Source organism: Tellurirhabdus bombi (assembly GCF_021484805.1).
Taxonomy (GTDB): Bacteria; Bacteroidota; Bacteroidia; order Cytophagales; family Spirosomataceae; genus Tellurirhabdus; species Tellurirhabdus bombi.
In genome coordinates this window covers 3,805,388-3,863,058 of the sequence record NZ_CP090557.1, presented here as the reverse complement: position 1 = coordinate 3,863,058, position 57,671 = coordinate 3,805,388, and the positions used below count along the sequence as shown (strand labels likewise).

The 57,671-nt window shown below is 48.6% G+C and carries 42 protein-coding genes, 2 tRNA genes and 1 pseudogene (1 of these 45 cut by a window edge); 14 read left to right on the top strand and 31 right to left on the bottom strand.

What is annotated here, in order from left to right:
* The 3 genes from L0Y31_RS16360 to L0Y31_RS16350 form a co-directional block, all read left to right on the top strand.
* Positions 1 to 656, top strand: partial view of an efflux RND transporter periplasmic adaptor subunit gene (locus tag L0Y31_RS16360; RefSeq protein WP_234734156.1) — the 3' portion only. The gene continues 433 nt to the left of window position 1, outside the view; the window shows 656 of its 1,089 coding nt (coding positions 434-1,089); its start codon lies beyond the left edge, outside the window; the stop codon is at positions 654 to 656.
* A complete protein-coding gene (locus tag L0Y31_RS16355; RefSeq protein WP_234734155.1) occupies positions 657 to 3,782 on the top strand; it encodes an efflux RND transporter permease subunit in 3,126 nt (1,041 codons plus the stop codon).
* Positions 3,783 to 4,185: 403 nt separating this feature from the next.
* A complete protein-coding gene (locus L0Y31_RS16350) occupies positions 4,186 to 4,623 on the top strand; it encodes a response regulator (protein WP_234734154.1) in 438 nt (145 codons plus the stop codon).
* 91 nt (positions 4,624 to 4,714) lie between these two features.
* Here L0Y31_RS16350 and L0Y31_RS16345 read toward each other — a convergent pair whose 3' ends face one another.
* The 10 genes from L0Y31_RS16345 to L0Y31_RS16300 all read right to left on the bottom strand — a co-directional run bounded on the left by L0Y31_RS16345 (position 4,715) and on the right by L0Y31_RS16300 (position 15,406).
* Positions 4,715 to 5,542, bottom strand: a complete 828-nt coding sequence (locus L0Y31_RS16345) for a sulfate/molybdate ABC transporter ATP-binding protein (protein ID WP_234734153.1) — start codon at positions 5,540 to 5,542, stop codon at positions 4,715 to 4,717.
* The gene (modB, locus tag L0Y31_RS16340) at positions 5,539 to 6,204 is read right to left on the bottom strand and encodes a molybdate ABC transporter permease subunit (protein WP_234734152.1); all 666 of its coding nucleotides are present in this window, start codon (positions 6,202 to 6,204) and stop codon (positions 5,539 to 5,541) included. Before modB ends, L0Y31_RS16345 begins: the two co-directional genes overlap by 4 nt.
* 3 nt (positions 6,205 to 6,207) lie before the next feature.
* Positions 6,208 to 6,951 carry a molybdate ABC transporter substrate-binding protein gene (gene modA / locus L0Y31_RS16335; protein ID WP_234734151.1) on the bottom strand — a complete coding sequence of 248 codons (744 nt, stop codon included), beginning with the start codon at positions 6,949 to 6,951 and terminating at the stop codon, positions 6,208 to 6,210.
* On the bottom strand, positions 6,948 to 8,117 hold the full coding sequence (locus L0Y31_RS16330) for a cytochrome-c peroxidase (RefSeq protein WP_234734150.1): 1,170 nt from the start codon (positions 8,115 to 8,117) through the stop codon (positions 6,948 to 6,950). Before L0Y31_RS16330 ends, modA begins: the two co-directional genes overlap by 4 nt.
* A gap of 11 nt (positions 8,118 to 8,128) precedes the next feature.
* Positions 8,129 to 8,593 (bottom strand): molybdopterin-dependent oxidoreductase, encoded by a 465-nt coding sequence (locus tag L0Y31_RS16325; protein WP_234734149.1) that lies wholly within the window; start codon positions 8,591 to 8,593, stop codon positions 8,129 to 8,131.
* A gap of 170 nt (positions 8,594 to 8,763) precedes the next feature.
* Complete coding sequence (locus tag L0Y31_RS16320; protein WP_234734148.1) at positions 8,764 to 9,420, bottom strand: phosphoribosylanthranilate isomerase; 657 nt, start codon at positions 9,418 to 9,420, stop codon at positions 8,764 to 8,766.
* 41 nt (positions 9,421 to 9,461) lie between these two features.
* Positions 9,462 to 11,354 carry an outer membrane protein assembly factor BamB family protein gene (locus L0Y31_RS16315; RefSeq protein WP_234734147.1) on the bottom strand — a complete coding sequence of 631 codons (1,893 nt, stop codon included), beginning with the start codon at positions 11,352 to 11,354 and terminating at the stop codon, positions 9,462 to 9,464.
* Positions 11,355 to 11,485: 131 nt separating this feature from the next.
* The gene (locus L0Y31_RS16310; protein ID WP_234734146.1) at positions 11,486 to 12,424 is read right to left on the bottom strand and encodes a Hint domain-containing protein; all 939 of its coding nucleotides are present in this window, start codon (positions 12,422 to 12,424) and stop codon (positions 11,486 to 11,488) included.
* 112 nt (positions 12,425 to 12,536) lie between these two features.
* Complete coding sequence (locus L0Y31_RS16305) at positions 12,537 to 14,102, bottom strand: flavin monoamine oxidase family protein (RefSeq protein WP_234734145.1); 1,566 nt, start codon at positions 14,100 to 14,102, stop codon at positions 12,537 to 12,539.
* 119 nt (positions 14,103 to 14,221) lie between these two features.
* Positions 14,222 to 15,406, bottom strand: a complete 1,185-nt coding sequence (locus L0Y31_RS16300; protein ID WP_234734144.1) for a pyridoxal phosphate-dependent aminotransferase — start codon at positions 15,404 to 15,406, stop codon at positions 14,222 to 14,224.
* Positions 15,407 to 16,041: 635 nt separating this feature from the next.
* On the opposite strand from L0Y31_RS16300, the gene L0Y31_RS16295 reads away from it, so the two are divergent.
* The 5 genes from L0Y31_RS16295 to L0Y31_RS16275 are packed head-to-tail and all read left to right on the top strand — an operon-like array spanning position 16,042 to position 20,583.
* Positions 16,042 to 16,902 carry a heme/hemin ABC transporter substrate-binding protein gene (locus tag L0Y31_RS16295; RefSeq protein ID WP_234734143.1) on the top strand — a complete coding sequence of 287 codons (861 nt, stop codon included), beginning with the start codon at positions 16,042 to 16,044 and terminating at the stop codon, positions 16,900 to 16,902.
* Positions 16,903 to 16,933: 31 nt separating this feature from the next.
* On the top strand, positions 16,934 to 18,040 hold the full coding sequence (locus L0Y31_RS16290; protein WP_234734142.1) for a FecCD family ABC transporter permease: 1,107 nt from the start codon (positions 16,934 to 16,936) through the stop codon (positions 18,038 to 18,040).
* A gap of 35 nt (positions 18,041 to 18,075) precedes the next feature.
* Positions 18,076 to 18,918: a heme ABC transporter ATP-binding protein gene (locus tag L0Y31_RS16285; RefSeq protein ID WP_234734141.1), complete on the top strand. Its 843-nt coding sequence runs from the start codon at positions 18,076 to 18,078 to the stop codon at positions 18,916 to 18,918.
* A 4-nt stretch (positions 18,919 to 18,922) separates the two neighbouring features.
* Entirely contained in the window at positions 18,923 to 19,963 is a 1,041-nt protein-coding gene (locus L0Y31_RS16280; protein ID WP_234734140.1) for a hemin-degrading factor, read from the top strand.
* A gap of 26 nt (positions 19,964 to 19,989) precedes the next feature.
* Positions 19,990 to 20,583 (top strand): HmuY family protein, encoded by a 594-nt coding sequence (locus tag L0Y31_RS16275; RefSeq protein WP_234734139.1) that lies wholly within the window; start codon positions 19,990 to 19,992, stop codon positions 20,581 to 20,583.
* A gap of 163 nt (positions 20,584 to 20,746) precedes the next feature.
* Here L0Y31_RS16275 and L0Y31_RS16270 read toward each other — a convergent pair whose 3' ends face one another.
* The 17 genes and pseudogenes from L0Y31_RS16270 to rpe all read right to left on the bottom strand — a co-directional run bounded on the left by L0Y31_RS16270 (position 20,747) and on the right by rpe (position 45,289).
* The gene (locus L0Y31_RS16270; protein WP_234734138.1) at positions 20,747 to 22,135 is read right to left on the bottom strand and encodes an HmuY family protein; all 1,389 of its coding nucleotides are present in this window, start codon (positions 22,133 to 22,135) and stop codon (positions 20,747 to 20,749) included.
* Between the two features lie 51 nt (positions 22,136 to 22,186).
* Positions 22,187 to 24,457 (bottom strand): TonB-dependent receptor, encoded by a 2,271-nt coding sequence (locus L0Y31_RS16265; RefSeq protein ID WP_234734137.1) that lies wholly within the window; start codon positions 24,455 to 24,457, stop codon positions 22,187 to 22,189.
* A 356-nt stretch (positions 24,458 to 24,813) separates the two neighbouring features.
* Positions 24,814 to 25,140, bottom strand: a complete 327-nt coding sequence (locus L0Y31_RS16260; RefSeq protein ID WP_234734136.1) for a hypothetical protein — start codon at positions 25,138 to 25,140, stop codon at positions 24,814 to 24,816.
* An 84-nt stretch (positions 25,141 to 25,224) separates the two neighbouring features.
* A complete protein-coding gene (locus L0Y31_RS16255) occupies positions 25,225 to 26,259 on the bottom strand; it encodes an alginate O-acetyltransferase AlgX-related protein (RefSeq protein WP_234734135.1) in 1,035 nt (344 codons plus the stop codon).
* Positions 26,259 to 28,946, bottom strand: coding sequence for a hypothetical protein (locus L0Y31_RS16250; RefSeq protein WP_234734134.1), 2,688 nt, complete (start codon positions 28,944 to 28,946; stop codon positions 26,259 to 26,261). Before L0Y31_RS16250 ends, L0Y31_RS16255 begins: the two co-directional genes overlap by 1 nt.
* Before the next feature lie 169 nt (positions 28,947 to 29,115).
* Positions 29,116 to 29,889 carry a glycosyltransferase family 2 protein gene (locus L0Y31_RS16245; RefSeq protein ID WP_234734133.1) on the bottom strand — a complete coding sequence of 258 codons (774 nt, stop codon included), beginning with the start codon at positions 29,887 to 29,889 and terminating at the stop codon, positions 29,116 to 29,118.
* A 482-nt stretch (positions 29,890 to 30,371) separates the two neighbouring features.
* The gene (locus L0Y31_RS16240) at positions 30,372 to 31,499 is read right to left on the bottom strand and encodes an acyltransferase family protein (RefSeq protein WP_234734132.1); all 1,128 of its coding nucleotides are present in this window, start codon (positions 31,497 to 31,499) and stop codon (positions 30,372 to 30,374) included.
* 5 nt (positions 31,500 to 31,504) lie between these two features.
* Positions 31,505 to 33,187 carry a hypothetical protein gene (locus L0Y31_RS16235; protein ID WP_234734131.1) on the bottom strand — a complete coding sequence of 561 codons (1,683 nt, stop codon included), beginning with the start codon at positions 33,185 to 33,187 and terminating at the stop codon, positions 31,505 to 31,507.
* Positions 33,188 to 33,190: 3 nt separating this feature from the next.
* Positions 33,191 to 34,912, bottom strand: a complete 1,722-nt coding sequence (locus L0Y31_RS16230; RefSeq protein ID WP_234734130.1) for a hypothetical protein — start codon at positions 34,910 to 34,912, stop codon at positions 33,191 to 33,193.
* Positions 34,913 to 34,935: 23 nt separating this feature from the next.
* On the bottom strand, positions 34,936 to 35,850 hold the full coding sequence (locus L0Y31_RS16225; protein WP_234734129.1) for a transketolase family protein: 915 nt from the start codon (positions 35,848 to 35,850) through the stop codon (positions 34,936 to 34,938).
* Between the two features lie 6 nt (positions 35,851 to 35,856).
* Positions 35,857 to 36,279, bottom strand: coding sequence for a hypothetical protein (locus L0Y31_RS16220; RefSeq protein WP_234734128.1), 423 nt, complete (start codon positions 36,277 to 36,279; stop codon positions 35,857 to 35,859).
* The gene (locus tag L0Y31_RS16215; protein WP_234734127.1) at positions 36,279 to 38,279 is read right to left on the bottom strand and encodes an NAD-dependent epimerase/dehydratase family protein; all 2,001 of its coding nucleotides are present in this window, start codon (positions 38,277 to 38,279) and stop codon (positions 36,279 to 36,281) included. Before L0Y31_RS16215 ends, L0Y31_RS16220 begins: the two co-directional genes overlap by 1 nt.
* Positions 38,266 to 39,102: pseudogene (locus tag L0Y31_RS16210) on the bottom strand (transketolase); the annotation flags it as partial. The pseudogene L0Y31_RS16210 and the gene L0Y31_RS16215, both read right to left, overlap by 14 nt.
* Positions 39,103 to 39,165: 63 nt before the next feature.
* On the bottom strand, positions 39,166 to 40,932 hold the full coding sequence (locus tag L0Y31_RS16205) for a glycosyltransferase family 39 protein (protein ID WP_234734125.1): 1,767 nt from the start codon (positions 40,930 to 40,932) through the stop codon (positions 39,166 to 39,168).
* Positions 40,933 to 40,993: 61 nt separating this feature from the next.
* A complete protein-coding gene (locus L0Y31_RS16200) occupies positions 40,994 to 43,027 on the bottom strand; it encodes an OmpA family protein (protein ID WP_234734124.1) in 2,034 nt (677 codons plus the stop codon).
* Between the two features lie 150 nt (positions 43,028 to 43,177).
* Positions 43,178 to 44,596 carry an alpha-amylase family glycosyl hydrolase gene (locus L0Y31_RS16195; protein WP_234734123.1) on the bottom strand — a complete coding sequence of 473 codons (1,419 nt, stop codon included), beginning with the start codon at positions 44,594 to 44,596 and terminating at the stop codon, positions 43,178 to 43,180.
* A 21-nt stretch (positions 44,597 to 44,617) separates the two neighbouring features.
* Entirely contained in the window at positions 44,618 to 45,289 is a 672-nt protein-coding gene (rpe, locus tag L0Y31_RS16190; RefSeq protein ID WP_234734122.1) for a ribulose-phosphate 3-epimerase, read from the bottom strand.
* A 235-nt stretch (positions 45,290 to 45,524) separates the two neighbouring features.
* Here rpe and ligA point away from each other — a divergent pair, with 235 nt between their 5' ends.
* The 4 genes from ligA (at position 45,525) to L0Y31_RS16170 (ending at position 52,430) form a co-directional block, all read left to right on the top strand.
* Positions 45,525 to 47,570: an NAD-dependent DNA ligase LigA gene (gene ligA, locus L0Y31_RS16185; RefSeq protein ID WP_234734121.1), complete on the top strand. Its 2,046-nt coding sequence runs from the start codon at positions 45,525 to 45,527 to the stop codon at positions 47,568 to 47,570.
* A gap of 35 nt (positions 47,571 to 47,605) precedes the next feature.
* The gene (locus L0Y31_RS16180; RefSeq protein ID WP_234734120.1) at positions 47,606 to 50,002 is read left to right on the top strand and encodes an FtsX-like permease family protein; all 2,397 of its coding nucleotides are present in this window, start codon (positions 47,606 to 47,608) and stop codon (positions 50,000 to 50,002) included.
* Between the two features lie 218 nt (positions 50,003 to 50,220).
* A complete protein-coding gene (gene dapA / locus L0Y31_RS16175; protein ID WP_234734119.1) occupies positions 50,221 to 51,117 on the top strand; it encodes a 4-hydroxy-tetrahydrodipicolinate synthase in 897 nt (298 codons plus the stop codon).
* Positions 51,118 to 51,272: 155 nt separating this feature from the next.
* Entirely contained in the window at positions 51,273 to 52,430 is a 1,158-nt protein-coding gene (locus L0Y31_RS16170) for a zinc-dependent alcohol dehydrogenase (protein WP_234734118.1), read from the top strand.
* A gap of 77 nt (positions 52,431 to 52,507) precedes the next feature.
* Here L0Y31_RS16170 and L0Y31_RS16165 read toward each other — a convergent pair whose 3' ends face one another.
* Positions 52,508 to 52,702, bottom strand: a complete 195-nt coding sequence (locus L0Y31_RS16165) for a hypothetical protein (RefSeq protein ID WP_234734117.1) — start codon at positions 52,700 to 52,702, stop codon at positions 52,508 to 52,510.
* Between the two features lie 203 nt (positions 52,703 to 52,905).
* Complete coding sequence (locus L0Y31_RS16160) at positions 52,906 to 55,470, bottom strand: M14 metallopeptidase family protein (protein ID WP_234734116.1); 2,565 nt, start codon at positions 55,468 to 55,470, stop codon at positions 52,906 to 52,908.
* 183 nt (positions 55,471 to 55,653) lie between these two features.
* Between L0Y31_RS16160 and L0Y31_RS16155 the strand changes: the two genes are divergently transcribed.
* Positions 55,654 to 55,728, top strand: a tRNA-Glu gene (locus L0Y31_RS16155).
* Between the two features lie 60 nt (positions 55,729 to 55,788).
* A tRNA-Glu gene (locus L0Y31_RS16150) sits at positions 55,789 to 55,863 on the top strand.
* Positions 55,864 to 55,974: 111 nt separating this feature from the next.
* Here L0Y31_RS16150 and L0Y31_RS16145 read toward each other — a convergent pair.
* Together L0Y31_RS16145 and L0Y31_RS16140 are read right to left on the bottom strand one after the other, a co-directional pair.
* Positions 55,975 to 56,514 carry an RNA polymerase sigma factor gene (locus L0Y31_RS16145; protein ID WP_255773036.1) on the bottom strand — a complete coding sequence of 180 codons (540 nt, stop codon included), beginning with the start codon at positions 56,512 to 56,514 and terminating at the stop codon, positions 55,975 to 55,977.
* A 744-nt stretch (positions 56,515 to 57,258) separates the two neighbouring features.
* Complete coding sequence (locus L0Y31_RS16140; protein WP_234734114.1) at positions 57,259 to 57,582, bottom strand: hypothetical protein; 324 nt, start codon at positions 57,580 to 57,582, stop codon at positions 57,259 to 57,261.
* Between the last annotated feature and the right edge of the window lie 89 nt (positions 57,583 to 57,671).

Below are 57,671 nucleotides of genomic sequence, written 5' to 3'. Positions count from 1 at the left end.
TCGGCGCACAGAAAGAGGTGGAAAAAGCCCAGGCCGAACTTGACCGGGTAAAGGAGATTTTTCGGATCTACGGCCTGGGCAAAAATCCGGTCTACCACGTAAAGGCGCCTATTGATGGGTATGTGATTGAAAAAAACGTCAATCGCGAAACCCAGCTTCGGTCCGACAATGCAGACAATTTGTTTACCATTGGCCAAATCAAGGATGTATGGGTATTGGCTAATGTCAACGAAAGTGACATTGGGCGCGTAGGACTGGGGATGTCAGCCTTCATTCAAACCTTAAGTTACCCAGATCAGGTATTTAAAGGGAAGGTGGATAAAATCTTCAACGTGCTTGATCCAAACACGAAAGCCATGACGGTTCGGATTAAACTGCCCAACGACGGGCAGAAGCTGAAACCAGAGATGCACGCAACGGTTTCTTTGCGCTTTGATGAGGGCCAGCACATGACGACCATTCCTTCGTCGTCGGTCATTTTCGACAAGTCAAAGCATTTCGTGATGGTTTTTCGGGGGCGTTCCAACATCGAAACCCGCGAAGTAGAAGTGCACAAAATGTTGGGCGATGTGGCCTATATCCGAGCTGGCCTGAAACCAGGCGAACAGGTAATATCCAAAGATCAACTGCTGGTGTACAACGCGCTGAACGACTAAATGAATAAATTCATCCGATCAATTGTCGGTTTTTCGCTCAAAAACCGCTTTTTTATCTTTTTCATGACCGGCGTGTTGGTCATCGCCGGAATTGTCAGTTACCTCCGAACGCCGCTTGAGGCTTTCCCCGACGTAACCAATACGCAGATTATTGTCGTTACGGAATGGAGTGGCCGTTCGGCGGAGGAAATAGAACGGTTTGTGACCGTACCGATTGAGGTGGCCATGAACTCCGTACAGCGAAAAACCAACGTTCGCTCAACCACCATGTTCGGCTTATCGGTCATCAAAATCATTTTTGAAGATGATGTCGAAGATTTTTTTGCCCGTCAGCAGGTCAACAATCAGTTGCGAAATGTGTCGTTGCCGGAAGGGGTAGAACCCGATGTGCAGCCACCTTATGGCCCTACCGGAGAGATTTTTCGCTATACGCTCGAAAGCCCGAAGCGCGACAGCCGGGAGTTGTTGACGCTTCAAAACTGGGTTATTGATCGCCAATTGCGCTCTGTTCCGGGCGTTGCCGATGTGGTAGCTTTCGGAGGACAGGAAAAAATCTACGAAGTCCGGGTGAATCCCACGCAACTGGTTAAGTACGATTTAACGCCGCTGGAAGTATACGAGGCCGTCACGCGCAGTAACATCAACGTCGGGGGTGACGTGATCGAGCGAAACGGACAGGCGTATGTTGTGCGGGGTGTTGGTCTGTTAACCTCCGGCCAGGACATTGAAAATATTATTATTGAAGAATTGGGCGGTAATCCCGTGCGGGTTGGAAACGTCGCCGAGGTAGCCGAATCGAGTTTGCCGCGTGTGGGGCAGGTGGGTCTGAACAAATCTGACGATGTGGTAGAAGGCATCGTGGTGATGCGAAAAGGCGAAAATCCCAGCGAAATTCTAGGTCGGGTAAAAGAAAAAATCGAGGAGCTAAACACCCGCGTGCTGCCTTCAGACGTAAAGATGGTGACCTTCTATGACCGGGATAACCTGATTGAGTTTTGTACGCAAACGGTACTGCATAACCTGACCGAAGGTATCATTCTGGTAACGGTCATCGTCTTTCTATTCATGGCCGACTGGCGGACTACCGTCATTGTTTCCATCATCATTCCGCTGGCGCTGTTATTTGCGTTTATGTGTCTGCGTATGCGGGGGATGTCGGCCAACTTGCTGTCGATGGGAGCCGTTGACTTTGGAATTATCATCGACGGAGCCGTGGTCATGGTCGAGGGAATTTTTGTTACCCTGGATCATCTGGCCCACAAGCGAGGCATGGATAAGTTCAATCGCATGGCCAAGCTGGGACTGATCAAGAAAACCGGAGGTGAGTTAGGGAAGGCCGTATTCTTCTCTAAATTGATCATTATCACTGCTTTGTTACCCATTTTCTCTTTTCAAAAAGTAGAAGGGAAAATGTTTTCGCCCCTGGCCTGGACGTTGGGTTTTGCCCTTTTGGGTGCCTTGTTGTATACCCTGACGTTGGTGCCAGTTCTGTGCTCAATCCTACTGCGGAAAAATGTTCGCGAGAAAAATAACCCCATCGTCAACTTCTTCGACCGCATTGTCATGGCAGGTTTTGGGTGGTGCTACGCCCGGAAGAAGCTGAGTTTTATGCTGGCGCTGCTGTTTATGGGAGTCACGTTTTTTTCAACGACTCTGTTGGGTACGGAGTTTCTACCCCAGCTCAATGAGGGGGCTTTGTGGGTAACCGCCGAATTGCCCATGAGTATGTCGTTGCCAAAAAGCGTCGAAATGGCCAAAAACATTCGCGAGGATTTGCAGACGTTCCCGGAAGTAAAGCAGGTGCTCTCGCAGGTGGGCCGCTCCAACGATGGGACCGACCCCAACGGCTTCTATTTCTGCCAGTTTCAGGTGGATTTAAAACCCAAAGGCGATTGGGGGCGCAAGATTTCGGTGGAGGAATTAACCGACGAGATGGACCGAAAGCTGAAAAATTACACGGGTGTCCTGTATAATTATTCCCAGCCTATTATTGATAACGTAGCCGAAGCGGTGGCTGGCTACAAGGCAAGTAACGGGATAAAAATCTTTGGGCCAGATATCTACGAGCTGGAAAAATACTCCCGCCAGGTGATGAAAGCCGTGCAGGACGTGTCCGGTGTGCGGGATTTAGGCGTCATTCGAAATGTCGGTCAGCCGGAGATCAGTGTTTTGTTTCATGACAATAAAATGGCACTTTACGGGGTTTCAACCGCCGAGGCTCAGGCTGTAATTGAGATGGCCATTGGAGGGAAAACCGCATCGGTTCTCTACGAAGGTGAGCGGAAATTCGACATTCGGATTCGTTATCAGGAGCAGTACCGCCGCCACGAAGATGACATTATGCGTCTGATGGTGCCGACGATGCGGGGGGGTAAAATTCCGTTGAGTGAAATCGCCACCATTCGTAAAATGACAGGTCCGGCCTTTATCTACCGGGATTTGAATAAACGGTTTATCGGTGTTAAATTCTCCGTTCGCGGGCGGGATTTGGGGAGTACCATTGCCGAAGCCCAGCGGCGCGTTGCCGAAAAAGTTAATCTTCCCAAAGATTATTCCATCGAATGGGTGGGTGAATTTGAAAACCAGGTGCGGGCTACGGAACGGCTGAGTCAGGTCGTACCCATTAGTCTGGCGGCCATTTTCGTCATCCTGTTCATCACCTTTGGAAATGCCAAAGACGCGGGGCTGGTCTTGCTCAATGTGCCTTTTGCCCTCATCGGCGGGATTCTGGCCCTGCACGCAACCAGCATGAACTTCGGTATTTCTGCCGGGGTGGGATTCATCGCTTTATTTGGTATTTGCGTTCAGAACGGGGTGATTCTGATTTCGGTCTTCAATAAGAACCGCGCCGACCGACAACCGCTCGATGAAGCAATTCGGGATGGTGTGAAGTCGAGGGTTCGCCCGGTGGTCATGACGGCCATGATGGCGGCTATTGGACTGTTTCCGGCGGCCATTTCAACCGGGATTGGCTCAGAAACGCAGAAGCCGTTGGCCATTGTGGTCATCGGTGGTTTGATCACGGCTACAGTGCTGACCTTGCTGGTTTTCCCCATTATCTACCGGTTCTTTTACCGAAAAACGGCCATACTTAAACCCGCTTTGCAGACCGCAGAAGAATTCTAATTTTTTTCTAAGCTAGCTTTAAGTGTCCTCTAACCGCACTTGACGTATCTTCGTTAAATAACAACTGAAACGATATGTCCTGGTTAGAATATAGTAAGGTTGTGTTGGAAAAAGTCCGGTTCGACCGGCGACTTTTCCGGAAGGAGCTTAGAAAGGCTCTGAAATGGTTGTCGCACCTGGAACGTCTTCAGCTACTTAGCTGGTGCCGTAAATTATTGATTAATAGATCGAAGAAGAACCAAGAACCAGCTTTGCTGGAAACATAGCCACTGGATGAGGGTGCTTGCACGCTCGTCGCTCATGAGAGAGAAAGTTTCAGCTACGCTGAAGAGTAAGGATTGTGGTATAGCCCCTGTTTTCTGAGCAGGGGTTATCTTTTCTGAGGTCATAAACCGAAACCAACATGATGAAAGAGGCTTATCTGGTATATATCATCGATGATGATGAAGATGATCGTTTTCTAATTTGGCAGGCTTTTCAGAAAGCATATCCTGAGTGTTTGATCTTTACGTTTTCCAATGGCCAGGAGTTGGTCCATTATTTAACGGACTCATTGGGCGATTTGCCGCACTTGCTGATTATGGATTTGAACATGCCGGTGCTAAATGGTTTTGAAACCTTGAAGCTGCTGAAGAAATCGCCAGATCTGCGCAAAATTCCGGTGGTCATGCTGTCGACAAGCTGTACGGATTCGGATCGGGCGCGGTGTCATGAACTAGGCGTCGCGAGTTTCCTGGTGAAGCCAAATAGCTTTAGAGAGATGCAGCAGATGACGTCGAAATTGCATAAAAGATGGATACATGCGGGCGAAGAAACAATCGGTAGATTCTTGCCCTCCTAAGAAAAGAAACTGGTTTTTATTGCATAATTTACATTACCAATTCAGATAATGGAATAGCTACCCGATGCAATTCGGGTAGCTATTTTTGTGTTTATCGGTCGGTCTGGCCGTTTATCCGAAGGGAGTCACCGACCTTTAGATGACGCCAGTTCGGATTTTTGGAAACGAGCTGCGTGGAATCTGTCTGGATGGTCCATTGCTGATGAACGGGGTCGTAATCAATGTGCTGAATCAGCTCCGTGATCGAAGGGGATTGCCTTTGTTCCAAGTTATTGTGATCGCTGACGATTTGCCCGTGTACAAGCTGAATAATCCGGTCGGCCAAGTGGCTAATGTCCGGAGCATGGTGACTAACTAGTAGCGTTGTTGTTTCCCATTCCTGGTGAAACTGTAACAACATCTCACGCAGCCACTGGCTGGCGGTTGCATCCAACGCCGCAAAAGGCTCATCCAGCAATAGAATTTTTGGCCGCCGAACCATCGCTCGGGCTAGGGCCACGCGTTGTTTCTGCCCGCCCGAAAGCGCGGCTGGCTTTTTATCGGCAAACGGTTCTAAACCGGTTCGCTTGAGTAATTCAGCAACCAAAGGCTCCTGCCCCGAAGGTGCCACGTAGGCAATGTTCTGGCGGACACTCATGTTGGGAAACAAGGCGGCATCCTGAAAAACAAAGCCCACGGAGCGGCGCTGGGGAGAGAGGTTGATGTTGGCTTGCGTGTCCAGCCAGGGAGTGCCATCTACAGAAATATAACCTTGCCGAGGCGTTTCCAGGCCCGCTAGTAAACGTAAAAGAGTGGTTTTTCCAGAACCCGAAGGCCCGATCAAGGCGGTTAAGTTGCCTTTCGCCAGCTCTAGTTTAACGCGAAGCTCATTGATCCCCGACGCAAAAAATCGATCCATGACCGCTTCGAGTTGAATCATAAAGTTACGCGTTTATTAAACCAGTAGACTAGTAGTAAAATAGTGAAGGAAAGGCTCAGCAATAAGGCGGCGTAGGCGTGCGCTGCTTCAAAATTCAGAAGTTCAACTTCATCGTAGATGGCGATGGAAGCCACCCGAGTCTGGCCCGGAAGATTGCCGCCGATCATCAGAACCAGGCCAAATTCGCCAATGGTGTGCGCAAACGAAAGCACAATGCCCGTCAGCAAGGCGGGTTTGCAGTTGGGCAGTAGTACTTTATAAAGCGTTCGAAAAGGCGATTGACCGAGCGTGTAGGAGGCTTCGCGCCACGATGCCGGTAGGTTTTCCAGGCCCGCCTGAACCGGATGAACCATAAATGGAAGGCTGTAAATCAAAGATGCAACCACCAGCCCCTCAAAGGAAAAAACGAGTTGCAGATTGAAGGTTTCCAGTAACCATTTTCCTGGGTCACTGGTTGGGCTAAAGGCTAGCAAAAGATAAAAACCCAGTACTGAAGGTGGGAGGACCAATGGCAGACTAATAATGGTTTCGACTACAGGTTTTAAGCGGAAACGGCTCAAAGCCAGCCAGCTGGCCAACGGAACGCCAATTACAAGAAGCAGTAACGTGGTGATGCCAGCCAAGCGTAAGGTTAAAAAAATGGGTTGCCAGTCAACAGCCATGCGTTAGGGTTTGGGTAAGCGGTAACCAAATTTTTGCAATATACGCCGTGCCGGTTGAGTTTGCAGAAACTCAATAAACTGTTTGGCCGCCGCCGGCTGCGTCGTTCGTTTCAAAATAACAACGCCCTGCGCTATGGGTTGATAGTCCGAAGTGGGAAGTTCGAGCCAGCGGCCTTTCTGGCGTAGGCTCGGGTCCAAAACCACCGATTTTGCCGTAAATCCTATTTCCGCCGAACCCGTTAAAATGTACTGGTTCACCTGCGAAATGCTTTCGCCGTACACGAGTTTAGCCTTTAAGTGTTCCAGTAACTTTTGTTTTTGAATGAGCGTAATCGCCGCTTCGCCGTAGGGAGCCAGAGCGGGATTAGCAATCGCAATGTGGCGAACTGCCGGATCGGTCAGGAATTTTAAATTTTTATCCAGCTTTATTGCTCCCTGCGTCCATAAAACCAGTGTGCCGTAGCCATAAATAACTGGCGGCGTGAGCGTTAATCCTTCTTTATTGAGTGTTTGCGGATAAGAAACATCAGCCGACAGAAACACATCATAGGGAGCGCCTTGCTGGATTTGAGTTGTTAATTTTCCGGATGAGCTAACTATGGATTCCACGGCAATACCCCGGCTTTTCTGAAAGGCCGCCGATAATTCCTTCATCATAAATTGGGCGTTGGCTGCCACAGCAACCCGAAGCGGCTGAGCCACCAAACTAATAGGAAGCAGGAGGAAAAGAAGAATAATTTTTTTCATGGAGTACGAGGCGAGGATTGACTTTTTTGGGGAGGCAAACTGGATTTTTGAGTACTTAAATGGGTAAGATGCGGGTCCGAAAAGGCGGGGTTCGTAATGAATCCCTGATCCGTAAATAAATGAAGAAACGCAATCAGGTCCTGCTTTTCCTGTGGTGTCATTTGGTTTCTGCTCACGTCGGTAGGCATTAACTCAGGACTAAGCGTAGACGAAGCCTGAATATGATCACTGTAATGATCCAGAACCTCTTCCAGGCTGGCAAAGCGGCCGTCGTGCATGTAAGGGGCCGTCAACGTAATGTTGCGAAGTGTCGGAACGCGGAAACGGCCCTGGTCTTGTTCCATACCCGTAATTTCCCGGCGACCTGGATCCTTAGGGATACGATCTAAGCCATTGTTGTGAAAAACTTCCTGATAAAGTTTAGGTCCTCCGTGGCAATGCGCACAGTTACCACCCCGAACTTGGCGTTCCATGGCTGGAGCCGTCGTGAATAACTTCAAACCCCGACTTTCGGCTTCCGATAAAACGTACTGGCCCCGTAAGTAAGCATCGTAGGGCGAATTGGCGGAAATAAGCGTGCGCTCAAACTGAGCAATGGCTCTAATCATTCTTTCTGGCGTGATGATATCGGAACCAAAAACCTGCTTGAAGAGGGGCGGGTACAAAGCCATTTGTTGCAGTTTTCGGGCGGCTACTACCGCCGGCTGGCCCATTTCGTCGGGATGCGACAGGGGAATTAGTGCCTGGTCTTCCAGACTCCTGGCCCGTCCATCCCAGAAAAAGTTACGGACCCAAAGCAGATTCGCCAGCGACATGGAATTGCGGCGCGTCGGTCTGCCACTTACCCCTGTGCTAAAGGGAAGCCCGTCGGTAAACGCCCGGTGTTGCTGGTGACAGCTCCCGCAGGAAATTTTATTGGTTGAAGAAAGCCGGGTTTCGTAAAACAAAAGGCGCCCTAAGTAGACTCCTTGCTTCGTTAACGGATTGTTATCTGGAATTGTAAAACGGTTACCGAAGGCGGCGGGATAAATAAACGGGTAAGGCTCTAGCTGCGATGTCCTAGGATTTTTGGGTAAATGCAGGATCTCACGAGCCGGTGACCACGCTAGTAGCGCCATCGCTCCGATACCCGTAAAACTGCCCAATAACCACCGCAACTGCCTCATCAAGTTAGTATTTATTTAGCGAATCGAACCTCGATGGCTGCCACCTGCCGTATCCAGCGGGCGGGCTTTTTTTCGTCGGGAACAATGAGACGGTAAGGACCAACGCCCTGCGGGAGAGGCGCACCATCGGCAGCATCGGCCAGCAAAATGGTTCGAACTGTAAAATCAGGGTCGATTTCGGGCAAAGCAAACAAAACTTCGTACCCATCCGAGGCTTTCACCAAAACATATTTGGCCAGATTTTCGCCCCGGAGATCACCACCGAGTGAAACACCGGCAAGTCGCAGAATATCAACCAGAGGAACACCTTTGTAACGATGCTCTTTGCCATCCCGATCCTTGGCCGTGATTTCCGAATGGGGAAGCCCCCTGATTGCTTCCGCTGCTAAAGTGAGGGGCTTGGCCACTTCGCCGGTTACGGCCAGGGCAGGCTGAGCCCGAAGCGAAAATAGAGGAAAAGCCAGCAGAAAAGTCAAGCAAAGAAAGTACTGCTTTTGCTTGCTGAACCTTACCGAATAATTTATAAAGAGAAAATGCATGCAGGACAGGGCTGTTAGAAGCGTTATATTTCCTGCAATATAACGGTGTCTGCTATCAAGAACCAGAAAAGTAAGGTTTCCCGATAAAGAAGTTATCCTGTGCTACTTTATTGAGCGCTATCGACCGCCTGAAAGAATCGTTTTAGTTTAATCGGGTCGAGTTTTCCGTCCGTACGCACGCTGCTGCATAAGTCCAGACCAAAGGGGCGGACCGAAGCGATGGCTTCCGCAACGTTTTCAGGATTGAGGCCACCCGCCAGAAAAACAGGCACCGGACTCTGTTCGACAATCTGCCGACTGATTGACCAGTCGTGCCGCCGCCCCGTTCCGCCAAGTTCTTTTACGGCCAGATTCGGATTGCCCGAGTCAAGAAGAAGCGCATCAACTTCTTCGGCGGCGGTCAGCGCTTCGTGGAGGCTTACTTCGTCTAATACATGAATAACCTGCACTAATTTAATGCCTGGTAAGGCTTTACGCAGGGCAGCGTACGTTCCGGGTTGAACGGCATCTACCAACTGGATGGTGTTTGTCCGTACTTTTTGCTGATGGCGTATGATGGCTTCCGCCTCTGTTTCGCTAGTTAGCAGAAACGTAGCAATGGGAGGGGGCACGGTTTGGGCAATCTGAAAAATAGCGTCGTCGGTAATGACGCCTGGCCCACTCGGCATATGGCCTACCAAACCAAGAGCGGCAGCGCCATGAGCAATGGCTATTCTGGCTTCATCTACGCTACTAATGCAGCAAATTTTTACGCGGACTTTCATGGGGATTAGAGGTGAAAATGAATGCTTAGGCAACTGAAAAATTATTGGCTTTGCAACCGGACTAGTTTGCCATCCATTGTGGTGACTAGCAATTGCTTATTAGGTAAGGCCCAAATTTTATTGATCATGGCATTTGACAGTTTATGCGCCCAAATCAGCTGCTTTTTTTGAGCATCAACGGCGTAAACGAAGCCATCATCCGTAGGAATGTAAAGCGTTCCCTGGGCTTCGGTGATGGGTCCCGGCGAAATCTCGTAGCCATAGCCACAGTTGACAAACCATTCACCTTCCCCGGCGCCGGTTTTGGTGGAAATAGCCCAGACAGAATCCTGCATGCACTTTACATAAATCAACGACTTGTCTTCCGAAACGCCCATGGACTCGAAACCTTTGTGTCGGTTTGACTTCCAGATTTCCTGGCCCGTTTCTGCATCGAGAGCGGTGACCGTCCGGTCGGGGGTTTGCAGAAAAACTCGCCCGTTGGCCAACACAGGAATGCAGGCTGCTGGTGAATAATTCCGCCCTTTCCCATTGGTCCAGCGCCAGGCCAGTTTGCCCGTTTTTTTGTCTAAGGCATAAAATGAAGACCCCCAGGAGCCAAAATAAACCTTGCCTTTATCAGCAACCGGCACCGACTCCACAAAACTATTGACATCATTAAACTCCCAGCGCACAGACCCATCCCGCAGAGCCAACGCCCGAAATTTGCCTTCTGAACTTCCTAAGTAAACCGTATTTCCGTCAATGAGTGGAGAGGCCACAATGGGGTAACCAGTTTCCTGTTTCCACAACGATTTGCCCGTCCGTTTATCGAGGCAATAAATCGTCCCGTCCGTTGACGCAACGACCACGCGATTTTTGTGCAGCGCCGGTGAGGAATAGACTTTGCCCTGGGTAGCAAATCGCCATAAAACCTGCCCGTTATCGGGGGATAACGCCGTAATATAGCCTTGCGTATTGGGGTAAATAGCCACCTGTTTGTCAGCCACAATAGCGGCCCCGACATCGCTGCTATCTTGTTTCTCCCAAACTACTTTTACCTGCGGGTACTGCTCATTAACCTGGAAAGATGGGCGAGGGTAGTTTTTTTTGTCAGCCAGGAAATGGTGATTCTGGAGGAGAATGGTGTGCCAGGGCTGCTTGGTAATCATGCTCTGCCCGTCGGTTGCTTGGGTTCGCTCGGCAAAGGTTAAGGTATCGTTGGCGAGGGTAACCAAATTGTAACCATTTCCCGGCTGATTGGCGCGTAGGTTAGAGCGGCCCATCACAGCGGGAATGCCTTCGAAATTCAGTTTTTTGTTGCTATGACCGTGCCCGCAAAATGCTGCCTGCACGTTGATCTTTTTTAGCTCATCAATAAGGAGATACCAGTTCCCTAGCGCATCGTCGAGGGGGTAGTGGTTCATAAAAATGACCGGCTGGTCGGAGCCTTTCATGCTTTCGGCAATGGAACGAACCCAAAGAACGTCCTCCCGCGCGGCCAGACCCGGTGCCATACGCATGTTTGGACCACTGCCGCAGCCAATAAACCGATATTTCCCAACCGTAAAATCAAATCGTTCGGCGCCGAAAATTTTTCGAAAGCTGTTACAGCCGTTCTCCGACCACTTTGTGTCGTGGTTTCCCGGAAAAATATACCATTTTACCCGGAGGCCGTCCAGAATAGCTTTAGCCGCCCGAAATTCCTGCTCCGAGCCAAAATCGGTGACATCGCCGGTCAGGACAACAAAGTCAAGGTTGGGTAATGTATTAATGTCGTTGACGGTTCGTTGCAGGTCTTCCGCCGCCGTAACCGGTGCGCCAACGTGGGTATCCGTAACAAAGGCAAAGCGGATGGGTTTCTCTGTACTGGTTTGGGCAAGCGCGGTCTGGTAGAAACCTTGCCAAAGTAAGAAGAGCGCTAGGGAAAGAAAAGAAAAACCAAATCGGATCATGGCAGCAAGCTACAACGCAATCCTGAATTAGAGCTTACAAGGCCCTTTTTTTGTGTAAACGGCGACAATCAACAAGGGCAAACGAATGCCGTTTGCCCTTGTTGATTGTCAAAATTAAAATCGGAGAACGTTTATTTATCAAGCACTAAGCTGTCGTTTACTTCATAAATGCCTCCTTCAGTAACCAGATTAAATACCTGATCAACAACGCGGGCATCCTTTTGAATTGTAGTAACAGTGGCCATTTGATACGTGCGGGTCGCCGCATCTTCAACGAACAAAATGTCGCCTTTCACGAGCGATCCAATGGTTTTGCGGCCTGTCAGCGTTAAAACGGGATGGTTGGCAGTGCCTTCCAGTTCAATCAGACCGCTGGCGAGTACGCGGGAAGCCCAGACTTGCGCGTGGGGTAGAACCTGCACTTTCGTCAGGGAAAACTGACCTTTATGTACGTCTACGGCTTTGACCGTGTTATTGCCTAATCCAGCAACGATTTCGCCTGCTTTTACCTGGTCAATTTGTTTTTCGGTACCATCGGCCATCAATATGTACGCATCCGCCGGGAAGCAAAATTCATTATGGTCTTTTCCGGCTGAAGCCTGTTCACCACTTTTGACAGGACCCGATGATTCTTTAGAAAGCGTAAACGCCAGGCAAACAGCGAAGCCATCAGCGGCTTTAGCGGCGTCTTTCAGATCGTCAATGTACTGGCCCCAGATTGCCTTGTCCGCCTCCGAATTAGGGATGCAGATTTTTTGCATTTTACCATCTTTCGGGGTATAGTAAACGGCTAGCGATCCGATGTTTTTCATGCCCTCTGCCGCGAAGACGTTAAACATATAAATGCGGCGCTCGATGCCGTCACTGAATTTGAAGACGTAAGGTGGCTTCTCATCATTTCGGTCAAAAACTAGCCCGCCGGTTTTCAGGTACGAATCTTTTTCAATATTCTTAAAAGTCACTGCTTTTACCGACGCAAACTCGGTTGCGGTGATTCCGCGCTTAGCCTCCTGAGCGTTGGCGTAAACCGTCAAAAAAAGTATGGCAACTGCGCAGAGAATGTTTTTCATGAGTCAAAAGAGAATTAGTTTGTAATGATGCTTAGGATGGATGGTTGACTTATAAAGCTGAATAAGCCTGTCAACCGTCAAAATTAGCCATTTATGTTGAACAATTCCAAGCCTATTTACGGCTCGTCTGTCCGCCCTGCTCGCTAACGCGTTTGTGCAGGGAGGTAACCGCCTCGCGTGCCGAGTCGAGCGCGCCCGCCATCCAGGCAGTCAGGTAGCTAACGTGTTCGCCAGCAAAATAGATGTCGTCATCCGGTTCAATCAAGGCTTTGTAATGGCGTGATCGTGCCTCTGAGGACCAGTTTGCCCAGCCTCCCTGGTTGTACGGAATCTTTTGCCAGGCCAGTGAAAACGATGCCTGAAACTCTTTTTTGTACTGCGGGTGCAGCTTGCTGCCTTGCTCAAGTGCCAGGGTCTCGCGTTCTTTGGGGCTTAGGTTGCCCAGCTTTACGGCTTTGTCGTTAAAATTGTAATATCCCCACAACACCCCGCCCTTACCCAGTAGGTCCTGAGATGGATAAATGATCTGGTTGATATCCATATTCGTCTTGGACAGACCGCCGTAAATGTGATCGTCTTCTTCCCAGAAGCGGCGTTTAAACTGCAATCCTATTTTTCCCGTGTTAATATAAAGGACAAAATCCGCCGCCCGTTGAACGCGGGGGGACAAATCGGATTCAAGCTGCCGTAAAATAGGTAACGGCAAGGTGCATATGCAGTAGTCGCCCGTAACTTCTTTCGGTTTACCGGTCTTTTTATCGGTGTACACGATTCGTATACCCGGCTGCGTTTTACGGATTTCCTTAATTTCCGCCTGGTAAACAATTTTGCCGGGAAGGGCCTTTTCGAATGCTTTGGGAATTTGATCCATCCCGCCAATAGGTTGGAGCATAGGCGGTTGCTGATAAAGCGTATATTCTCCGATGTTGGAAACCGATGGGTGGAACATGCCCGAACGAATGTAATCCAATAGACGGTAGGCTTCGGTGAACTCGCCTGGTTTGTTGCCGCCGCCCTGAGGAGTTTTGTAACCGCGTCGTTCGCTAGCCTTGTAGAGTTTGTTGGGGGAAAGGTCGCCTTCGGCTTCCAAAAAGGAAATGAGTTGTTCCACGTCCTCTTTCGTCATTTCCTGATCGAGTACTCCCTGGTTGGTTGCTTTGGCCAACAGCTCAGCGGTGAAGCCCCGTAAGTCGCTGTGGAATTCGCGTTGCCGGACCACTTTATTGGCCAACTGGCCGGTACCTTCCATGTATAAGTACGCGGATTCGTTGACGTTAATGAAAGCTTCAAGTTTAAGACCTAGTTCGCGGCAATAGTGCAGCGTAATTGCGTGCGTGTGGGGGATGCGGCCAGCTCCGGCATTGTAATAATGGCCATCTTGAAAATGACAGGTTTGTGGCTGGCCACCAATCTCAGTTTCGGTTGTTCCGCCCCGCACGGTCCAGACCCGCCCGCCAACGCGGGAACGAGCTTCCAGAATGGTGCAGTCGTACCCTAATTTCCCTAATTCGTAGGCCGAGCACAGGCCAGCCAGCCCACCACCTAAAATGATAACTTTTTTACCGACAACCGTTTTTTCGGGTGCAAAAGGAGCCGCTGGTGCTTCGGGAATGAGGCCAAGGCCCATCATGGCCATGTACGACAATCCAGAGCGTTCGATGAAGTTACGTCTGGTCATTGAAAAAGTTTCAAAGAGTGAAAGAGCGAAATGGTGAAAGAGTGATGGCGGTATCAGCGGAGCATGGATAGGCCCACTTAATCGCTCTTTCGCTCTTCCACCATTTCGCTCTTTATTTTTTAGCTAACTACCTTCTGAAAGGCCCCCGTGAAGGCTTTCATTTGGTCCATAGTACCAATACTGACGCGGCACCAATGCTGCTGATCAAACTCCCACTGGCGCACGCTAACCCCTTGCTCCATCATACCCTTGGTGAAAGTCTGGCCCTTCATGCGGAGTGGGAATAGAACAAAATTAGCGGAAGAAGGCAGCCAGGTATAGTCTGATTGCTTCAAAAAGTCGTACAAGTATTTTTTCGATTCAAGCGTATTTTTTAAAGTCATTTGTTGGAATTCGGTATCCTTGATGCTGGCAATGGCCGCTGCTGCCGAAGGCGTTGAGATGGAAAAACCACCCGAGCAGTATTTACGCAGTTCTTTCAGGATTTCTGGTTTTGCCACGGCGTAGCCAACCCGCAGTCCCGCAAAGGCGTGTAATTTAGACATTGTTCGTAAAATAAGCACGTTCTGGCCTTTACGAACGCAGTCTACCATGGATTCCGTTTTAGGGTCTTTGGCGTAGTCAATGTAAGCCTCATCCACCAGAACGGTTGTCTTGGGAGACACTGTTTCGCAGAAAGATCGCAGCTGATCGGCTGGTAGAATGACGCCCGTTGGGTTATTGGGATTGCAAACATAAACCATGCTGGTTTTCGAATCGACCCGACTAGCCATAGCCGGAAGGTCGTACTGGTACTCTGTGGTTAGCGGAACTTTGTCGAAAGCGATTCCAGAGTTATCGCCCCGGTCATCCCGGTTCGAGATGTAGCAGGGGTCAGCCATCAGGATTTTACCTTTAGGTCCGTAAAGCATCAAACTGCCCATTAACAGTTCGGAAGAACCAGCACCTAATAAGATATGATCTTCAGGAACGCCAGCTTCAGCAGCCAGTTGCTTGCGCAGTTCGCCAACCACCGGTCCTGCATACATAAAAGATGAATCAACTGATTTAACCAAAGCTTCTTTTGCTTTTGGAGAAGGTCCCCAGGGGTTCTCGTTTGAAGAAAGGCGCGCTTTGATTTGGGGAGCCTCTGACAAATAGGCCTGATAAGCCAATTCGCGGTGGCGTTCCAAATAAACTGCGCCGTAAGGGCCAGATACTGAGGCTGCTTCAGCTTGCTGACTCAAGGAAGGAAGAACTAACGTGCCTGCCGAAGCCAGCAAGCCTGACTTTAGCCAATCACGACGTGAGAATGTAGATGTCATGGTATAATTTTAGTTAGTTAATGATGAGTAATAACACTTGGTACGAGGGTAAATTCATTCCTAGTTCGGTTACAACACTAAATGAGAACCAATAGCAATAATATAAAGAAAATCTCTGTTAAGATTAAAATAGTACAATAATATAGCGAGATTATTAATAAGTTATTTTTAATATTTACATCTCAAAATAAGTAAAATATAACCGTATAATACTCAAATATAGTTGTATGAGGAGAAAAATAATAGAATTTGTCTCTTATTGCAACAGAAAGCAATTATATAATATATTTTAATTTATATCAAAAAATAAGAATAAAAAATAAATTTAATGTAAAAGACTAAGTTTTTGTATTGAAAAATAATTGAAAGTAAAACTTATATTGTGATTTATGGATAATCAGTAAACAGATAACAGTATAGAATTGAGATTTAGGGAAAAGTGCAATTTGTTGTTTATTATATTCTCTTAGTTAATCATATATAGTAGCAATGCTCAAATAGATATCCTCACAACTTAAGTAAAACGCTAATAAACAGTCATTTAAACAAGGAAATAAGTAGTTGATTTGGCCTAAAAGGCAAAGAAAAAGTAGAAAAAAGTTATTTATAAATGGTCTAAATAATATATTTGGGCCATGAAAGCCATCTTACGTCGAGTTTCCTATCTGATTGGAGGTTTTTTAGTCCTCTTTAGTCTTGACAGCCACGCTCAGAATACCAGTCAACGCATTGTTTCTTTGAATGGAACAGTGACAGAAATTCTGTGTGAATTGGGGTTGCAGAACCAGATTGTGGGTACTGATGTGACGAGCACTTATCCGGCCTCAATGGAAAAAACGCCAAAAGTGGGCCATAACCGAAACATTGGAGCTGAAGCCGTGCTTGCACTTCGCCCGACGATTGTAGTTGGCGCCAAAACAAAGGCTGGTAGCGGTATGGATGTAAAACCAGAACTGGTTCAACAGTTTAATAGCGCGGGCGTGAAAACGGTGCTCTTTGAGCAGGAGTACAGCGTTGCCGGTGCCAAGAAAATGATTACGGAGATTGCCAAAACATTTGGCGTTTCAGCAAAAGCGGCGACCGTCATTCGGAAGTTAGATGCCGATCTGGCAAAAGTTAAAAAGCCTTCCAAGCCCCAAAAAGTGCTGTTTATCTATGCACGTGGCACCGGGACCATGATGGTTTCGGGTCGTAATACCCCCATCGAAAAAGTCGTTCAACTTGCAGGGGGGCAAAACGCAACCAATGATTTTGAAAACTTCAAAGCGCTTACGCCCGAAGCGCTGGTGACCGCAAACCCCGATGTTATCCTGTTATTTACCAGCGGCTTAGAAAGTCTGGGTGGCATGAATGGACTGCTAAAGGTGCAGGGTGTTGCGCAAACAAACGCGGGGCGTAATCGCAAAGTAATTGAAATGGACGGGCAACTGCTGACTGGTTTTAGTCCTCGATTGGGGGTAGCACTTCAGGAGCTTAGTAAAAAACTGGTGAATTAGTCCGCAACCCATTTATTCTACCTGAGTCATCATGCAAACAGAACTGCAACCTACCCAAGCCGTACCAGTCCCGAAGCGATTCGCCCCCAAAAGCCCGCGCGTGCGTGGTTGGTGGCTGAACAGCCTGTTGGGGGTTGTGCTCGTGGTGGTGATGGTTTGGGCGGTAGGGGTAGGAGCCGTTTCAATTCCGATACCGAACGTGCTGGCCATCTTGCTGAAGCAGATTGGTTTGACCGTGGGCACGTTTGAAGAGCAACAGGAAACGGTTTTGCTGGTAATTCGTTTACCACGTATTCTACTTGGTGTACTGGTGGGGGCGGTTTTGGGCGTATCGGGGGCGGCCATGCAGGGTTTATTCCGGAATCCATTGGCTGACCCTGGCCTGGTGGGTATTTCATCCGGGGCGTCGCTTTTTGCGGTCTTTATGATTGTTCTCCAGATAAAACTTTTCAGTGAACTATCCGCTTTGGCGGGCTTATACGCCCTATCGCTGGCGGCATTTACCGGAGCTGTTATCACCACTTTAATCGTCTATTTCCTGTCCAGACGCCAGGGCCGGACGGTGATCGCAACCATGTTGTTAGTTGGTATCGCCATTAATGTGCTTTGTGAGGCGTTGCGGGGTTTGATGGTGTATATGGCCGATGAAGCTCAATTGAGGGCCATTTCCTACTGGAGCCTGGGGAGTCTAGGCGGTGCCAGTTGGGAGGTCCTTCAGGTGGCCGCGCCCTTTCTGCTGATTCCGGTGCTTTTGATGCCACGACTTAGCAAACCAATGAATGCCTTTGCGCTGGGCGAGAGCCAGGCGGGGCACTTGGGGGTCAATGCACCCGCGCTGAAACGGAACGTGATTATTCTGGCGACGATGGGCGTCGGCGTGGCGGTTTCTGTATCGGGCGTTATTGGGTTTATTGGCCTTGTTATACCGCACGTAATTCGCCTGATTGCCGGGGCTGATCACCGGAATGTGATTCCGGGTTCTGCCTTGTTGGGGGCCGTTATCCTGACTTTATCTGATTTGCTGGCGCGGACCATTGTGGCGCCTTCCGAATTGCCAATCGGCATCATAACGGGTCTGATTGGAACGCCTGTATTTCTGTATATGCTGATAAAAGGCACAGGTGAAAAAATGGCCTGAGTCGCTAGTATCAGTCGCATTTAGAAACGAAAAGAATGCTACAAGCAAACCATATTACGCACACAGTTGGCCGGAAAGTGCTATTGGACAATGTCTCGATAGCCGTAAAACCGGGTGAGCTGGTGGCCGTTGTAGGCGCAAATGGCGCCGGAAAGTCGACTTTACTGAAAACGTTAAGTCGAGATATGGTGCCTACACAGGGAGATGTTCTGTTAGACGAGAAGCCCGTTCGTCAGTTTTCCAATGTTGAGTTAGCTCGTCGGCGGGCCGTATTGGCGCAGCAAAATCCGTTGGCGTTCAATTTCAATGTTTACGAGTTAGTAATGATGGGTCGCTATCCGCATTTTGATGGGCGACCCCGACCCGAAGACATGGCAGTGGTTGAGGCAGTGCTGGAACAAACGGGTATCAGTCACCTGGCCGAACGGTCGGTGCCTACGTTATCCGGCGGTGAGCAGCAACGGGTGCATCTGGCCAAAGTACTGGCCCAGCTCATGACCGCAGAGGAATTAGTGAGGCCGAATGAAATTATCAGAACGGCTAAATACCTGTTATTGGATGAACCAACAACAGGCCTTGATCTTTATTACCAGCATAGTTTATTGGAAGTAGCCAGCAAATTAACGCAGCGCGGTTACGGTGTTATTGCGATTTTACACGATCTAAATTTAGTGATGCAGTACGCCAATAAGGTATTGTTACTCAAAGGAGGCAAAACACTGGCTCTGGGCAATCCGGCTAATGTTTTAACGCCCGAGACCATCCTGAAAGCGTTTCAACTGCATGTTACCATTGTCCACCAGCCGGAGCTGAACTGTCCTTTGATTGTTCATAGCCGGCAAAACGCATCCATTCCCGTCACTCCTCAAACTTATTAAACGTATGACAACGACCACTCTGGATTTAAAAAAACAATACGAGGCTTTCAAAGCCGAAAACCCGAAAGTGCGCATCCGCGATGCCGCCAAACAATTGGGCGTCAGCGAAGCAGAACTGGTTGCTACCGGAATCGGTGAAACCGCCACAAAGCTGGAAGGGGATTTCAAAGAGCTGCTGAAAGAAGTGCCCACGTTAGGCTATGTGATGGCACTGACCCGCAACGAAAGCGTGGTGCACGAACGGAAAGGAGAATACCTGAACGTGTCATTCAACGGGCATGTTGGGCTAGTTCTGGGTGAAGATATTGACCTGCGTCTTTTCATGATGCACTGGAAACACGGGTTCGCCGTTCATGAAAACGACCGCAAGAGCTTGCAGTTCTTTGCGGGTGATGGCGAAGCGGTTCATAAGATTTACTTAACTGATCAGAGCAACGTTGAAGCCTACGACGCTCTGGTTGAGAAATACAAAGCCGCCGATCAGGCCAGTGACCTGGTTATTGAGCCAAAAGCTGAAGCCGCGGAAGAAGATCAAGCAGATACGGATATTGACATGGCTGCTTTCCAGCAATCCTGGCTGGAATTAAAAGACACGCACGAGTTTTTTGGTATGCTCCGCAAACACAAGGTTTCCCGGTTGCAGGCGATGCGTCTGGCTCCCGAAGGCCATGCCGTGCCAACCACGATGGCGGCCGTGAAAGACGTGTTTGAAGACGCATCGAAAAGCGGTCTGCCCATCATGATTTTCGTCGGTAGCCGGGGTTGCATCCAGATTCATACGGGCGAAGTGCGTAAACTGGTGCCCATGGGTCCTTGGTTCAACGTACTCGATCCAAAATTTAACATGCACTTGCGGGAAGACCACGTAGCTTCTGCCTGGGTCGTGAAGAAACCAACCGTGGATGGCGTAGTAACCAGCCTTGAATTGTTCGATGCGGAAGGAAATCAAATCGCGCTCATCTTCGGAAAACGTAAACCAGGCGTTCCGGAGAAAGAAGAGTGGCGTGAAGTGGTTGCTCAGAAAGCCGTACCCGTACTTGAATAAACGCAAATAATTCGCTTCGTACCCAGATGAATAAATCTTTTGTTGCGGTTGCCCTGCTGGTTGGATCGGCCTTTTTGTCGGCTTTCAATCCTGTATCAGCGCAAACCTTATCGCCCGTTACTATTAAAGACCTACCGGCTGATCCGGCTAATCCGCAGGGAGGGCAACCCGGCGTTGGATCGGGCAAATACACGCTTTTTAGCCTGAAAGACGGGAAGCAGGTTCCCAATAGCGATTCGTCTACGGCCAAATGGGATGTTGGCTTTCGGGCAACAACCATCATTGTCAACGGAGGTGCAGGCCGCGTGGGCAAAGGCGGTGCTGCTGTACAGAACGGCACATTCGATGCCCTGACTGCCGTTCCCGAAAATGTTGTCTTTGCGCAGGATGAAAGCAGTAAACTGGCTATTCTGACAGGCTCGGGCAACGGTTGGTACACCTACGGGGGAGGAGCCATTACGCCAACCGCCGACAAAGTGCTCCTGATTCGGACCGCAGACGGAAAGTACGCCAAGATGGAAATTCAAAGCTACTACAAAGGCGGTGATGCTGGCGGAGAAAGCCGCTATTATACATTCCGGTATGTTTACCAACCCGACGGCAGTAAGAACTTAAAATAAATAAGTAAGCTATAGACGGAAAATAAAAAAGGCAGTGTCAATGACGCTGCCTTTTTTGGTTGCCTTGATGCCTGTTTAAAAGCAGCATCAAGAATTGGTATGAACGTGGGAAGTTTGTTTCATGAGCAATCCCAACCAGTTAGATCGGGATTGCGGAACTCAATTAAGCTCCTTTTTTCACTAACTGATATTCGATGTTCGGATAACCCCGCTGGCCACCGTCGGCAGAGGTAAAGTTGACAAACTTCAACTTGTAAACGTTACCCGAAGCATCTTTGATGACGTAGAAACGATCCGTTTTAACGCCCGTTGTGCCTCCGTTTGGTCCACCGGTTGCCCGCCAGTTACCACCAATCACATTGCGATCTTTCTTGAACGCCGTTGCGGCAATGTTGCTTTCTGCGTAAGCTGCGTACGTAACCGTGCTGGTCAATACTTCCGCGGCTTCAGTGCCACCTAAGTGATTAATAAGCACATAGTCAGAGTAAGTGTAAGGGACAGACATCGTTGGGCTTAGGTCTGCTTTATACGTAACAAGTGACCATTGAATATCCCAGTTTGCTTTGGCTGGCTCTACTGAAACGGCTCCTTTGTCGAAAGCAACGTAGCTGAAGTTATGCGTAGCATCTTTGGCGATATCCAGGGTCTTGAAGGTTGTTTCGGCGATCTGGGCGTACTGGAGCGTATAACCCGTTCCTTTACGGATAACGCGAATCTTGTACCAGGGCTTCGCTGCCGTACCCGGATTGATGATGTACACTTTATTGTCTGCATCCGTCGCTGAAATGGCCTGAATCACCGTTTTCGTAATGTCACCGTCTACATTATCGACCAAATCCATCGTGCCAAGACCCTGACCGATAGCCGTTGAGGCTTTGAAACCTGCCGTATCAGCCGCCGTTACCTGCGTAAGATCCGCTTTCGTCAGCGCTTTCGCCGAAGCACCAACCGTGCCGTTGATGATTACCCGGAAATCAGTACCGCCGTAAAAGCCCAAATCCCAGCTGTTACGGGCAACTGCCGTCTGGCCGTTGCTGCTCAGGTCAACAAAAACAGAGTTAACTGCCGCCGCGCCGCCTTCACCACCGTTCAGTTTAAGCTGAGAACCAGTTGACGTAATGGAAGCAAACTTCAGCGTAGCCGCATTTTTCTGGCCCAGTAAAACCGGCGGGGTAGAGGATTTAATCGTAAACTTAATGGATTCGGTACCGTTCAGGAACAGGTTAGCCCCTTTCACTACCTTGAAAGAACCGGTGCTGCTACCCGCCGGAATGGTTACGGTCAGGTTATTGTTGGTGGCTGCCGGTTCCGTTGTGAATTGCGTGCCGTAGGCAATGCCCGTTGGTTGCAATTCAATCACGATTGGCGTAGCGGCATCCACATTACGGCTCAACGTCAGCTTAATTTCGGCGTTCGGCTGGTTTGCATCAAGACCCTGCTCCGTAACATCAAATTGTACCAGGTTATCGGGCAGCGGGGGATCTTCCGTTTTACAGGCATTGAACGCAGCTGCAACCGTTAACGTAAGCAGAAACGAGCGGACTTTTTTCATGGTTGTGTTTATTTTATTCATTCTTGTTTTTTGGTTTTTACGTATTAAAAATCACTTCGACCATTGGAAATTCAGGCCTAGAAAGTAAGAGCGTCCGTAGCTAAGCGGCACGGCTCCTCCGGTCGTATGGGCTCCCGAATCGGAAGCGGTATTGTTAAGGCGGGTAACATTAAAGAGATTCTTAGCCCCACCAGTAAGCGTTATATACTTCATGAAAACCTTGCTGACCGTGAAGTCTGCCCAATGATAAGCGGCTGTTTCAGCTAGCCGGGTAGTCGGGCTTCCTTCGGCGTTGGCCGAGGTTTCGTAGGAAGGTCTTTTGCCGGTATACTTATAAAAGAGGCTTACTTTGGTTCCGATTTTCGAGATATTGTACGTCAGGTTGGAGTTCAGTTCCGGCGACCAGACAAATTCCGGTAAGCTGCTGTCATCTTCAATAAAGCTGTTGTAGCGCCCGATGTAACTGAACCCCAGAGTGGCCGAAAAGTTTTTGTGGTAGAGGGTATTGTTCAGTGTACCACCCGTGGTTTTAAAACGGTCTACATTGATGGTGGTGGTAACGGTTGGGTTCGTCGGATCGAAGCCGTAGTTAATCAGGTTGTGAAAATCGTTATAAAACGAATTCAGCGTCGTAGAAAGTCGCAGCGAACTGGTGGCGATCACCTGCCAGGTTAAGGACCCGTTGATGCTGTTGGAGTATTCGGCTTTCAGGTTGGAATTGCCAATAATGGAGTGGCTGGCATCAAAAAAGTTAAAATACAATTCCCGCAGGGCAGGCGAGCGAAAGCCTCGGGCGTAAGCCATTCGGAAATCAACTTTTTTGCTTAGTGTAATTTTCGCGTTTAACGACGGAATAACAGGCGGTGCATCGTAAACCGAATTTTTGATAAACCGCAAACCGGGCCGCAACGTAATGGCTGCGGTTGGTTTGATCTCTGATGATACGAAAAAGGCGTAGTCATTGATGGCTGGTGAACCCAAAATGCGGGCTCCCGAAGCATTTTCCATGTTGATGTCGATACCTGGTTGCAGGGAGATCGCCGACGAGATTTTGTATTGTGCGGTCGTCCGGAAAACCTTACTCTGAAATTCCGATAAATCCTGTTCGCCCGTTCCTAATGAAAGTGTACGGCGGCCCGTATTCAGATCGATGTTGGTCGTTTGGGTGCGGCGGTCATAATCGGTAAACGAGACAATGCCGTTCCATTGCAGGCGATCGTTGACACGCCAGTCTCCCTGAAGCTGGTGTGTAAAACGGTTCGTGATAAAGTTTTGATCCCGTGCCTGGTTGGTATTGCTGTTTACGGGACCTTCACTATTAATCGTCTCGTTTAGCGCGTCCAGACGGTACCAGACATTGAACGTTTCGGTACGGTAACCAATCTTGGCAGCTCCCAGTAACTGTTCTTTAGGTTTCCAGTCCTTAACGCGGCCCACAGATTGCCCTTGCCAGCCCCCGAAATCGTTACGAGTCCCACTAAACAAGCCATTCCAGCCCGATTTTTGAAAGCTCAAGCCTAGATTTTGATTGTGCACACCCGCCTTCGAAAAGGGGCTGTATTCTTTACCGGCTGTTTCTTCCTGAACTCGGGCGCTAACCGAAATTTGTTCATTCCCTGGCTTACGGGTGATGATATTGATAACGCCCGCCAGCGCATCCGAGCCATAGGAAACCGCCATCGGGCCTTCAACAATTTCAACGCGCTCAATGGTATTAATGTCAATTTGATTTAGACTTTCGCGGGTATCGCCCCGGTCGATCAGAGGAACGCCATCCAACAGAATTTTCACATTTCGCCCGGACATGCCCATGAGCTGGATATCAGAAGTGCCAAGCGTCAGGTCGTTGGTAAAACGAATACCCAGTTCGTTGTTCAGGACACCCGCCAGGTTGGTAGCTGCCCGGAGCTGAATCCGTTCCCGGTCGATGGTGCGAATTTGATAAACCGACTGACGAAGCGATTGCGGTTCGTATTGGCCTGTTACAACAACATCTTTTAATTGCTGCGTACTTTCTTTTAAGAGGGTAGTCGGAACTTGAGTTGATTCGCCCGCCTTGATCAAAATGCGCCGCGTTTGGGTTTCCATCCCAACCGATTGCAATAAGAGTGTGTAGCTTCCGGCTGCGGCTTCTAGTGTATAGCTTCCGTCTGCTTGGGAGAGGGTCGCGAATTTAGTGTCTTTAAGGAGTACGGTAGCTGAAGCCGCTGGTTTCCCATCTTGGCCAAGAACAATTCCGCTAATAGTTCCTTTATTGTCCTGGGCAGAAACAAGCGTCGGGAATAGCAGCAGACAAGATAAATAGATGAAGAGGTATTTCATTAAACTATTTATTCTTATTAAGACTGAATATAAATTTCAGCAAAGGTACAATTTCATTTGAGCAATACCACAGTTTTGCAAAACTTTTGATAATTAGCTAAAAATGAGGAAGATGACTAGGGGGAAGTCTACAAGAGAATTGGAAAGGCAGGAATTTGAGGCCTATAAAAAGGACGACTTGATAGTAGAGCCAAGGCCTGACAAAAGGGTTTTGTAAGCTATCTCAAACTGTAGATGAATAAAAGGCCTGGTCTTTACGAGTTATTATGACATAGTTTTTCAGGCTCTGATACTTCAACAATCGGAGCCTGAAAATACAGTACTTTGAACGAAGTTTAGGCCGCCTACCTCAGGGCTTACAAGCCATAAAAGGCGCTTTCAGCCAGGAGAATGAAAGCGGCGACAACAGTAATGAGTAGTCCCCACTCAATAATTCGGGGCTTAATTTTATCAGTGTCTCCCTGGTTCTGTAGAGCTGCAATGACGTGCTCGGCTAAATCAGCCGTAGCAAAGGTAGTCAGGACCTGGAGCAGATGCCAGGCGAATTCAAAACCGTCAATGCATTGTACCCACACAAAGGGAAGAATCAGAAAATGGACCAATAAGACCCACTCCTTCAAACCAAAACGGTCGGTGCGAATCTGCGCGCGACGGGCGAGGCTGGTAATTAGTTGTCGAATCATGAGTTACGGTGAATGTATACAAAGATATAATTTCGACAACGGAAATAACAGAGTAAGTCTACCTTTTGTGCAATTTTTCGCTTCCTAAAGTGGAGATGAATTTAGCTTTTTACCGACTTCCCGCAACCAGATTGACCGTCCCTGGCAGTTCCAATGCGAATCGCTCAATTCATAGACGGACGAAGAGCTGGCTCTGAAAGGAGTATACACATCGATGATCGGCACCTCGAGGTGAGGATGGCGCTGCACCCGATCGATCAGGCGGTTGTATTCGCCAAGGTAGTAGGCTAAGATGCTCGTTTTATTGGGAATAATGCTAAGGTAAACTTGATCGAAGCCAAGTTTCCGGTAACGAGCCGCTACGTGATTAACGCTATCCACTAACTGATTTAATTCGGTCTGCTCCAGTGGCGTAAACGAAGAACTAATTGTAGAGGTGTCCGTATCGATTCCGTAGAGTAGATGTTGCCCGCCGGGGGTTATTGTCACTTTCGGGTTAACTCGCTCGAACCACTGGTAATTTAGCTGGGCTTTAATTTCTTTAAACCACAAAAAGAAGTCTGAGCTAAACAAAAGATTTTCCAGCCGTTCATTGACGGACTCCCTGGTCGCGAAAACGGTTTCTAAATCCTGAATCCGTTGCGTCCAGCTTACAGAAGCTGCCTTAACATTGGTTTGTCGGGTTGTATCGGCCATTACGCGCAGTTCATCAACGCCACGACCGAAATGCTCCCGAAAATGGCGTTCCACCGTTTCGAGAATCAGAATGTTGGTTTTGGTAGTATCCAGCTGAATATTTTGTGGCTTGTCCCAGTGGATATACTGGTAGTGGCTGGCTGTGAAGTCCGCTGCGCTAATGCGCCCTGGTTCCGTAAAGCTATCGCCAAGTAGATACAAATGGTAAGGCTGGCGGGGCGAAGAGGCCGGAACGCCGGGCGGGCAAGCAGATTGTCGGGCCTTAAACTGGGATAAATTGGAGAGCCGATACAGGTCACCGTAGCGGTAATCATCAGCAATCAAACCCGCATTGTAGTAGGAGCGGAGCACGTCGGAAGAGCATCCTCCCAGGTAAATAAGAATGGCAAAAAAGAGAACTATATAACGCAAAGACTTCATCATTAACGCAATTTAATCGACCAGACTTGCACCGCTTTTTCCGTACTGCTGTAAATAAACAGCTTGTTCCGGGAAGGGGAATACTGCAAATTAACGGGGTAAAGGCCTGGGATGGGACGATCGCCGAAAGGACGGCCATTAAGGTGATAGAGCGAGGTGAAATTGCCGGATTTAACGCTAACAAGTTTCAGTCCCGATCCAAAAATATGGTAACGAATGGTCGTCCGGCCCGGAACCAGACCACGGACTTCGAATAGGCTTTTACCGTTGTGGTCCAATATGGCCGTTTCAGTATCGGTAGTTCGGAGTACTAAGTAATCCTTCTGACCTTCTTCAATAAGAAGATGAAACGTCCCTCGCCGAACGGGCCGGTATAATTGTGATTTTTCAAGAATCTTGCCTTCCTCACTGATTCGGATAAATTCACCTTGTTTGCCAAGGGTGGTGATTGTTGCCGGAGTGGAACCGTCCATAAAAGCAGGACCCGAAAATTCGGATTGCAAGTCCAGCGGAAAACCCGGGGCCTGGTTGCCATTTTGCTGCCACTTATTCAGTTTGCCCTCTTTCTGCAAGGAAAGAACCGACAAGTTCTGGTTGCGGAAAATGGTCTGATAAGGTGGACAGGCTTCTCCCGTGGAAGTAACCGAAAATTGACGAATAAAGCGTTTTTGGGTCTTATCAAAAGCAAAAACACTACCATCTTGATGCCCCAGGAGTAGAATTTGCGCTCGATCGGACAGCCCTCGGGCTAAACTCAGTAGTGAAGGGTTAGCACCTTTGGGAAGCCTGACAGATTGTAAGCGCACAAATCCATTGTATGAATCCGCAAAATACAGGGATTGTGCCGTGGTGAAAGCGTATTGCAAGCGACCGTTATCGAGGTAATTGACGGGAATCAACTGGCTTTTGATGGCTCCATCAATCGAGCCAATAACGCGTTTGTCATTATAAGGAGTTATCTGGACAAACTGCCGGCTGTTATCAATGGCCCAAATCTGACCCGACCCGCCAACGAAGTCCCCCAAGGGCAAGGGTGCATTGGCTAAAGGAGCGTTGAAATCAACGTTCTTTTGTAGAAAAACGCGGTTGAAAACGGCTTCGCTGGCTCGGCGGGAAGTACGCCCCAGCACGATTGTTGAATAAATCCGATCCCGCCCGTAGCTACTCTGATATACCAGGTTTTCGATGTTGTCTAAGGCTGTATCATCGTGGTTAAGAAGTTGTTGCCAAGCCGTTGGCCACTGGGCCGCAATGGATTCGCCCGCCCGCCCGAAGCGGGTAAAGACCGTAAAATTAGCTGGGCGAAGCGTTTTTGTTAGTAAATCAAGTTGTCGACGGTTGACTGACCAAACGGTTTCATCGCGTAATGCCTGTAGATATTCCTGCATTACTTCCTCACTGTTGGCAATGATCAAGTAATCTTTTTCCTGCGTCACCCAACTGCGGGAAAACCCACGAAACAAGCCTCCAAACAAATGCGCTGGCAAATCCGGAGCGTCAATAAGTGTAACTGGGTGTTTTAGAAATGATTTGGTTTTGGCCAACTGATCTTTACCAGACAATAAAACAGCCGCCAGCTGATAACGATCATACAGTTTCTCGACATTGGGAGATTTAACCAGTAAAATCATACGCTGCTCTGAGAAAGAGGCATCCAGTTTCAGTAGGGCTACTTCGTTGCCCAGATACTGGTAAAAACTAGTCGCATCCCGTTGAAGGAGCGGACGAAGCTTGCGGCGGCCTTCCCGAAAAACGCCTTCCTGTTCGGCATTAATGAAAGGTGTTAAGGCGGCGCCAAACTTGGCTCCATCGCTTAGGCCGATGTGAAAAACAGATGTTGTCTGGTCAGGGATTAAATTACCACAGGCTATGCGTCCCGGAATCTGACCGGAAAAAAGCGAGGCAACTGCCGATTGAGTTCCAATGTCCTCGACAGATTTACCCAGCAGGTGAGTGCGGTTAATCGATTGCTGAAACTGGGTCTTAATTTCGGTTGGCAAAAACGTGCGGATGTACCGGGCCTGCCAGTCAGTTTTTGTATTTAGCGGAGAAGTCAGGAGTGATTCCAGCACGGAGCTACGAACATACAGGCCTGCAATAGTGCCTGGCTGCAAGAGCGTTACGTCTGCCCGCTGCAAAGGCGTTTCCGAAAACCGTTGGTGGATGCGGCGAACCACACTTTCAATCACAATGGTGGAGGGACTACCCACTAAAAAGTCATCCAGCACCACAAAAGAGCCTAGAGACTCGTTACCTACGGTCAGAAATTCGTGAATCCGCTCCTTTTCGTAGGGATGGCTTAATGTACGAAATCGGTCTGCATTGGGTTTAAGTAATCGGTTAACCAGTGCCCGATCTTCAGCCGTCTTCAATGGTAAATAGAACGCAAATTCCAGCTTATCGCGCGAAGTACGATGCAGGGAATACCAAATGGGTTTCGAACGCAGGAGTTTGAGCGCGTCGGTGGTATCGAGGGCAGGCCAGATGAATTGATCCACCGCCTGAACGGCCTCCTGAAACACAGGAGTTGTGCGGAGGGAAAGTTCATTGAGGCGGCTTTCTTTCGAGACCGTATCCTGCAAAGCGGTGCTTTCCAGAACAATCAACGCATCGGACGGAATCAATTCCCAGGGTGATCGGATAGGCGCAGTCCACCAACGATAGCCAAAATAGCCGGCGATAGCTAACAAACATACACTAAGACCAATCCAAATACGCTTTTGAGTCATCTATCCGATTCTTTACGCTAAAATAAAAATAGGAACGCTGATTCAAGGGGTTGAGCAAAGTTAAACAGACTGTTTTTCGAAAGAGCTGTTTACACTTATTCAATCCATTGAACCAGCGTTCCCATTCAACTTATGCCCGGACCGGTTCCTGTGCTTCCGCTTTTTGGATCGCCTTGACTTTTTTAGGAAGGTCCATGCGGAACTGAGCCAGCTCCTGGAAGCTTTGGAAACAGACTTTTAACAGTTTCCATTTAAGAATGGACACCGTGCCTGTCTGCCGCTCTTTATGAACGATTGGAAGATCAAATGTTTTTTGTCCTGATTTTTTAGCCATTACCGCTAGAAAAATATTCGGCGCAAACGGCGTAGGCGTTGGCAACTGATCCAGCAACGCTTTTAGATAAGAGCCTTTGATTAACCGGAATGGAATATTACTATCCTTAATATATGTGCCGTAGATCAGGAAAAGACTAGCGCGTAAGATCCGGGTAATGATCAGACGGGCTAACGCATCATAGCGTTCTTCCCGATAGCCCAGGATGAACTTTGATTGACGACGCTTTTCCCAGAGCTTGGCAAAATCCTCGGTGATGAACTGATCATCACTATCTGTTTGAAAGACATATTCAGAATCCAGGGCGACAGCCTGGCGATAGCCGTTTACAACCGCGTTGCCATGTCCACCATTTGGTTGGTGAACAACGACTAATTTATTTGGATAAAGAGGCGTTAACGTATCGAGAATGGCTCCTGTCCGGTCTTTAGAACCATCGTTGATGACAATCAAACGGGTGTTTTGGCCCGGAAATTGGCTGTTCAGAAAGTCGATCCAATTACGTACAACAAGGTCAATACAATCTTCCTCGTTGTAAGCTGGCATAACAATCGACAAAGTTAAACTCATGGTATGGAAGCAATAATGTGGCTACGTAGCGGGAATAATTGGTTGAGGATGCCGGTACGTTAGATAAATAGAATCCTACAAAGCAAAGATAAGGAAATAGTACTTTTTGTTTACTACACTGGCTCATCAATTATTCAATGGCACGGAATAGTAGTAAAAGCAAACTAATGGATGCAACGAATCAACGAAAGCTTTAGTAGAATCAACAGCTACTTAAAGCTTATATTTTGCGGTTGTGATAAACTATTTCATAGTCGTTAAAAAGAGAAGATTATTCTATTTATCCAATTCTTGTTTTTACTAACTCAGTAATTAACTGTTGATTGAGCATTGGCAATAATATAAAAAAAGAATGGAAAACCGTTCAGAACCTACTTTAACAGGGCTAGTTAATTCTTTATTATGTAAGGAAACAAGGAATACAGAACCAGCGCAACCAAGGCTAACTAAAGAAGCCTTTCCGGCCAGTGCTGTTCATGGCGTCAATAGGCAAAACGACTCTTTAAAGAATTAAACGGTTTCTCAATCAAAAACCAGGAAACGGTCGCAAGCGACACGGTAACTACGTAAAAATAAAGCAGTCGAGCGGGAGAGTCGGTTAAAAACGGTGTCCACTCAGTCAGGCGATTCCAAATGCGTAGCGTAATGGCATTTGGCGGCGTGTGGTAGGCGTTAAAGACCAGATTGTGAAAGAGGTATAAACCGTAGCTAATCTGCCCAAGATACGTGCTGACCGAATGTTCGAGTATAGTTTTGAATACCCCCTTGAAGCCAATAACAGCTTTCCCAATTAAAAAGAAGCAGAAAAGCGAGGTAAAGAAACGGTCGAAGACATCCGTGAAAAGGTTGCGGCTGGGAGCCAGGCTTTTCATCATGTATAAGTCAAACGCGTACAGAGCCAGACTCGCCAGAAGCAGCCACGAAGAACTTACCCATTTGGTAAAGCGCTCGCGGTGAAAAATCATTCCATAGGCCAGCACGCTGCCCATGCCGAAGGCATCGAGGCAGGTTGGCATCATCACAAACTGAACCATCCAGGCAGCTCCCGTTGCGAACAGATAGACCCGAAGCAGCACAGAAATGCCAATCAGAAAAAAAAGGGAACGCAGCAGAAAGCGGTTGGGAATAAAAAAGACCAGAAACGGAAAAAAAAGATAGTACTGCTCCTCAACAGCCAACGACCAAAGGTGATCAACGGCACCGAACCAGGTATGGTGAATAGCTACCCAAATATTCTGCGTATAGGTTAAAAACCAGGGCAAGGTTGCCCGGATCGATGGAAAATTAATAAGGGCCAGCACCAGCAACATAATATAATAAACCGGAAAAATCCGGAGGCTGCGGCGGATGTAAAATTGCTTCAACGAGCGCGAATGAGTGCGCTCGAGCTGGTTATCCTGGGCTTTACTAATAATAAGTATTCTGGTAATCAGAAATCCACTAAGTACAAAAAAAAGATTGACCCCAAAGTAACCCAGTGGCAGTTGGACACGCTCGCCAAGCCAGTGATCGATCATGACGAGAGTGACGGCTATGAAGCGTAATCCATCAAGCTGAGCGAGATATCCCTTTTCTTTCTGTACGGTTTCGACCGTTGTTGGTACTGCCATTGTTATTAAAAAGTCGAGGTGTGATGAATCTGTACAGACGTCATCTTCAAATATACTTCCTTATTTTGGTTGGTAAGAATGCCCAGTCGGTAGTTGCCCGTCTTCAAGCCCTCTTTGGGTATCTGTGCCTGAAACACCTTGCTAAAATAGCCGCCCGTGTTGGCCGCAGACAGGCTGTCGGGCACCGAGTAGGGGCGCAAGGGTCGGGCGGCAAAAACATAACTGCTGTCCCGACCTACCAAAACCACGTAAGAACCTTCATCGGGATGGGCTAAATCAGGGTTGATCGCCGGTTGTTTCGTGAGGTTGTAAAAGTAAGTGTCTTTCTTTAACCCAGCTATAGAGCCAGTTGTATCGCTCACTGCTTGATTGGGTCGAATCAGGCTAGGGTCAAAAGGAAGCGATTGCGCCGTCTGAAAGATAGTTTTAATTTGGTTCTGGTAAGCGGCCGGAGCCTGGTTCAACCAGGTAATATAAGACGCAATTATTTTTCGGCGTTGGTTGATAATTCCCTCCAGACATTGGTAACTGGCAAATAAACTAACCGGCACGCTCACCGACAAGATGACAATCCAGTAGCGAAACAGATGACTGTTGGAACGGTTAATCCAAAGAAAATAAAGGTAGCATAGGGACAGAAAAAGCGGAGAATAAATTTTGTAGCGTCCCTGAAGCATGTAATCGGCACCTCCAAAGCCAAGCCGGGCATACACGGTCATGGCGGCCGTTCCCAGCAAAAAAAGAATTCCACCCCCAAAAAAACTAGTCCAGAACAGGTCTGTTTTGGTTTTGACTTGACGGGTAAAAAAGCGCTTCACGATAAAAAGCTGGACGAGGTGATACGCCGCGAAGCTGATAATCAAGACCCCAAGTAGTACCGTTAACCAGATCTGGCTTTCGTAGCCGATGGCGTAGGGCTTGCTATAGGGATAGGTATCGACAAAAGAGCCGGCAAAAACAAACAACGCTTTCAGCCATTCATCGAAGCCATATTTAAATGGAGATGGGAAAAAGCCAACCCGGTAATAACCATAGAAATAACCACTAATGGCCAAAGCACCAACGATTAGCCAAAGAATGGCCTGCCGAATACGAGCGGTCCAGAGAAGAACGATGGCCCCCGCAACAAATACCAAAAAGCCGTTTCCGCTGGTAAACGAAGCGAGGAGAGCCAGGAACAAAGCGGCGATAAAAGCAGGTCTGGTCGTACGGGCGAGGCCGTAAAAAGCACCCAGCGCGAAAACCAGCACGTAAAAATTCTGGATTGACGCCATCGCCCAGAGCAGATTTTCGTGGGACTGAAGCGTAAAAAGCCAGTAGCAAACCGGAATAAAATAATACAGGGGCAGGCTAAGGCGGCGGAAAGCCAGGTAAAAAAGAAGCCCAATAAGCGGTAAGCCACTGACTCCCAGTAGCGTTAATCCGTAATAGTTAAGTTGGCCGGTCAGTTTGTAGTAGATGAAAAAAAGACTGCGTGTCCAGACAATGCGGTGCTCCCAATGTTGATCAAATAACCGGCCTAGTTTGTGCCAGAGTCCACCCGTATCCGATTTTACCGCCAGCAAATGTTCCTGAACCATGTAATCGTCCCAGTAAGGTAGGTTGATCCCGTAAAACAGAACCACCGTGCTAACAAGTCCGATAGGGAGTAAAAGAAAAAACCAGGTTGTGATTGTTCGGATGGGCATGGTTTACCAGTTTTTCTGGAACACGGGGGCCGCCTGACGGGCAATATTCATTTGCTGGCCTGTTGAAAATAACTGGCAATCCGAGCCTTTGTTGACTTGCAGAAGCTGGACAGTATAAACACCATTTTCCAGCTCAGCTTCCTCAATTTGGGCCGTAAAGCCTGGACCTAGCACACGCTCGGATTCAAGCAGCGCCCGGCGACTATTGGTTTGCGTTTGCCGGGTTGGAAACAGATAAACCCGCTTGGCGGAACGCGCCACTAGGTAAGCCCCTTCGTCCTGCAAACCCAAAACGGGAAAGGAAGTGGAGCGAAACGTATAAGCCGCCCCCGTTTGATAGACAGTATCCAGATGCGTAACTGGCGTATGAGAAACAGCCCCAAATAGAGTAGGTAAACAACGGTCGTAAAAGGCCGGCTGGTTGTCAAGGAGGCTCTGGGTAACGGCATCAATGGTCGACTCCGGCTTGTTCTGGGTATAAGTCCAGTTAAACTGATACGTAACCAGAATTTTACGCAGCATAATGGTATCACCCAGGTAATAGGTATAGGACAAAGCTGCCAGAACAAAGCTAAAAAAGGTGGCACCCAACGCCAGGAACGTGCGCTGACGTGCGCGAATCAAGGTAATGCCGTAACAGATGGTCAGGCCAAAAAGCAACAGCGAATAGATTTTATAGCGGCTGGTCAGCAGGGTTTCCAGACCAAATCCCGCCCGCGAATGCGTAACAATAACGCCGGTACCAAGCAAAAAGGCAGCGCCACCCAAATAGAATAAATCCCAGGCGCTAAGCGTCTGGCCTTTCAGATAAGTCCACAAGCGGTAGAGGCACAAAGCAAGGGTAACTAGCGTAATCAAAACGCCGATTGGGTAATAAGAGGCAAATGGATGAATCGTTGCGAAAGCTTCCGCGCCCGCGCCATTGAATGCCAGCCATCCTTTGAAAAGGGCGAGAAAAGAAACTTTAACGGGTGGATTTCCGGGAGGTGTCTGGTAGTTGATAAAATAGATTCGAATAGCCAGAACCATTGCCAGCAGCCAGCGCATCGTACCTCCAAAATTCTGCCGAAGCAGCAGCAAAGCCAACCCAATCGGCCAGACGACCAGTCCGTTTCCACTCGTGAGGGTGGCAGCAATAGCGAGTGCAAAAGCCAGCCAGCCAAGCTGCGGCCGGAAAGATAGCACATATAACGTGGCGAAAATGAGGAGGATAACCGTAAAATTCTGCAAGGCTGCCATGCCCCAATACATGTTTTCCCACTGCGCCAGATTGAACAGGAGCAGCGCGACCGGCAAGGCCATCCACAAAGGAACCTGGGCCCGACGGAGCGCTTTCGCAAAAAGAGCCAGTAATCCAATCAGGCTAAGGTTACCAATAACCATCAAATGGATGTAATTCAGTTTGCCGAAAATCAAATAATCGATCCCACTAACCAGGCGGTCATACACAATGCGGTGTTCATTGTGCTGCTTGAAAAGCTGATAAAATCGCTCAGTCCAGGTATTTGCCTCCCGAAAATTAAGGAGGAAAAACTTGAGAACGTGATCATCCCACTTCGGAATATTGACGGCATACCGGAAAAGAAACCAGCCATAAACCGCAATCGGCACGACAAGAAGTAGCGCTGCCAGCCCGGTCAGTAAAGACGCAGGTTGTGGTGAACGGCCAGCTGATTTATCAAGGTCACTCTCCGCCAATGATTTAGGATTAATGGAACGCTGCATTAGGTGCAAAACAGAACGATTGGCTAAGCTAAAAACGAACGCAATTTTTCCTGGATATTGGCCGTATCCAACCCGGATTGCTTCTGGTGATAAGACTGGTCGCCGTAGAGGCTCTCCGGATAACCCTGCGCCGAAAGACTGACAAACTGTTTGAAAGCCAGCCCGTTTTCCAGAAGTTTAACGGATAGCTGCTGCGCCAGACCACCGATACTGACGTGCTCTTCGACAACAAGCAGGTTCTGCGCATTTCCCCAGCGCTGCGCCAGTTCTGTTGGCAGGTCCATGGGTAAATTCATGGCCGTATAAACCTCAAATTGATTGTCCAGCGTGTCGGACGTTTGCAGCGCTTTCAGGACGTTGGCCGCCACGGGTCCCAAGGCAACAACAGTTCCTTTGGGATCGTCGCTACCCATCACGCGTTTGAAAGTGCCCATCGTTTCGCTGCCTTCGGGCGTTTTCGGGCCAGCTCCCAACCGTAGATATGCCGGTTTCGCCTCGGTAACAATTGCATTAACGACACCATCGACCTCATCGGCAAAGGCTGGAATCCAGGTTTTGACGTTTTGTAAGCCACTTAAACACGCCAGGTCTTCAATTGCGTGGTGGGTAGATCCCATGATCCCGTAGCCGTAGCCGCCGCCATTTCCAACCAGAAAAACCGGCAGGTTGTGCAGGCAAACATCATTCCGAAACTGCTCCAGGCAGCGGTAGACCGCGAAGGGAGCAATGCTGTAACAGAAGACTTTATAGCCTTTGTAGGCCATTCCCGCTGCAACGCCAACCATGTTTTGTTCGGCTACACCGGCATTGATGAAACGGGGTCCTAAAAGCTCACGGACGTTTTCGAGGGCGTTGTACCCCAGATCACCAGTGATGAAAATTATTTTATCGTCTTCCTGGGCAATACGCTCGATTGCCGCTGAAAATTCCTTTCTCATTTTACCTTATTTAATCAAAATGGTATCTTTCTGAACAATGAGCGCGTGTTGAAACTCAAGAAATGCGCCGTTGGTCAGATAGCCAAATTTTGTACTGTACTTTTTACCGTTGCTGTCCAGAGCAGAAAACTCAAAAGACCCATCTGTACCCTGAATGTTCTTTTCATACAGCGTACCCTTCTGCCGCACTCCGGGAGCTAGGTCGCCCAGCACGGTAGAATCGGTATGGGCCACCACGTAATTCGTTGTGTTTGGCCTTTTTACCGATTGAACAACATAAATCGTTACATTCGATAACGTTCCACCCGTCTGGTTATCAACGTGAATCTCAACCGAATCGCGTTTTCGATCCTTTAAAAGATCAAGTGTTCCACAGCCGGTTACCAGCATGGATAGACAAAAACAACCTATTTGGGTACGTTTTGTCATTATTTGCTTTTTCTAGCCTCGGAAAACGTCCGGATTTCGGAAGCCGTTTTATAGAGGCGATCTCCTTTGCGTACCTTCGTCCGAATGAATTTGGGTCGCTTTTTCGTTTCTTCAAAAATCTTACTGACGTATTCGCCCAGAAAAGAAATGCCCAGCAGGTTGATCCCGCCGAAAAACATGACCAAAACAATTACCGTCGAAAGACCATACGGTGTATTGGGGTCGAAATTGAAAATCCGGGCGATGATTTGCCACAAAATTCCCAAGACCGATAAGCCAGTCAGGACAAAACCCGCGTAAGACATTAACTCAAGCGGGGCAAAGCTGAACGAGAAAATAGCCTTCTTCGCCCACCAGATATTTTTGGTCCAGTTGTTGGTCGAAACGCCGAACATCCGCTCGGGTCGTACATAATCGACTCCGGTTTGTTTGAAACCAACCCAGGCCCGCAATCCGCGCAGGAACTGTTCTGTTTCGGGCAGCGAAACGAGTTCCCGAACGACTTTCCGGTCAATCAGGGAGAAATCGCCCGCATCAACTGGAATGTTGATATAGGACATTTTCCGGAACAGACGGTAAAAGGTCCGGTAGAAAAAATGAACGTGCGGGGCCATCTCGCGCTGAACACGAACGCCGTACGTAACATCGTAACCCTGCTGCCATTTCTCGAAAAACTGCGGAATGATTTCGGGTGGATCCTGCAAATCGCCATCCATCAGTACTACGGCATCGCCGGTTGAAATTTCCATTCCGCTCAGGAAAGCCGATTGCGAACCGAAATTGCGCGAGTGCGTGATGGCAATCACATTCGGGTCTTTCTCGCAGATGGGTTGCAGGACTTCTTCGGTGTTATCGGGAGAACTGTCGTTGACAAAAATAATCTCGTACCGCACCTTCATTTCGTTGAAGGTCTTCACCAGCCGGTCGTACATGAACGGGATTGCCTGGGCATCTTTGTAGCACGCAATGATGGCCGTAATGACTGGATTAAGCGTTGGCGTTGCGAAAGCGGGCAAAATCCGGCCCTGGTAGTCGTGCTGAATTTGCCAGTTTGCCGTTTGGCGTAGACCACTCGGCAGAGAAGTGTGGGCTTTCCAGCCGAGATCGGTTTCGGCAGCGGTAGGGTCGCCATACCAATCGGACAAGTCCCACTGCCGATTGCCCATGCTGCCCCAAACCGGCTTTTGGGGAATATTAAATTCTTCGATGGCTACGTCAACCAGTTCGCGCATGGTCGTTTTCTGGCCCGTAGCAATGTTATAAGACCGGCCCCGAATGGTCTTGTCTACTTTTAGCGCTGCCTGAACAAAGGCTTCCACGCAGTCGTCGATGTACACAAAATCGCGGCTAATATCGGGCGAGACCAGCGGTGGGAGCGAGCCTTTGCGGGTTTCTTCCACCAAACGGGGAATAAGCCGGTCGGGTTCTTCCCAACCTCCATAAATGGAATAAAGGCGTAAGTTGAGTGTATTCAGGTTGTGAACGCGCGCGTAAAATTCCAGGATATAAGCACCCGAAACTTTGGAAACGGCGTAGTGGCTATTCGGCTCGACACGGTCAGTTTCCTTCGGAGCGGTGCAGTTAAAACCGTATTCCGAGCTGCTTCCGGCGTGAATATAGACGGTTTCGGAGGTGCAGGTTTCCAGAATATTTACCGTACCCGTTACGTTGGTGTCGTAGGTCAGGTTGACGTTTTTCTGTTTACTATACGCTCCGTAAGCGGCCAGATTAAAGATTGTTTTGGGCTTATAGTGGTCGAACGTTTCCCGAACCGAGTTGAGGGACGTAATATCGCAGTGAATTACATTTTCGGCGGGTACATCCAGCAGCTTCAACCGCCAGGCTTTGGTAGCGTCGTGCGTCAGGGCATAACAATCCTTGCGAACTTTGAAAATCTGATCGAATAAATTAGCGCCGATGAAGCCACTGGCTCCAAATACAAAAATGGGGCCTTTTAGTTGAAGAATTTTGTCGGTAACGGTGGGATTATGCGGAAACATTCGTGGATTGGGGTGTTAAATACCGGTCTTGTACTTCGGTACGGGCTTGTTCATACTGTTCAGCTGTCATGGGCAGGTAATGCCACTCGAGCCGATCTTCCATGTATGAGACACCTTTCCCTTTGACCGTATGCGCAATGATGAGTTTGGGCCGTCCATCGGGACGCTGCCGCAGGTAATCGATTTGGGTCAGTAACGCCTCAACATTATGCCCATCAACCTCAACGGTGTCGAAGCCAATGGCTTCCCATTTTTCCACCGAGGCCGTATCGCCCAGCACATTTGTGGTGTTGCCGAAGCCTTGTAAGCCATTCTTGTCGATCAGGACAATCAGGTTGTCGAGTCCCTGCTGTAGGGCATAATGCGCAGCCTCCCAGGTGGTTCCTTCGTTGGTCTCCCCATCCGAAAGCAGGGCGAAAACGGTATGGTTGGTTCCCTGTAATTTGTTGGCGTGGGCAATTCCGGCGGCAATGGGCAATCCATGACCCAGGGAGCCCGTAGCAAACGGAATGCCTTTGTGCCGATTTGGAGCCGGGTGAGCCGGTAAAGTCGTGCCGTTTTTGTAATAGGTGTCCATCACCTCATCCGAAATCTCACCCAGATGATTCAGGCAGACATACAAAGCGGCGGCGGCGTGCCCTTTGGATAATATGAACGTATCGTCTTCCTGCTTGCGTAAAATCAGGGTGGCAATCATTAAATCAAGGCAACTGAGCGAACAGCCAATGTGTCCGGCATTGGCCATGTGGTACATATCCAGTACCTTCAGCCGTAATTGCCCGCTCAGAACAGATGTGTCTATAGTCGTCATAGTGTGTAAGTTGGCATGTGCAGAGAATAGTCAGGATTAACTTTATTGTCTGCCTGCTGCCAACCGATTACGGGGTTAATAGCGATACTTCGACCCTTCGAAGTCAAAGATAGTAATTTTCTGACCGGTCTTCCCTTTGAGCAGAACGATCTTGTCCCGCTCGGTTGAATCAATGCGCTGGTAATAGTCGGCTTCTTTGGGTAGGTAAATATTAACCAGTTGAGCGTCAATGACCGAAACAGGTAAGCCATTTTTATCGATATCCGTATATTCCTTTCGTCTTAAAGAAGGATACAAAACCGTATCACCGGGTTGATATTGGGCTTTAATTTTATTGGCGGCCGTGAGCATGGGGTTAGCAATGCGTGGATTACCGAAATACGTATACTTCGGGTCGGAGTCCTGATAAATACGAACCAACAGCATACCGATGAAAACAACCTGCACGGCGATGGCTGCACCCAGGGGCCAGCTAAACCACTGGCGTAATGAAGCCAGCTTGCGGAAGGTCATGGCTACCAGGATAGTCGCATACGGAAACGAAAAGCCTGAGTAACGCTGGGTAATGCCGTAGGTATGTCCGGAGCGGAAAGCCATCAGGAGCAAAAACAAGGTAGGCACCAGCGATAAAACAACGAGGAACACAATCAACGGACGCGTTTGTCGGTTGGTATCTTCCAGAATGGTTGTGAGCAGTAAGTAATATAAAGGCAAAGCCGCTGATAATACAAAAAAATGGATCGGGTTAATCGTATAGAAAGGAAGCCCAACTACCAGCAACAGCGGAAAAGCCACCTTAACCCAAACGGGCGGATTGGCCTTTTTCCGGTAGAGGTGTAAGATGGCGGTAGCAGCAACGCCAAAACCAAGAGAAAGCGCAAAGTTTCGTAGGCCGCCTACTTTCGCTGCCAGCCCATTCGTGAAAAAGACCAGATCGCTCCAGATCGGTAAAGAGCGTTTCAAAACGTTAGAAACAGTAGCGGGCAGGATGATGCCGAAACCATTGTTGTAGGGATTGGTCAGCGCCAGATTGCGGTAGAACTTAGCCTGATAATCCAGCGTAAAGAACGTGTATTTACCGCCTCCGAAAATAAACCACGAAGAAACTACACCCAGCGCAACCACGGCTACAATAGACAGGTTGACCCAAATGCGGGTTTGACGGACATAGAGGAGCAGATAAATGCCGTGGCACATAAAGACCGTGACGGTCAGATAATGCGAGAGGACCGAGGCCGCAATGGTAAAGCAATAAGCGAAGTAGAGGCCAAGTTTGTTTTTAGGACGAGATTCTTTTTCAAGAATCAAGAGGAAAAGATGGGTAGCCAGGAGCGTCAGGAAAAACGTCATGGAGTAGTTCCGGGCCATGTGGCTATAGGAAACGAAAAAAGGCTCAATGGCTGCGATGGCGCTGGAAATCAGGGCCAGGCTTTCGGACTTAAAATGCCTTCGGACGAAAACGTACAGCAAAATAATCGTAAACGTGCTGAAAAGCACCGACGGAAATCGCATCGCCGTATCTTCCATGCCGAAGATTTCCATCCAGACCCAGAGAACACCGTAGTAGGCGGGGCTGTTGCCGATATCGCCCCGGATGTTTGCTTCAATAAAATCGGCAAACGTCTTGGGACTCCAGAAGTCTTTAGGGGAAAAATAAGGCTTTGAAAATACATCGTGCTGATTGGCACCTTCAACGCAAACGCCCTGGCTGATTAACAGCGTTGATTTTTCGTCAAAATAAATACCATACGTTCCTACGCGGTAAAGGCGTAAAACAAAAGCTAACAGGACGATTCCACCCAGAATGAGTAAGCTACGGGAATTTTTTGTTGGTAAGGACATTCAATCAGCCAAAGAGGAGGCTATTCGGTTCGGGGCGTAAATTTACACGAATTCGGCTTTGTTAGAGCTTTAGAATCGTAAATTCTACTCTCCGGTTCAGGCGGCGTTTTTCTTCGGTGGAATTGCTGGCAATGGGTTTGCTTGGTCCCCAGGCCTTTGTTTGAACCCGATTTTGGGCTACACCGTGCTCAATCAGGTAGCTTTTAACCGCTTGAACCCGGTCTTCCGACAGTTTCAAATTCAAATTCCAGTCCCCCTGGTTATCCGTATGCCCTTCGACCAAAATCGCCATTTGCGGATACTGCTTCAAAGTTTCTACTAAACGGTCAAGTTCTTCCTCGGAACCTTTGATCAGTTCGGCTTTACTTTGTACAAAAAGAACCTCCTGCAAAACCATTTTCTGACCCGCCTTGATGGGTGTTAGGTATATGCTTTTCTTAATGTCCCGGAAGCGTTTTTCCCGCGACAGGTCGATTACTTCCGTAGTGGGAAAATACCCTTCTTGGCTGGCCGTAAGTTGATACGATTTTTGAACGGGAAGAATAAATTTAAAGTCGCCGGTTTCGGGTTCGTAGTTGACCGTGGTGGTTTCTTTATCTTCCTCAGCCGCCTTACCTACGGCTACCAGCTTGGCAGAAATAGGCTTTCTGGTTAAGGCATCGTAGACCTGACCGGATAAAATGGCAACGGGGTCGGGCTTAACGGTGGGAGGGAGTTTCAGGCGAAAAATATCTTCTTCGCCCACAGAGTTTTGGTTGCTGCTCAGATACGCAAAATCACCGGAAGCCGGAATGGTGAAATAACCGTCCCAGCCCGACGTGTTGATGGAAGGCCCCAAGTTCTCAGGTTCCGACCACTTAGTCCAGGTCTCGTCCAGCCGTCGGCTGACAAAAATATCGCCTTTACCATACTGCGGGCGACCTGCCGAGGTGAAATACAGTGATTTGCGGTCGGCAGCGATGAATGGGGCGGCCTCCAGTTCGGCGGTATTGATTACCGGCCCCATGTGTTTGGGAACGCTGTAGGTGCCGTCTGCCTGGCGGAAAGAAACGTATAAATCTTTGTCGCCAATCGAATCACGTCTGCGTACCGAAAGGATAATTACTCGCTCGTCGGGGGCAATGGCGTATTCAGTAAACAGTACTTTATCGTCTTGATTCTTAGGAAGATAATGGTTGTCTTTGATCTTGCATTCTACGGGGAAAGACCAGCCTGATTTTCCTCTGGTTGATTTTGAAAGCCCAAACCGAACGGAGCCGTCGGGACTGTAGACGTTCAGGATATAAATGGTTTTGCCATCCAGTGAGATTCCGCAAATCGCATCGTCATTCACCGTATTAATCGGTGGACCAATGTTTTCCGAAGGACCCCAGTTATTGGTGGCGTCGAGGCGGGAAAACCAAATGTCCTGGTGTTCCGGGTCGCCAATGTTTTTGGGGTGCAGCCCCCGGGTAAAATACAGGGTTTTGCCGTCGGGAGAAATAACGGGAGCGACCTCCTGGGCTTTGGTGTTGATCTGGGCACCCAGGCTTTCTTTAACAATTTCTTTGGGAACTTCTTTCGACACGTTGATGCCAATGCTAATGGGTTCCTTGGTCGAGGAGATGCCAATGGCGTCAATTTGATTCAGGCCTTTTACCAAGGCGGGTCGCATGACTACTTTAACGGTGTTGGCAGTTAGGTTGTTTGTCGTCGGAAAGATAAGCAGCGGATTTGAGCCAGCATTGGCCTGGGGCTTATACACCGATGTTTCCTTACCCTGCTGGTCAATGACCAGAACATTGATGATTGCACCGGGGTTACCGCTTTCAAAAATAGCAATCTGCTGAATGGGAATGGCTTTATCAAACCGCACGGTGATCCACTCATCACTTGGCCCGTCAGCATACAGAGGCGACCAGGCGCAGGGATTTTCGACGGATTCGGGCAAGCTGCTGGGCTTACCCAATATCTGATTGGCGTGGTATTGTTGCGAATACGTCTCGCCCCGGCCTTCCGACGAAAAGCCAACCACTTGATTAGCCCATAAGACGGTTTGACTTTGCGCGGGTAAGTAAAGACTTATAGCCAGGAAAATAAGCAGAATGTAACGCATCGTGCTTACCGGTGGTTGGTTCAAGATTGAAAGAAGGTGTCGTACGAAAGACTAACGAATAAACTACGAATAAATTAAAAACTGAACAATGAATAATTATTGATGAATCAACAAAAATGTGTTCATCAACAACTGCTCATTTTTCAAATTCTAATTCGTATAAACTTTGTATTCCCAGGGTTTGAGCGTAAACGTAAGGGCGTTTCTTAGCTCAACGGACTGGCGACTAAATACTTCGGTGTACATGCCTTCGAAGCCATCACCTGAAAGCTGGATGGTCTGAGGCTCCGGGCTGAGGTTGACAATCACAGCCACGTGGTCGCCATCTTTCTGACGGTGAAAGGCGTACACTTTCTCGTCGCGTCCAGTCGGAATTTTAACCAGTGGTCCGCCATGCAGGCCGTTCCAGAGCGCCTTGTTGCGGTGCTTAAGGGTTAAGAGTGATTTGTAAAACTCCTGTTTGCTGTAATTACCCCAGAAAATAGGATCCTTTTCGTGCATTTTCAGGCGTTTGCTCAGGTTGGCCTCCTGGCCGTTGTAGACCAGCGGCATCCCGTCAAAGGTGTAAGCCAGTACCGTAAAGGCGTCAGCCCCGTTGCCAAACAGTTCCGTTGCGGTGCCTGCCCAGCTGTTTTCATCCTGATTTTGAAGGAAAAAGACCTGATAGTACCATGGTGGAAAACGCTTCTGGTTGGCAGCCAGCAACGAGTCAATGGCCGTTGCATTCTGCGTGCCTTTATAGATGCCCTTTAGAAGCCAGTGCAGTGACCAGCCATAGTTGACGTTAAAGCCAAGCTTGAAGTGCGCCGGATCGTCTTCCGATTCAGCCAGCAGAAAAACCGTTTTAATGCTATCGAGCGCCGGACGAACATCGGCCCAAAACTCGTCGGGGACCAGGCTGGCTACTTCGCACCGAAATCCATCGACATCGCATTGCTGCACCCAAAACTTCATGGCATCCAGCATGGCGTGGCGCATGGCTTCGTTGTCGTAATTAAGGTCAGCAACGTCGTTCCAGCCTGCTGATTCGCCTTTTTCATTTAGAGGCGAAATAATGCGTCCGTTAACTTGTGTGTACCAGTCGGGGTGCTGCTTAACCCAGGGGTGATCCCAGCTCGTATGATTCGGAACCCAGTCCAGCAGAACACGCATGTCCAGATCGTGGGCGCGCTTGACCAGCGCCTTGAAATCCTCCATCGTCCCGTATTCGGGGTCAACGGCCTGATAATCTTTGACGGCATACGGATTGCCTAAGGTTCCTTTGCGCTTTTCGACACCAATCGGGTGAATGGGCATCAGCCAGAGAACATCAACTCCCATCTCTTTGAGGCGGGTTAATTGTTGCTCCAGCGCCTTAAATGTGCCTTCCGACGAGAATTGACGCAGGTTAACTTCGTAAATAGTTGCATTTTTGGCCCATGCAGGCGAGGCCGGTGGTTTCGACGCCAGGGAGTTTGCTGATCCGATGGGCTGGGTATTGGCAGTAGCGTTCTGAGTGGATGTGCGGTCGCAAGACATGGCACAACACAGCAATAAGCCACTCAGTAGGATACCAGGAAATTTCTTCATCCTTACTTTATAAAGGTTAAGTTAAGCTTCAGCACGCTGACCAACTTGTTTGAGTCGGATGATTGCGTCGGCTGGGTTTTCGGCCCGAAAGACCGAACTGCCCGCAACCAAAACGTGTGCTCCTGCTTCCACAAGAGCCGCTGCATTGCTTGTATCGATACCGCCGTCAACTTCGATCAAAGCAGCGCTGCCCGCTTCCTGGAGCATCTGCCGAAGCTGACGGGTTTTAGGTAATGTCTGTTCAATAAATTTCTGACCGCCAAAGCCGGGATTAACCGACATGAGCAAAATCATATCCAGATCATGCAGGACGTTTTCGAGCAGGCGAACCGATGTGTGCGGATTCAAGGCAACGCCCGCTTTGCAGCCCAAGTCTCTGATTTGTTGCAAAACCCGGTGCAGGTGCGTGCAGGCCTCCAAGTGAACGGTAATAGTCGTAGCGCCCGCTTTGGCGAAGGCTTCCACATACTGTTCCGGTTGCACAATCATCAGGTGGACATCGAGCGGCTTCTTGGCATGACGGTGAACCGCCTCGCAAACCGGAAGACCAAACGAAATATTAGGCACAAAAACGCCATCCATAATATCCACATGAATCCAGTCCGCTTCGCTGTTATTGAGCACTTCAATATCGCGTTGGAGGTTCGCAAAATCAGCGGCCAGAATGGAAGGAGCGATCAATGGGTAGGACATGAAACGGTTTTTGTAGTTAGTCCGAAATACAAGTTGTAATTATGGGGTCCAAAATTACGCTTATTGTCGAAACAATGCCTATGATGTGCAAAGAATCTCACAATATCTGAACAGGCGGGACTTAGATCTAAAGATATTCTGTGATTTTTGTACGTTAAAAATAGAATCCAGTTTTGCTGTTCATCACCAGTCCAGCGAGCAATAATTTATCTGTATAATACCTGTGTTAGAACCCATGAATCCACAAGCGCGAATAAAGGAACTGACTGATTTACTGAACCATTATAATTACCAATACTACCAAAATAGCGTTTCGGAAGTAGACGACTTTACGTTTGACCGAATGCTGGAGGAGCTGACCACTTTGGAGCAGCAATACCCGGCTGACCGACGCCCCGACAGCCCGACCCAGCGCGTGGGAGGAACCATTTCTAAAGAGTTTCCGACTGTTTATCACCGCTTTCCGATGCTTTCGTTGGGGAATACGTATTCGGAAGCCGATTTAATTGAATTTGACAATCGCGTTCGGAAAGGTCTGAATGGGGATACCTACGAATACATTTGTGAGCTGAAATTCGATGGCGTAGCCTTGAGCGTCACCTACGAAGACGGCGTGCTGGTACGGGGCGTGACGCGGGGCGATGGGGTGCGTGGTGATGACATTACCCCGAACATAAAAACCATTCGTACGCTGCCGCTTCGGGTCAAGGCCGACGGGTTACCGCCCGTTTTCGAGGTACGGGGTGAAGGGTTTTTACCGCTGGCGGAGTTTGAACGCATCAATAAGGAACGCGAGGATATTGGTGAACCACTGCTGGCCAACCCCCGTAACGCGGCCTCCGGGACCTTCAAAATGCAGGATTCAGCCGTGGTAGCCCAACGGCGTCTGGATTGTTTTCTTTATTCGTTTCTGTCCGAGCCGGAAGTCTTTCAAACCCACGAAGAAAGCTTGAATGTTCTCAAAAGCTGGGGCTTTAATGTGTCGCCTACCTGGCGGAAATGCGGCACCATCGAAGAGGTGATGGCGTACATTGCCGAATGGGATACCAGACGGTTTGAGCTTCCTTTGGGTACGGACGGCATTGTAATCAAAGTCAACCGGTATGACCAGCAGCGGGAACTAGGCTTTACGGCAAAAAGTCCGCGCTGGGCTATTGCCTATAAGTACAAAGCCCTGGCTGCTAGTACAACGCTGGATGGTATCCAGTACCAGGTGGGTCGAACCGGAGCGGTTACGCCGGTGGCCCTGCTGAAGCCGGTTTTGCTGGCGGGAACGGTTGTCAAGCGGGCGTCGCTGCATAATTCCAACGAAATCCAGCGCCTGGGCGTTATGCTGCACGATACGGTTTTTATCGAAAAAGGGGGCGAGATCATTCCTAAAATAACGAGCGTTGACGTTAGCAAACGAACGGCACTCTGCGAAGAAATCATTTACCCCACTGAATGCCCGGCCTGTAACACTCGTTTGTACCGCCGGGAAGGGGAAGCGCATTTTTACTGCCCCAACGAAAAATATTGCCCACCGCAGCAACAGGCTCGTTTCGAGCATTTTATTCAGCGTCGCGCCATGAACATCGAGAGTCTTGGCGAAGGTAAAATCGAGTTGCTGATCGATAAAGGTCTGGTGCAGAGTCCGGCGGATTTTTATGAACTAACGAGCGAAAAGCTGCTGGGTCTGGAAAAAACCTACGAAGACCTTGAGAGTGGCAAAAAGCGAGTGGTGAGCTTTCGGCAGAAAACGGTAGAAAATATCCTGAACGCCATCGAGCGTTCCAAAGCGCAGCCGTTTGCCAATGTGCTGTTTGCGCTGGGAATCCGGTATGTGGGCTTGACAACGGCGGAAAAACTGGTCGATTTTTTCGGGAGTATTGATGCCCTAGCGGCGGCTCCGCTGGAAAGCCTGACGAGTGCTCCCGAAGTGGGACCGCGCATTGCCCAAAGCGTTGTCGAATGGTTTTCGGATACGGACAACCGGGTGTATATCGAACGATTGCGGTTGGCGGGTTTGCACATGGAAGCCGAACGGAAAATCGTTGAGCGGGAAGGCAGCGCTCTGGAAGGAAAAACCGTGCTGTATACGGGCACCTTCGCCAACTTCAGCCGGGAAGAACTGGAGGCGAAAATTGCCGCCAACGGGGGAAAACTGTTAAGTGGCGTTTCCAAAAAGCTAAACTACCTGATTGTCGGCGAAAGTCCGGGACCGTCGAAAGTAAACAAGGCCACACAACTGAACGTGCCTATGATTTCGGAAGAAGAGTTTATGCGCCTGATCGCTGGCTAAGCAACGAATAAACCTAACCCGTAAACAACAAACTGATGATACGCAATTATGTAAAAACCGCTTTTCGTTCGCTGCTAAAAGACAAAACCTATGCAGTACTGAATATCGTAGGGCTAGCTTTGGGACTAGCGTGCGGCTTGCTGATTTACCTATTCGTCCAGTTTCACTGGCAGACGGATGTGTTTCATGCAAACGCGAATCGCATTTATCGGGTCGTGCTGGATATACATTCGAAAGATGGCAGTGTAGAGCACGAACCGGGCGTATCCATTGCCGTTCCCGATGCGTTGCAAAATCATTTTGCGGCCATTGAAAACACCGCATCGCTGATGTATTTGAAAGAACCCACGCTCCAGATTCAGCGGTCGGGGGGCGAGCCTGAACGTTTTATCGAGCGGGCCGGAGTCGCTTACGCCTCGGCGGGCTTGCTGGAAATGTTTGATTATCAGTTTGTAAAAGGCAATCCGGCAACGGCTCTGCGCGAACCCGGCAGCGTGGTTCTGACGGAGCGGCAAGCCCAGAAATACTTTGGAAGTGAGGAGGTATTAGGGAAAATAATTCGGATTAATAACGCGGCGGATTTAACCGTAACGGGCTTGATCCGAAGCTTTCCGGCGAACAGCGATCTAAAAGCCGAAGTGTTGGTGTCGCTGCCAACGCTTAAAACGCTGAATCCCAAGTATGAAATGCAGAACTTAACCTGGATTGGCGGCGCTCGCTCGGTATTTGTGCAGTTGCCCGAACAGGTTAATCGTCAAGTGATAGAAGCGTACTTGCCCCAGTTTGTCGATAAATACCTGGGAAAACAGAACTTCAGCCACTGGCATTTTCATTTGCAACCGCTCCGGGACATGCATTTTGACGAACGGTATGGGGGCGAAATTAGAAAGCCGCTGCTGTGGGCGTTGAGTCTGGTTGGCTTTTTCCTGATCGGGATTGCCTGCATTAATTTCATTAACCTCTCGACAGCCCAGGCTTTGCGGCGGGCCAAGGAAGTGGGCGTACGGAAAGCGTTGGGCGGCGCTAAAAGTCAGATTTTCTGGCAGTTCATTACTGAGGCGGCCTGTTTGGTGCTGCTTGCCACGCTGATCGCCATTCCGGTGATTATGCAGGTGCTGCCCCTGCTGAACGGGTGGATGAACAGTGCTTTGACGCTAAACCTTACCGATCCTGAACTACTGCTTTTTCTGCTCACTCTGGTTGCTGTTGTAATCTTGGTAGCGGGTAGTTACCCCGCGCTTTTGCTAGCTCGGTTTTCTCCGCTTTTGGCCATGAAAAGCAAAATTTCGGGACAAAAACTGGGTGGCTTTTCGGTGCGAAAAATATTGGTGGTGGCTCAATTCAGCGTTTCGCAGGCGTTTATCATTGGTGCCATTGTGGTGATGACGCAGATGAATTATTTCCAGAAAGCAGACATGGGGTTTGATCAGGACGCCATTGTACGGGTACGCATTCCGGGCGGTGATGGAGGTAAACGCGCGCCTTTTCGGGAAGAGTTGCTGCAAAATCCATCGGTTCAGACGGTTAGCTTTCACGCCCTTCCACCAGCAGATAATACCAACAACAGTGGGTATGTAAAATTTAATCAACGCGCTGAATTCGAGCCCTTTCTGGTTCAGGACCGTTGGGGTGATGCGCAGTATCTGGCTTTGTATGGATTACAACTGGCCGCCGGTCGGAATTTTGTAGAGCGGGATTCGACAACCGAATTTATTGTCAACGAAGAATTTGTGAAAAGCCTCGGGGTACATCGTCTGGAAGATGTGCTGGGCAAACGTCTGCAAAGCGACAACACGGGGCAGGAGGGAACCATTGTGGGTGTCGTGCGTAATTTTCACCAGAAGTCCCTCCAGAATCCGATTGAGCCCTGCGTCATTTATTCTTCCCCCCAACTCCATAACCAGGCAGGCATTCGGTTAAGTACTACGCATATGGCGGCGAGCCTGGAAAGCATTCAGAGTGCGCTCAAAAAAACGTTTCCCGATACGGCCTTTACGTATGAGTTTGTGAATGAGCGCATTGCCAAGCTCTACGAGAAAGAACAAACGCTCTGGCAGCTCACCCGACTTTTTACGCTAATTGCGACCATCATTTGTTGTTTGGGACTTTTTGGACTGGTGCGTTTTATGGCAGCGCAGAAGACAAAAGAAATTGGCGTGCGGAAAGTGCTTGGTGCAAGAAATGAGGACATTTTGTGGCTTTTTGGAAAGGAATTTTTGGGACTTGTGGCACTTTCTTTTCTCATCGTGGCTCCAATATCCGGCTGGTTCATGAGTAGCTGGCTGCAAGGGTTTGCGTACCGAATCTCGTTGAGCTGGTGGGTTTTTGCGCTAACGGGTTTACTTGCTCTGGTTTTGGTGCTGATCACTGTTGGTTTCCAATCGTGGCGGGCGGCAACGGCCAATCCGGTAAAAAGCCTGAGTCGGGAATAACCAATAAAACTTTTTACCAAATAGCAACAAGTTTTAACTAGTACTAAAATTTAGTCTGAGAAGCTCCTAGAAGTTAAAAGCATACAAAAACGCCGTATTCCTGCTTAAAGAGTGAAAGTTGGCGTTGTCGAGCGGCCAACTAAAGGAAGAATTTGCGGAGTTCCCACCGAAAACCCGTACCTTTGTCGCTTCATAGCCAATATTTTATTCCTATATCAATGGATACGCGTTTCCATGGCGTTGGGGTTGCCATTGTTACCCCGTTTAATAACGACTTAAGCATTGATTTTGACGGCTTTGGTCGCGTTGTGCAGCATATATCGGATGGTGGTGTAAACTACATCGTGTTGCAAGGTACCACCGGTGAATCGCCAACGGTTACAAAGACAGAAAAGAAGCAGCTTCTCCAATACCTCAAGGAACATAATTCAAAAAATTTGCCCATCGTGTATGGCGTTGGCGGAAACGTTACCCCCGACGTGGTGGCCACTATCAAGGACACTGATTTCGAAGGCGTAGACGCTATTTTATCGGTTTGCCCTTATTACAACAAACCCGGTAAAAAAGGTGTAATTGAGCATTTTACGCGCATTGCCGATGCGAGTCCCGTGCCGGTTATTCTGTATAATATTCCGCCTCGGACGGGCATCAATATGTCGCCCGAAACCATCTGCACACTGGCGGAACATCCCAATATCATTGGCGTGAAAGAAGCGTCCTGCGTGATTGAGCAATGCATGGAGATTGCGCGGGATAAGCCAGACGATTTTCTACTGATTTCGGGCGATGATGTACAGGCAGTACCCATCATCAGTATTGGTGGTGTTGGCGTTATGTCGGTCATTGCCAATGCATTCCCTACTCGCTTTACGGGCATGGTTAACGCTGCGCTACAAGGTGATTTCCGCTTCGCGCAGAAAGAACTGGGGCACTTCCTCCGCATCGACCCGCTGCTGTATGAAGAAGGAAATCCGGTAGGTGTGAAGAAAATTCTGGAAATTTTAGGGTTTATTTCTTCCAACGTCCGTTTACCGCTTTACCCAGGTTCAGATGATTTAGGGGAGCGCATGAAAGTGGTTTTGCAACAGGATAACCTGGTTGAGTTGGTGGCCTGATTTACATAGATAATTTCGAAAAGCGGCGGCGGGTTAAACCTGTTGCCGCTTTTTTGTTGGCCGGTTGTGCGGATTATCGAACCAACTTTTCCTGAGACAGTTAAACCCTTGGACCGGAGACCCCGGAAAAACAAGAATCTTATTCACGCTAACCAATGAAAGCAGCCGTATTTCACAAAATTGGTGACATCTCCGTTGATACGGTCGATGACCCGAAGATAGAACAAGCCCGTGATGCGTTGATTCGCGTAACCTCCACGGCGATTTGTGGCTCTGATCTGCACATCTACGATGGGTTCTTTCCCCAGTTGAAAGACCAGGTGATGGGCCATGAGTTTATGGGAATTATTGAGGAAGTAGGGCCCGGGGTGACGAATCTGAAAAAAGGTGATCGGGTTGTCGTTCCCTTCCCGATCGCTTGCGGAAGTTGTTTTTTCTGTACGCATGGTCTACAGCCCCATTGCGAAAATTCCAATCCAGACCATTACGGCCCGGAAGGTGACCTGGTATCGGGACGGGGAGGCGCTTTGTTTGGTTACACTGATCTGTACGGCGGCTATCCGGGTGGACAGGCCGAGTACGTGCGGGTTCCGTTTGCGGATTACAGCCTGCGGAAAGTACCCGAGATACTAACCGATGAGCAGGTTTTATTCCTAACCGATATTTTTCCAACGGGTTGGTCGGCCATCGACTGGGCGAATGTGAAAGGCGGCGAAACCGTGGCCATTTTTGGTTCCGGGCCGGTTGGACTCATGGCGCAGAAAGCGGCCTGGATTCGCGGTGCGAGTCGGGTTATTGCCATTGATCCGTTGAATTACCGGCTTGCCCGGGCTAAACAGGTCAATAAAGTGGAGACACTCAATCCGCACGAAGTAGACGTTGTAGAAGCAATTTATGCCATGACGGGCGGACGGGGCGCTGATGTTTGTGTCGATGCGGTGGGCGTCGAAGCAGAACGTACCATTCTGGACAAAATGAAAGCGGTCATTAATCTGGAAAAAGGCTCGATTAAGGCAATGGAGTTGTGTTTCCGGGCAGTCCGGCGGGGAGGGGTTGTGACGGTAGTAGGCGCTTACGGATCGCCCTACGACAACTTTCCCATTCACCGGTTGTTCGACAAGGGGCTTTCTCTCCGATTTGGACAGGCTCCGGTGCAAAATTATATTGATGAGCTGTTAGGCTTGATTGAGGGAGGAAAAGTAGTGCTGGATGACATTATCTCGCATACACTGCCACTTTCGGAGGCATCGCGGGCATACGAAATGTTCAAACACAAAGAAGATGACTGCGTAAAAGTGGTTTTGAAACCCTGATAAGCGGCATTCGATGAGTTCGTACACCAGCGACTGAGTATAGACTTGGCTACTGGTGTACGGACTTTATATACAGGCTAGGTACGGCGGCCACCTCCCCCGAAGAATCGGGAAATAACCCAGATAACCAGTACAATACCTCCTACAACCAGAAGTACGCCCGCCCAAACACCTGCTTTAAAAATATCTCCGATTACTTCGCAACTTGTCATGGACAAGAGGAATACAAATGCCCAGGTATAGAGCAGTGTTCGCATTAGTTGAGCTTTCATGTGTTTTTATTTGATGGACAAATGAATGATAATGATCGTGAATAGGTGGTATACATCGCTATTGTGATCCGTTGTTCATATAACAGTTACTTGTTTGGATTGTTCTGACATTCTAGTCAATGCCTGTTGAAGTAGAAAAGGGCAAAAAAAGAGAGCCAGCCCCATCAGACTGACTCTCCAACTATCAAAAGAACCTGGTTCGCTTAGTTACCAACCAGGAAAACCGCATTGCCAAATAAGAGTTTTCCGTTATACCAGAAGCCCCGGAACAGTGGATCGTCCATCAGATAAACGATGCTGCCCCGGCCCATTTCCTGCACGGCGTGAATCGGTGTATTGCGAAGTTTATCCTTCGCGTTTTTGCCTACAAAACCGGATACATAATTGTTTGCTCGCAAGTAGCCAACGTTCCAGCCATCTTTCAAAAAGTCATAGTCATACGAGCTCTGTACCAGCGAATAGTAACCATTGGTATAACCAAAAGCCAGCGGATGCGATTTGTCGAGATCAATCCGGTAAATACTGCCCGGCGTTTCGTCTGAGATAGCCTCCCGCTCTCTGGAGCCGTATACTTTCAGAGAATCCATCTGGGCTTCTTTCTGGGCCTTTTCTTTGGCACCCGCTTTGTCTTTGCTTTCTTTTTTCTTTAGGCTGAAATCAGGTTTGTCGGCAAAGAAACTAGTAGCACGGTCCATGGCGATGAGTTTTCCGCCGCCGCGAATCCAGTCTTTCAGGTCGTTCAGGTTGCGGTCGTTGAGGATGCGGGCATAACCATACCCCTGCGGCAAAATCAGCACATCTACTTTGCTAAGATTCGCTACAGAAAACGCATTGGCATCCATCAAAGTGATCGGATAATTTAACTCCTGATCAAAGTAATGCCAAACTTCGCCCGCTGCCGTTGGTACAATGCCTTCGCCAACCAATACGGCAACGTGGGGAGCTTTTAGAGAAAATACACTACCAGAACCAAAATCAGCGCCTTCGCTAACGAAACCCGTGGCTGCCGGAATCAGTTGAACCCCCTGTCGGGTCGCTTCCTGCTGAAGAATCTGGTTAAATCGATTCCCTAGGCGCTCATTACCCGCTTTGGTGACAATTAGTGTTCCGGCCTCAAACGTTTCATTACCCTGCTTGAAGGTGCGTTCGGCTACCCGCACCCGAATTTTGTTTTTCAGAAGCGTAGCAAGAAACGCGACATCCTGCGCGGCTTTCCAGCGAACCAGATAAGCGTATGGTTGGGTGGGGGCGGTGGTTGCAGTAGCAGTAGAAGTCTGCCGGGCAGCGTAGGTCTGCGGTGTCAGGCGATCTTTTAGGCCGTAGGCTCGTAAGCCGTACGCGTAGGGAATCGCCCAGGAGGTGATGTCGTACGTAACGGAATCTTCCAGGGTCGATTTAGGTTCAAACAGGATTTTAAGTAAGGTCGATTTAGGCTGATAAGCACTGATGACCAAATCATAATTATCAACCGTTACGGACTCGTTCTTCTGGGATAAATAAGCAAAACCCTGCGTTTTTACGGACTTTCCGGCAATGCCATAGCGAATCTGATTATTGTCCAGCAGTTTGCGTAATGCGTCAACCCGACCGTTGTCGTTTTGGGTTTTAATCACGTAGGTTTTGAAGTCACCCGTGGGTGTTTTCTGCGACTTATCGAAGTAATTGGTATATTCCTTAACTACTTGATCGGCCTTGTCGGATACCGATTCCAGAGTAGCAAAACTGGCTGCGACGTGGTGATCAATTCGCTCCCGAAGCGTTAACGTATCGTTATCTCGTTTTTGGAAAGCCAGACCGGCCCGGCCCCCGCCGCCCTGTTCGAAGGTCATGCCAATCGCTCCGTTGTAAGTTGGCCAGGTATCGCCATAGCTAGGGTAAAACAAATCGAAGTTTTCCCGCGTAAAGTAAAGCCAGCCATTCCGGTCGAAATAACGGGTGTTATATTGCCCGATAACCTGCTGAAATTCGCGCTGCCAGGTAGAGATGTCTTCGTGATACGGCTTGGCGGAAGGCGCAAAATAATAGGGGCTTTCTGGACCCATCTCGTGGAAATCACCGTGCAGATGAGGCATCCACTGCTGATAGAGTGCCATTCGTTGCTGCGTGATTTCCTGTGTTTGCCAGGCCCAGTCGCGGTTGGGGTCAAAAATGTAGTGCGTATACCGTCCACCTGGCCAGGGCTCGCTGTGTTCCCGGGCGAAGGGGGTAGGGTCAGGCTGGCTGCCGACCATCTGGTTATACCAGCTCACGTACCGGTTATGACCGTCGGGATTCAGGCAGGGATCCAGAATAACCACCGTGTTATTGAGAATTTTTTTGGAGACGGCCGGCATTTCGCCCGTACCCAAGTCGTTCAAGAGGCCATGCAAAACCAGCATGAAGGCATCGGTACTAACCGCTTCGTTTCCGTGTACATTGTAGCTCAGCCACGCAATTGGGGGCTGGTTGCCGTTTGTAGGCTGGCCACTTGCCAGACCAATGCGTTTGAGATTATTGGTTCGAATTTCTTCCAGACGGGCCATGTTCTGCTCCGAAGCAACTACAACCACCATGAGGTCACGCCCTTCATGCGTTTTTCCATAGGGAAGAATTTTTACTCGGTTTGGAAACTGGCGGGCCACTTGTTCGGCGTAGGAGATCACTCGGTGCTGGGGCGTAAAGCGCTTTCCAACGGTATAGCCTAAAAATTGATCGGGATGTTGTAAAGTAGACTGAGCAAACCCGGATACGCTACCTAGCAAGCTCAGTGCTAATAAAAATTTTTTCATTAAGAAAAGTTGGCAAGTGATTGACGATGAAGCATCAAAATTAAGCGCTAAGCCGAAAATACCGCTTTGAAACGAATAGAAATTCATTTTTTGTGTTTTCCGCTTGCATTACACAAATTTCCACGTACCTTTGCACCACGATTTCAGAAAGCGGTTGCCCGCAAGAAGAAAGAGAATAGAGAAGGCCGATTCGTCTAGCGGTTAGGACGGGACCCTTTCACGGTTCAAACAGGGGTTCGATTCCCCTATCGGTCACCAGGCAGTCATTTGGAAATAGAAGTATTTCTGGTACTGCTGAATAGTAAAGTCATCCAGTAAGGCCGATTCGTCTAGCGGTTAGGACGGGACCCTTTCACGGTTCAAACAGGGGTTCGATTCCCCTATCGGTCACCAAGCATCCCCAGTAGCCCACTGGGGATTTTTTTATGCATGAAAGTTACGATTCGATTGAAGAATCGAGTGGGCATGCTTCAAAGAAGAGTAGTGGGAAAGAACTGAAGAACCTCAAGGATTCTCCAGTTCATCGATTAATTTCTTCAGTTTGGTACGGCTCCGGCTCAGCCGCATCTTTACGGCACTAATACCTAGCCCTAACATCTGGCTAATTTCTTCAATACCTAATCCCTGTTCGTAGCGCAGTAGCAGAATATCGCGGTCGGTGTCGGGAAGTTGTTCCAGAATTTCTTTTACCTGTTGCCATTGCTCATCTGGAGAGATCACATCCGGCGATTCATTATGGGGGAGGTTTGCCCAGGTTTGTGGTTCCAGACGAACGGAAGGAAGCCTATTCTGAAGCTCGTCGACAACGTGGTGGTGGGTAATCGCGTAAAGCCAGGTAGAAAAGCGAGATCTCCCTTTGAATCGATCAATATTGCGGTGGACTTTCATGAAAACGTCCTGGGTCAGGTCTTCTGCCTGTTCAGGGTTGGTCGTCATGGATAAACATTTCCTGTAAACTTTGTTTACGTACCGGTTATAAAGAGTTTCAAAGAAGACGGGATCATGTGAGGTCCGTACGCCTTGTACTAAATCCTCATCACTCATTTTTCCGGCTGTCGAACGGCGATCATTAGGCTGGGAGGCCATACTTACATGGATAAATGGTTATGTTTTGTTCTATCTTATTAGCAAGTGCATTTTTACTGTTGTTCGTTGTTCTGGTTGTTGTTTACGCTGTAAAGTAACGTTAAATTTAATTAACGACACAAGGAGACGCAGAAATAATTATCAAAAGGAAATGTCTGTTATTGCTCGCTGTGTTGTCTGTTATAATACTCGCTTATCGATTGATTTGTTGGCCTTTTTCGTAAAAAAATTCAATAATCAAAAGATATACTTAGGTTTTAATACTTAAGTAATTTGAATAATAAATTCACAAAAAAATAAGTAGTTGATTTTTGCCTAACCCATCAAGAAATGGCCCAAAATTGAAGAATAATTAAATTATTTAAAGATATTGTTGGGTAATTGCAATAATTAATAAGAATATTCGCGAAAAAGGAGATTGCAGAAAATCGGATTAAAGAAGATGGTTTCTAAAAGTTACTGATTAATAACCTTTTGACTAAATTTTAGCGTGATAGCCGAAAAGTTTCTAATCCAAAAAGCTCAAAAAAAATAGTCAATTTTTGCCGCCTTCCTCTAAAAAAATGAACACAGCAACGCATTAAAATAGACCCGTGCTTTAATAAGCCGAAAATTGTCTGAGAAAACAGGAGTCTTTAGGGGGAAACCACCCGATTAGGTGCAGTATCAGAAGGAGATAAAGAACAAGCATTTCATAAAGCACTACTGCTTTGATTTATCAAGCGCGAGTTTGACCCGTTCGGCCAGTTGTTCCATGACGGTTGTGTGAAGTTCAATTTGATCCATCCGTCCCTGAGAATCTTTGAGGCCCTGGGATCCATTGGAAGCCTCGTCCCGAAGTTGGTTAAGCGTAGAAACCAGTAGTTGCTGGAGGCGAGTCAGGTTGTTAATTTTACTTGTATCCTCCCGGCGGAAATCGGAATAATGCTGGTCGAGCAATTCTAATTCATCAGTAAGCAGAATGTAGTACTCCTGGAGCTTAGCAACGGCATTACGCCAGGCAAGCTCTGCGGGAGTAATCAACATGTCCTTTGTTTCATTAATGAGTTGCTTACTAGGTTGCATCTAAAATGCCATGTAAAGTTGTATCCGTAAAAATACATAAGTAAATGGAG

Excerpts from the sequence above, each read along its gene's own strand:
- modB (WP_234734152.1), bottom strand. The coding sequence starts at position 6,204 with ATGGCTGTTGACTGGCAACCCATTTTTTTAACCTTACGCTTGGCTGGC.
- L0Y31_RS16285 (WP_234734141.1), top strand. The coding sequence starts at position 18,076 with ATGCTACAAGCAAACCATATTACGCACACAGTTGGCCGGAAAGTGCTA.
- L0Y31_RS16265 (WP_234734137.1), bottom strand. The coding sequence starts at position 24,457 with ATGAAATACCTCTTCATCTATTTATCTTGTCTGCTGCTATTCCCGACG.
- L0Y31_RS16280 (WP_234734140.1), top strand. The coding sequence starts at position 18,923 with ATGACAACGACCACTCTGGATTTAAAAAAACAATACGAGGCTTTCAAA.
- L0Y31_RS16205 (WP_234734125.1), bottom strand. The coding sequence starts at position 40,932 with ATGTCCTTACCAACAAAAAATTCCCGTAGCTTACTCATTCTGGGTGGA.
- L0Y31_RS16330 (WP_234734150.1), bottom strand. The coding sequence starts at position 8,117 with ATGAGGCAGTTGCGGTGGTTATTGGGCAGTTTTACGGGTATCGGAGCG.
- rpe (WP_234734122.1), bottom strand. The coding sequence starts at position 45,289 with ATGTCCTACCCATTGATCGCTCCTTCCATTCTGGCCGCTGATTTTGCG.
- L0Y31_RS16200 (WP_234734124.1), bottom strand. The coding sequence starts at position 43,027 with ATGCGTTACATTCTGCTTATTTTCCTGGCTATAAGTCTTTACTTACCC.
- L0Y31_RS16275 (WP_234734139.1), top strand. The coding sequence starts at position 19,990 with ATGAATAAATCTTTTGTTGCGGTTGCCCTGCTGGTTGGATCGGCCTTT.
- L0Y31_RS16215 (WP_234734127.1), bottom strand. The coding sequence starts at position 38,279 with ATGTTTCCGCATAATCCCACCGTTACCGACAAAATTCTTCAACTAAAA.
- L0Y31_RS16230 (WP_234734130.1), bottom strand. The coding sequence starts at position 34,912 with ATGCAGCGTTCCATTAATCCTAAATCATTGGCGGAGAGTGACCTTGAT.
- L0Y31_RS16320 (WP_234734148.1), bottom strand. The coding sequence starts at position 9,420 with ATGAAAGTCCGCGTAAAAATTTGCTGCATTAGTAGCGTAGATGAAGCC.
- L0Y31_RS16355 (WP_234734155.1), top strand. The coding sequence starts at position 657 with ATGAATAAATTCATCCGATCAATTGTCGGTTTTTCGCTCAAAAACCGC.
- L0Y31_RS16345 (WP_234734153.1), bottom strand. The coding sequence starts at position 5,542 with ATGATTCAACTCGAAGCGGTCATGGATCGATTTTTTGCGTCGGGGATC.
- L0Y31_RS16235 (WP_234734131.1), bottom strand. The coding sequence starts at position 33,187 with ATGCCCATCCGAACAATCACAACCTGGTTTTTTCTTTTACTCCCTATC.
- L0Y31_RS16310 (WP_234734146.1), bottom strand. The coding sequence starts at position 12,424 with ATGAAAAACATTCTCTGCGCAGTTGCCATACTTTTTTTGACGGTTTAC.
- L0Y31_RS16220 (WP_234734128.1), bottom strand. The coding sequence starts at position 36,279 with ATGACAAAACGTACCCAAATAGGTTGTTTTTGTCTATCCATGCTGGTA.
- L0Y31_RS16295 (WP_234734143.1), top strand. The coding sequence starts at position 16,042 with ATGAAAGCCATCTTACGTCGAGTTTCCTATCTGATTGGAGGTTTTTTA.
- L0Y31_RS16255 (WP_234734135.1), bottom strand. The coding sequence starts at position 26,259 with ATGATGAAGTCTTTGCGTTATATAGTTCTCTTTTTTGCCATTCTTATT.
- L0Y31_RS16305 (WP_234734145.1), bottom strand. The coding sequence starts at position 14,102 with ATGACCAGACGTAACTTCATCGAACGCTCTGGATTGTCGTACATGGCC.
- L0Y31_RS16245 (WP_234734133.1), bottom strand. The coding sequence starts at position 29,889 with ATGAGTTTAACTTTGTCGATTGTTATGCCAGCTTACAACGAGGAAGAT.
- L0Y31_RS16225 (WP_234734129.1), bottom strand. The coding sequence starts at position 35,850 with ATGAGAAAGGAATTTTCAGCGGCAATCGAGCGTATTGCCCAGGAAGAC.
- L0Y31_RS16315 (WP_234734147.1), bottom strand. The coding sequence starts at position 11,354 with ATGATCCGATTTGGTTTTTCTTTTCTTTCCCTAGCGCTCTTCTTACTT.
- L0Y31_RS16300 (WP_234734144.1), bottom strand. The coding sequence starts at position 15,406 with ATGACATCTACATTCTCACGTCGTGATTGGCTAAAGTCAGGCTTGCTG.
- L0Y31_RS16170 (WP_234734118.1), top strand. The coding sequence starts at position 51,273 with ATGAAAGCAGCCGTATTTCACAAAATTGGTGACATCTCCGTTGATACG.
- L0Y31_RS16165 (WP_234734117.1), bottom strand. The coding sequence starts at position 52,702 with ATGAAAGCTCAACTAATGCGAACACTGCTCTATACCTGGGCATTTGTA.
- L0Y31_RS16140 (WP_234734114.1), bottom strand. The coding sequence starts at position 57,582 with ATGTTGATTACTCCCGCAGAGCTTGCCTGGCGTAATGCCGTTGCTAAG.
- L0Y31_RS16180 (WP_234734120.1), top strand. The coding sequence starts at position 47,606 with ATGATACGCAATTATGTAAAAACCGCTTTTCGTTCGCTGCTAAAAGAC.
- L0Y31_RS16145 (WP_255773036.1), bottom strand. The coding sequence starts at position 56,514 with ATGAGTGATGAGGATTTAGTACAAGGCGTACGGACCTCACATGATCCC.
- dapA (WP_234734119.1), top strand. The coding sequence starts at position 50,221 with ATGGATACGCGTTTCCATGGCGTTGGGGTTGCCATTGTTACCCCGTTT.
- L0Y31_RS16195 (WP_234734123.1), bottom strand. The coding sequence starts at position 44,596 with ATGAAGAAATTTCCTGGTATCCTACTGAGTGGCTTATTGCTGTGTTGT.
- L0Y31_RS16350 (WP_234734154.1), top strand. The coding sequence starts at position 4,186 with ATGATGAAAGAGGCTTATCTGGTATATATCATCGATGATGATGAAGAT.
- ligA (WP_234734121.1), top strand. The coding sequence starts at position 45,525 with ATGAATCCACAAGCGCGAATAAAGGAACTGACTGATTTACTGAACCAT.
- L0Y31_RS16260 (WP_234734136.1), bottom strand. The coding sequence starts at position 25,140 with ATGATTCGACAACTAATTACCAGCCTCGCCCGTCGCGCGCAGATTCGC.
- L0Y31_RS16270 (WP_234734138.1), bottom strand. The coding sequence starts at position 22,135 with ATGAAAAAAGTCCGCTCGTTTCTGCTTACGTTAACGGTTGCAGCTGCG.
- modA (WP_234734151.1), bottom strand. The coding sequence starts at position 6,951 with ATGAAAAAAATTATTCTTCTTTTCCTCCTGCTTCCTATTAGTTTGGTG.
- L0Y31_RS16290 (WP_234734142.1), top strand. The coding sequence starts at position 16,934 with ATGCAAACAGAACTGCAACCTACCCAAGCCGTACCAGTCCCGAAGCGA.
- L0Y31_RS16160 (WP_234734116.1), bottom strand. The coding sequence starts at position 55,470 with ATGAAAAAATTTTTATTAGCACTGAGCTTGCTAGGTAGCGTATCCGGG.
- L0Y31_RS16240 (WP_234734132.1), bottom strand. The coding sequence starts at position 31,499 with ATGGCAGTACCAACAACGGTCGAAACCGTACAGAAAGAAAAGGGATAT.